We start from the raw sequence: 57,391 nt of genomic DNA, 5'->3' as shown, positions 1-57,391 counted from the left end.
GATCAGCCGCTCCGGGTCGTCCGGCAGGCGCCCCTGCCAGGTCTGGCCCTGGATCGTTTCCAGCAGGGTCAGGAAGCGCGCCAGCGGCAGGTTGGCCGGGGCCACCAGGCTGGCCCCGGATTCCAGCAGCAGCCGCTCGTCGGCATAGCGCAGGCAGGGCTGCATCTCGCGCACCACCAGCTTCAGCCCGTTGCCGCGCTCGCTGCGCAGCTCGAACACGATCCGCGCCAGCGCATCGACATCGGCGTTCTCGCCGATCGACAGCACCACCGTGGCCGCCTGCGCCTGCAGCGCGGCGGCCACCAGCGCCGACCAGTTCTCGAACAGGCGCCAGGCGGGCGAGAACGGCGGTGCGCCTTCCAGCGCGTCGGCCTGGGCCAGGTACAGGAAACGGTCGCCGCCCTCCTGCGCCAGCGCCGCGGCCACCGCGCCATCGCCGTCGGCGACCACGCCGAGGCGGAAGCCACTCCACCGGGCCTCGAAATCACGATGCGCGAACACGCCTTCGGCGTTGCTCCAGTAGTGCACCAGGTACTGCAGCGCACCGCGGTGCGGGTACAGCTGGGCCACCCCGCTGCACAGCGGGTTGAGCGGCAGCAGCCGCGGCGCCAGCGTCGCCGCCTCGCCGTGGCACAGCAGCAGCACGCAGTGGCCACCGGCGCTGGCCCAGTCGTGCAGTTGCCGGCACCAGCGGGCGAGGTGGGCGCCCTCGAGGCTCTCCAGCGCGGTCGCCGGCACCTGCACCACGCACAGGGTGCCGTGCGCGCCCGCGCAGCGCGCCAGGTCGGCGGGCAGCGCGCGCACCGCGGGCGCCAGGTCGGCGACGGCCGCTTCGTGCAGGCGGATGCGCGCGGGCCCCTGCTCGGCCGTCAGCGGCGCGACCATCGACGCCGGCGGGCGCCCGAGCGCGGCCACCACCGCCAGCGGCAGGGTATCGGATCCGGCAAGCACGCCGGCAGCGAACAGGTCGGCGTGGCCGGCATCGGCACAGGCGACCCAGTACACCCCGCCCACGCGCAGACGGGTGAGCTCGAACGGCAGGCCATCGATGGCGAGTGAAATGGTCTTCAAATTCGTTTTCCCGTCGGCAGGCGCACCCTGCGCACCACCGTTTTCCATCCTTCGGCCCCTCACCACAATCCATGACGGACGTCACAGTAAAACCCGATCCGCCCTTCATCTCAATGTCACTTGCTCACCACAAGCCTGCCATGAACGGACGCCACGACGCATGCACAGGTCCGCCGGCCGGGGCCACGCCCCCGCCGCGCAGCGTGGCTCAGGGCACTGCGGGCAGGCCGAACACCTGCCGCAGATAGGCCAGGTACCCCGGGTCGTCGCACATGCTCTTGCCCGGCGAGTCGCTGAGCTTGGCCACCGGCTGGCCATTGCAGCGGACCATCTTGATCACGATGTTCAGCGGCGTCGGCCCCAGGTCGTTGGTCAGGTGGGTGCCTACGCCGAAGGCGACCTGGCAGCGGTCGCGGAAGTAATCGTACAGGCGCATCACCTTCTCGATGTTCAGGCCGTCGCTGAACACCAGTATCTTGCTGGAAGGATCGGCGCGGTTGGCCTTGAAGTGCGCCAGCATGCGGTCGCCCCACGCGAACGGGTCGCCGGAGTCGTGGCGCACCCCGTCGAACAGCTTGCAGAAATACATGTCGAAGTCGCGCAGGAAGGCCTCCAGCCCGACCACGTCGGACAGCGCGATGCCGAGGTCGCCGCGGTACTCGCGGGCCCACGACTCCAGCGCGGCGACCTGCGAGTCGCGCAGGCGCGGGCCCAGCGCCTGGAACGCCTGCAGGTACTCGTGCGCCATCGTGCCGTGCGGGGTCATGCCATAGCGGCGGGCGAAATACACGTTGCTGGTGCCCACGTACTGGGTGCCCAGCGCATCGCGCAGCAGCGGCAGCATGTGCGCGTGCCAGTCGCGCGAATAGCGGCGCCGGGTGCCGTAATCGGCGATGCGGCAGTTGCCGAAGCCCGGGGTATCGCGCAGCAGCGCGGTCTTGGCGCGCAGCCGGCGCTCGCCCTCGGCGAAATCCGGCGTGCTGGTGGTGCGGAACCAGACCTCGTTGATGATCGCCAGCAGCGGCACCTCGAACAGGATGGTGTGCAGCCACGGGCCGGTGATGTCCAGCTCGATCTCGCCGGGCACGGTGGCCGAGGCGCGCAGGTCGATGTACTTGCGGTCCAGGTGGAACAGGCCGAGGAAATCGGCGAAATCCGGCTTCACGAAGCGCAGCTGGCGCATGTAGTCCACCTCGTCGGCGGCGAAGCGCAGGCTGCACAGGTGGTCGATCTCGGCGTTGATCTGGTCCAGGCAGCGGGCCAGGTCGATGCCCGGCGTGCGGCACTTGAAGCGGTACTGGACGATGGCCCCGGGGTGCTGGTGCAGCACCGCCTGCATCATCGTGAACTTGTAGAGGTCGGTATCGAGCAGGGACTGGATGATCATGGGCGCATTATGCGCCGCCCTCCCCGCCCGGCCACGGGCCCGCCGCCGTGGCGCCCGCAGGCGACCGGCGCACCCGGCCGCGGCCGGGCGCGCCGTGCTGCGGTCATTCGTCGCCGGCGTAGGGCGAGCGCAGCGGCTGCGGCTGCCGGCCCAGGCCCGCGCCCAGGCGGTCGAGCAGGAAGCGCAGGTACAGGTTGGTGCCGAACTGGCGGTAGTCGCGGGCGTTGTTGAACTCCATGCGCCCGCCCAGGAACAGCTGGTTGGACAACTGCCACTCCGCCGCCGCGCTCAGGTTGTAGGACACCCCGGTCTTGGTCTGCCCGGCGTAGACCGGTTCGATGTAGCGCGGGGTCAGGCCCAGCAGCGCGGCCAGCGATGCCGCATCGTAGGCCTCCTGCTGCATCGCCGGGTCCAGCGGGAAGTAATCCGCCGGATCTTCCTTGAAGCTCTGCACGCCGACGCTGGCATCGACCTGCCAGGCCAGCCGCTGCGCGGCGCTGCGCCCGTTCCAGTGCAGCGGCACGCTCACGTCCACGTAGCGCTGCGGACTGAAGTAGCCGCCATGGCCGTAGGTGAAGCCGCTGAGGTTGCGGTCGTACTGCATCGCGGTCAGGTTCAGGCCCGCGGTCAGCGACTGGTTGGCCGTTTCCAGGGCGTGCACATAGACGCCCGCGCCCAGCTCCTGGCGGTCGTTGCCGGCCACGTGGGTACCCTGCAGGCGGTGCCACGCCAGGTTGGCGTAGCCGCCGAGCAGGCCGTTGTCGACGGTCGCGGCCATGCGCGCGCCGGTGGCGGTCACCCCGCCCCATTGCAGGCCGTTGCGCGCGTCGCTGACGCCGGCGAAGGACAGCAGGCTGTCGGTCACCGCGCGCCGCGAGGCTTCGCCGGACCAGGTCAGCGCATCGCCGATGCGGCCGCGATAGCCGACCCCGCCGACGATGCCGGTCTCGCCGAAGCCCAGCGGGGTGGTGCCGACGTCGGCGCGGAAACCACCCTGCTCGAAGCCCACCGACACGCCGGCGCCACTGGCGTCCTGCGATCCCAGCCGGCGTGCGCCTGCGGCGTTGGCCACCATCGCGTACAGCGTGTCCTGGAACGCCAGCGGCGTCTGCGAGGCGCTGCTGCCGCCGGCAAGCGCCTTCAACTGCGCCTGCTCGCCGGCGCTGAGCCCGCGCAGCAGCGCGGTGCTTCCCAGCACCTGCCGGGCGATCTCGGCGATCGGGGTGTTGCCGAGGTCGCGGCCCAGCATGTAGTCGGGCAGCGGATCGGCGTACAGCAGTTCCAGCGTGGCCTTGCGGCGCTCGGCCGCGGTGAGCGTGGCGTCGGTCTGGTTGAACAGTTCCTGGTAACGGCCGCTGTCCAGCGCGCGTTCGTAGATCAGGTTGCGGGTCGCGGTGGTGGCGCCATTGGTCAGCAGCGCCTGGTACAGCGACGAGCCGACCAGGTCGTCGACCGGGGCGCGATCGGCGGCCAGTGCCCCGGACAGCGCCAGCTGCGGGCCGGCGCCGAAGCGGCTGGCCGAGGCATAGCCGTCGTCGGCACGCCCGGCATCCAGCACCGTCGGTGTCACCGCGACCTGCAGCTTGCCGTCGCCAATGCCGAAACGGGCCTGCAGCGGCACCTGCAGGTCGGCCAGCTGGCCCAGCCCGGCCTCGCCGTCGCGGCTGCGGTAGGCGGCACCGGCCGCCAGCGCGCTGCTGCTGTCGGCGCGCAGTTCGCGCAGTTCGTCGATCACGCCGCGTGCCGGGGCCGGGGTCGGGGCCGGCAACACCGCGGCCGGCGCTGTCGAAGCGGCGACACGACGCGGCGCCGGGATGGCCGCGGCCGGCGCGGCGGACAGCGCCAGCACCGGGGCCGGCAGGCCATCGGCGTCGATCTGCGGCGACGGCAGCGCGGCGGTGGCCAGCGGCGTGGCGGCGAGCGCGGCGACACTGGCCGGCAGCGGCGCCGGATCGGCGCGCAGCGCGACCGGCCGGGTGTTGCCGCGGGTGATCCCGGCGAAGGGATTGAAGGCGCGGCCGGCGCCGGCCAGCGCGGTGCTGGCGTGCGGATAACCATTGTCAGGCTGCCCTGCGCCGCGCGCGGCGGCGGCGATGGCGGCCTTGAAGTAGCTCTCGGCGCGGCGGTTCTTGCCGGCCGCACGGTAGACCCGCCCGGCCGCGGCCAGCACCTCCGGCGATTGTGGCGCGCGTGCCAGCGCCTGCTCCAGGTAGTGCTCGGCGGTGTCGAGATCGCGCATCGCCGCGGCGCTGCCGGCGGCGGCCAGCATCGCATCGACGTCGCCCGGCGCCAGCTGCAGCAACTGCTGGTACAGCGCCAGCGCCTGGCCCGGGTCGTCGGCGGCGGCGTACAGGCGCGCCAGCGCGGCAATGGTCTGCGGATCCTGCGGCTGCTGCGCCAGCACCGGCGCCAACACGTCGTAGGCCCCCTCCAGGTTGCCGAGTTCACGCAGCGCATCGACCTGGCGCAGCACGTAGCCGCTGCGCAGTTCCTGCAGGCGCCTGCGTTGCGCCGGGTCCAGGCTGGCATCGCCCAGCTGCCGCAGCAGGGCCGCCAGCTCGGCGTCCTGGCGCGCGCGCAACAGCACTTCGCCGTACTGCAGGCGGTTGTCCACGTCCGGGTTGCCCTGCATCAGCCGCTGCGCCAGCGCCAGCGCGCGCTGCTGGCTGCCGATGTCGGCGTAGGCCCCGGCCAGGGCGGCGGCGATGCCGGGCCGGGCAATGCGCTCGCCCAGCGTCGACTCGGTGCGGGCAAGCAGCAGCTGCGCCTCGCCGACGCGGTTGCCCTGCACCAGGGTGCGCGCCTGCGCGGCCTGCAGCTGCACCCAGGCGGTGTCGTGCAACGCGCTCATCTCCGCATCGCGCGATGCCGCGGGGATGCGCTCCAGCAGGGCCCAGGCGCCATTCCAGTCATTGCGTTCGCGGGCGAACAACGCCTGCGCGAACAGCGACTGCGGCGCGTCGACGTCCTGCGCGCGCAGGCCGGCCATGATGCCGTCGGCCTGGTCCGGGCGCCCCTGGCGCTGGTAGAGGCGCGCCAGTTCCAGCCGCAGCCAGGGATCGCGCGGCTGCTGCAGCACCGCGTCCTCCAGTTCGATCTGCGCCATCTCCAGGCTGCCCGAAGCGATCGCCTGCTGCGCGCGTGCGCGCGCCAGGTTGGCACGCAGCACCGCGGCACCGCCTGCACGTTCCTGCTGCTCGGGGGTGAGCCGCTCGAACAACGCGGCGGCCTCGTCGGCGCGCCCCAGCCGGCCGAGCAGCGTACCCAGGCCCTGCAGGGCACCGGCGTTGCCGGCATCCAGTTCCAGCGCCCTGCGGTAGCTCGTCTCGGCCGCGGCGGCGTCACCGGCACCCAGCAGGTCGCCCAGCAGCACGTGGCCGGTGGGTTCGGAGGGCTGCAGCGCGATGGCCTCGCGGACCTTCGCCACCGCCTCCGTCCCCGGCTGCCGCCGCGCTTCCTGCAGGACCTGCCAGTAGCGGGCGGCATTGGCCGCGCCGCGCCATTTGCCATTGGCCGCGGCTGCCGGGCGCAGCAGCTCGGCGGCTTCGCCGAACCGTTCCTGGCGCAGCCGCACCGAGCCCAGCCCGCCCATCGCCTCGGTGTTCTTCGGCTGCGCACGCAGCACCTGCGCGAAGCGCGCCTCGGCAACCTCCAGGGTGCCGCCCTGCAAGGCGCGGAAACCCTCGCCGAGCAGGCGCTGGTTCGGGTCCGGCGCGGGGTCGGCGCGCACCGCCTGGTCGCGCAGCTGCGCCTGCCGCGCGGCGATTTCGCGGTCGTCCGGCTGCAGCTCCAGGAACGCCTGGAACAGCGGCGCGTCGGCACGGGTGGCGTTGAGCCACAGCAACGCCTGGCGCCAGGCCACGCGCGCCGCTGCGGCGGTGTCCTGGCGCTGGCTGAGCGTCCTGAGCTGGGCGATGCCCTCGCGCCGGCTCGGCTCGCGGTAGGTCAGCACCTGCGCCAGGGCCAGTGCGGCGGCACCGTTGTCGCGTTCGGCGGCCACCCGCCGGCGCAGGCCGTCGCGCGCCCGGGTCCAGCCGTCCTGGGTACCGGCCAGCACCTGGTAGTACTCCAGCGCGAGATTGTCCGGTGGGCCGCCGGCGCCGAACGCCTCGTCGTAGGCCTTGACCGCCTCGGCATAGCGGCCGCCAGCGGCCGCGCTGCGCGCCGCCTGCAGCGGACCGCCGGCAGCGCTGCCGCCGCCCGCCAGTGCCGCACGCAACCGCGCGGTCTGCGCCGCCGATGGATGCCGGGCCTGCAGCTGCTGCAGGCGCCGCTGCGCCTCCGCGCGACGCCCCTGGTTGAGGTCGATCAGGCCCAGCCCGAGCAGCGCGTCGGGCTGCGCCGGGTCGGCAGCCAGCAGCTTGCGCCAGGTATCGGCGGCGAGGTCCTCGCGCCCCTGGTCGAGCCAGTAGTTGCCCTGGTTGACCAGTTGCCGGGTGGATGCGGCGTTCTGGCTCCATGCCGGCGCGGTCAGTACGCACAGGCCGAGCAGGCACAGGGGTTTCAGGTTTTTGCGGAACATGTCGTACTCCACGCGGGCAGCAGGCGCCCGTCGGCAGCGAAACGGAAACGGCGGTCCATCCAGCCACGCCCGAACAACACCAGGACGCGGTCGTAGTAGCCAAGGGCATCGGCGGCCGCGCCGGCCGCCGGAATGCGGCCGGCCTGCGCGCTCGCCATGGCCGTCTGCCCCAGCGCCGACAGGTACGGCAGCAGCGCGGCGGAAAAGCCCACCGGCGCGGTGCCGTCGGCGGAACCGCTGCGGGTCTGGATCTTCTCGGCGAAGCCGCCGCGTGCGCGCAGCAGCCGCGCCGGACCCGGCAGGGCGTCGAGCAGGCGCCGCCGCAGCGGTTCGCCGGGGTCGGTCATGCCGGCCCACAGGTAACAGCGGATGGCGTCGTAGCTGCCGACCGCGCCCTTGCCGGGATCGGTCACGAAGGCCTCGCCGTTCCAGGCGATCCAGTCCGGCGCGAAGCCGCCCGGCGCCGCGGCGCGCAGCATCGCCACGCTGCGTTCGGCCAGCCGCGCCCATGGCCCGCGCGGATCGACCATGGCGAACCGGCGCAGCACGAACAGCGGCAGGTAGCTGGGATTGAGCAGCCAGCGGTCGCGCTGCACGAAGCCGCGGTTGCCGGGCAGCAGCATCGGCCCGAAGCCCGGCAGCTCGACCACTTCGGCGGCGCGCATCAGCCCCAGCACCTGGCGGCCGGCCTGGACCAGCCCGGGCCGGTTCCACAGGCGCCCGGCCTCGAGCAGCGCGTAGGCGATCCACAGCTCGCCGTCGGACGCGGTATTGCCATCGAGCACGCGCCACTGCCCGTCGCCGGCGCGTCCCCACAGCCAGGCCGGCAGGTTCAGGTCCGGGCGTCCGCCGCACAGGTGGCGGCGGGTCCACGCCAGGATGCGGTCGAACAGCACCGGGTTGTTGTCCACCAGCGCGAAGAACAGCGCATAGGACTGCGACTCGGAGGTGCTGCGCTGGTCCGGATGGGAGAAATCGATGACCCGCCCGTCGTCCTGCAGGTGCCGCTGCACGAAGCCATGCCAGTCGCGCCACGGCATGCCGCAGGCGGTTGCCGCCCGCACCGGGCAGGCGGCGACCGCCGCGGCCGCGGCGATCAGCCCCAGCGCCTCGCGCCGCGACAGCATGCGCGCAACCTCCGGCGCCATGCTCAGCCCGCGACCTTCAGGCGCGCACGCGCATGGCGCCGCAGCAGCCAGCCGGCCAGCATGGCCAGCAGCAGGCACACCAGGCCCACGCCCAGCGCCAGCCACAGCGGGTGATGGGCGAAGAACCAGCGCAGCGCCAGCAGTGGCGGCAGCTCGCCGACGTAGTAGGTCTGGTTGCCGGCCAGGCTGCGCACCGTGTCGCCCTGCAGCAGCACCACGCTGCCCTGGAACTGGCGCAGACGCGCCGGATCGAACCACGCCTCGAACAGGCGGTTCACGTGGCCCGGCTCGTCGGCCATCAGCGCCACCACGCTGCGGCCCTTGCGCAGCGGCGATTCGAAGCCCAGCAGCAGCACGTCGCCCGGCTGCGGACGCACGCCGACCTCGGCCACGGTCGGCAGGTCGGTACGGCGCGCGTCGGGCGACAGGAACGCCGGCAGCGTGTTGAACAGCCAGTCGGACAGGCCGAAGCGGCGGGCCTGGGCACCGTCGCCGACCGGCATCGCCGCGGCCCAGCGCGCGAACAGCGGCTGGTTGCGGCGCGAACCGAGCACCAGCAGGTCCTGGTCGGCGTGTTCGTCGACCTGGCGTGCCTGGATGACGCGCGTGCGCAGCGCCGGATAGCCGGTCGAGGCACCCATGCGGCCGAGCAGCGCCAGGGCGTTGGCCACGTCGTCGCCGCTGGCGTTGTCGGGCATCACCAGCGCGCTGTCGGACAGGTCGGCCATGCGCGTGAACGGGAAGCCGGCATTGCCGAAGGCGGCCAGGTTGGGCATCGCCATGTAGTGCGCGAAGCCGCTCAGGTCGATGGTGGACGCGTCGTCGATCGACGCCGACACGTCCGGGAAGGTGTTCTTGCACTCCTCCGCGCGCGGGCGGTCGAAGAAGAAGTGGAAGCGCAGCTGGCTGCTGGCCGACAGCGGCCCGGTCGGCAGCAGCAGCGGCTGCTGGATCGGCATCGCGCCGCGCGCGCCCAGCTTCTGCCACAGCTGCCGCGGCACCGAGGTCGCCAGCGGGCGGCCGTTGAGCGGCAGCGTGGTCACGAACGCGTCGTTGATGCTGATGTTCAGCGCCGACTTGTCCGCGCCTTCGGGCAGGGTATAGCGGTAGCGCAGGTCCACCGGTATGCCGTCCTTGCGCCACACGAACAGGTCCGGCGGCAACTGCAGGCCGATGCGGATCAGGTCCGGGTTGTAGCCGACCACGTTGAGCTCGCTGGTGCTGCGGACCAGTTCGGAAAAACGCACCGGGCGGTCGCTGGGCACCCAGTTGGGCGCGTCGTAGGGCTTGCGCGGCGCGGCGTCCTTGACCTCGCGCAGGGTCGCGCTGGCGCCGGACAGCGGCGCGCCCAGCGCCAGCGCGGTGGCCGCCGCGCGCAGTTCGGCATCGTCGCGGCCCAGCACCAGCAGCAGCTTGCCGCCGGCATCGTTGGGGTTGCTGGCCACCGCCAGCGTCGGCCCGGACACCTCGACCGGCGCCACGCCGGCCGGCAGGTTGCGCGGCGTGGCCACGACCACCGCATTGCCGCGCGCCGGCAGCACCCCGGTGGACACCGGGAACATCGCGCCGCGGTAGCCGGCCAGCGCGCCGAACCACGACGACACGATGCCGGCGGCCTGCAGCTGGCCGTTGGCCGGCTGCCCGGCGAACACGAACGGCAGTTCCAGCCGGCGGGTATCGCGCGCATCGAAGAACGGCACCGGCAGCAGCGCCAGGTCGTTGCTCAGCGGCAGCGGCAGCCAGCCCAGTTCCAGGTAGCTGGCGCTGTCGATGTTGGCCCACAGGCTGCTGTGGTCGGGGTCTTCGCACTCGCGCGTGTAGTGGCCGATCAGCTGCAGGTTGACCCGGTTGTAGCCGGTCACCAGGCGTGGATCGATGGCGACGTCGCGCTCGACCGGCCGCCCGGCCTCCTCCGCCGAGACCGGCAGCGTCGCCACGGTCACGTCGTTGACGGTGACGCGCAGGTGCGACAGATCCGGCAGCAGCGCCGGCGAATAGATGTACTTCAGGTGCAGCGCGGCGTGGTCGACGACCTGGTCGCTGCGGATCGAGAACGGGATGCCGGCCGTGCCCTGCACGCCGCGCAGCGTCACTTCATAGTCCAGTCCCAGCTGCTTGAGCGTGGAACGGCTGCGCTGCAGCGGCAGCGCGCCCGGTACGGGCGCGGCGGCGACGACGTCCGGCTGCAGGCCCGGCGGCAGCGGCGCGGTGGCCGGCGCCTGCGCGTGGGCGGTGCCCGCCAGCAGGGCCAGGGCGAACACCAGCGTGGCACTGCGCGCGCGCGCGGCGGGGGTCGGCGGAACGGGCAGGCAATGCTTCATGCGGTTTCTCCGGGAGCGGGCTGGGCGTTGCCGTCATTCCGCCCCCTGGTGATGACGAATCGGCCCAGGCGGTGGAAGCCGCGCAGGCTGGCGCGGAGCACATCGGACAGCGAGCGCAGGAAGGTGTCGCGCTCGTGCCGGCCCCACAGCGAGACCCAGATGTCGGCGCGGGCGAAGGTGGAGGCGATCAGCCAGCGCTCCTGCTCGATGCTCAGCTCGCCGAACTGCAGGCTCAGGCCCTGCGCGTCGCGGTCGTGGCGCACCTGCGCCGGCAGGCGCTGGCTGCGCTGGCGATGGCGCAGCTCGATCTCCACCGGAGTATCGGGCTGCACCGGCTGCGGCTGGTCCAGGCGGATGGCCATGCCACCGGTGGAGAAATCGACCGTGCTGCAGGCCAGCGCGCGTCCGTCGGGCAGGTGCAGCAGCGCCTTCATTTCCAGCGGCACGCGGTGCGCACGGCGGATCTGGCGCTGCTCGCTGCAGGTGGCGATGACCGCGCCGAGCATGATCATGTTGTAGAAGGTCCAGCCCAGGTTGAGCCAGATCGTGTTGACCTCGCCGCTGCTGTCGGCCATCACCAGGCGGACGATGCCGGCGACCACGCCGGCCAGGTTGAGCAGCAGCAGGAACAGGTACGGGCGGGCGATCTGCGCGTCGAAATAGCTGTTGTGGACCAGGCCGCCCTTGGCGGTGACGTTGAACTTGCCCAGCCGCGGGTTGAACACCGCCATCAGCGTGGGCCGCAGGATGTACCAGGCCAGCGCGGTCTCGTACACCTCGTTCCACAGCAGGTGGCGGTGCCCGCCCTGGATGCGCAGGTTGGTCAGGCTGGCCTGCGCCAGGTGCGGCAGCGCGTAGGCGAAGATCATCAGCGCCGAGGCGTGGATCACGTGCGCGCCGAAGAACAGGAACGCCAGCGGCGCGGTCAGGAAGATGATGCGCGGCAGCCCGTAGAAGAAGTGCAGCATCGCGTTGGTGTAGCAGATGCGCTGCACCAGGCTCAGGCCGCGGCCCAGCATCGGGTTGTCGACGCGGAAGATCTGCGCCATGCCGCGCGCCCAGCGCGTGCGCTGGCCCACGTGCGCCGACAGGCTCTCGGTGGCCAGTCCGGCGGCCTGCGGCACCGGGATGTAGGCACTGCGGTAGCCGGCGCGGTGCAGGCGGATGGCGGTATGCGCATCCTCGGTCACCGTCTCCACCGCCACCCCGCCCACCTCTTCCAGCGGCGCGCGCTTGATCACCGCGCACGACCCGCAGAAGAAGGTGGCGTTCCAGGCGTCGTTGCCGTCCTGCAGCAGGCCGTAGAACAGCTCGCCTTCGTTGGGCACCTTGCCGAAGGTGCCGAGGTTGCGCTCGAACGGGTCGGCCGAGAAGAAGTAGTGCGGCGTCTGCACCACCGCCAGCCGCGCGTCGTGCAGGAACCAGCCCATCGACATCTGCAGGAACGAGCGCGTCGGCACGTGGTCGCAGTCGAAGATGGCGACGTACTCGCCATCGGACTTCTTCAGCGCCGCGTTGATGTTGCCGGCCTTGGCGTGGTTGTTGTTGGTGCGGGTGACGTAGTTCACCCCGACTTCCTCGCAGAACGCGCGGAATTCCTCGCGGCGGCCGTCGTCGAGCAGGTGGATCTTCAACTTGCCGGCCGGCCAGTCCATCACCGTCGCCGCCAGCACGGTGGTGCGCACCACCGACAGCGGTTCGTTGTAGGTGGGGATGAACACGTCCACCGTGGGCCACAGCGACTGGTCCTCGGGCAGCGGCAGCGAACGCCGGTGCAGTGGCCAGGCCACCTGGAAGTAGCCCAGCACCAGCACCACGAACGCGTAGACCTCGGCCATCACCAGGCCGAAGCCCAGGGTCAGGTCGACAACGCTGCCCATGCCCATGGTCTCGGTCAGCCGCCACCACATGTAGCGGCTGGACATGACCAGCGACAGCCCCATCAGCAGCAGCGGCACGATGCGGTTGCGGGCGCGCCGCAGGCACAGGCCGATGGCGAACACCGCCAGCGAGAACAGCAGCTGCCGGGTCACGTCCAGCGGCACGGTGACGACGAAGCCGATGAGCAGCATGCCCACCAGCACCAGCGCGGCCAAGCCAAGGCGAGCCAGGGCCTGCGAGCCCTCGGGCCTGATTGAAAGTCTCATGGATTTCCCCTGTGCGCCGCCCCTGCGGGCGGCCTTGCCGGCCGGATCGCGCGTCATCGCGGTCCGGCGCGGCGTTCGTGCCCCGTTCCTATTGCCTGCGCAAGCGGATCAGGGGGCTGTCGTCCGGAATCGTCCCGCCGGCTTCTGCCAGCCTGCGGAACAACTGCGACAGTGGCGTGTCCGCCTGCGCGGCAGGCAGGTCGGGCGCCGGCGCGGGTTGCGCCGCGACCACCGCTTCCACTGCCGCCGGCGCTGCCGGCCGGGTCGCCGCAGCGGGCAACCTTGCCTCGGGGAACTCCCGGTACTCCGGCCGTCCCTTGCCGTCACCCAGCTTCATGAACAGGCCTGCCACATCGTCATCGCATTGCGGCGCTGCCGCCGGTCGGTTGCTGCTCATGCCCAACGCATCTCGTCCATCGTCAAAACACCCGCCCCACGGTAAAAATCGAAACGTCACGATTGCCGGTCGCCAGGTGGCGCACATCGAGCACGGCAAGCATGCCGGCGCCGCGCAGCCAATGGCGGTAGGCCCCCTCGAGAAAGCCGTGATGCCAGGCGCCGCCCCCCAGCGCCGCCGCCAGCGGCGAGGCCGCATGCACGATGCGCAGCTGGTCGGCGCGCTCCTCGAACCTCGCCCATCCCCACTCGCAGTCCGCCCACACCGCGTTGACCGAGGCCTGCAGGGCCTCGACGGTGGCCACCGGCGGCAGGCCATGGGCGTCGGCGAAGCGCTGGCCGATGCGCGCCATCAGCCGTGCCGATTCCTCCTCCGGCAGCGCCTGGTCGAACTCCGCCGCCATCGCCTGCAGGAAGCCCCGCCATTGCCGGGCACAGGAACGGTCGCGATAACCATCGAGCAACTCTGCCGGGTTCACCAGGCCATTCCCCTGCGCATCCGCACCCCACCTACGCAACGCATCCCGCCTCCTGCGACATTCGATACCACTGAATATTGTGAATTATATCACACTTCAAGCCAATACCCAGCGACCTGCCGATGCAGCGGTGCACACAGCCGCATCCAACGCACTCCCGGGGATGCAGACAGCAAAGCACACGACCGTAAGAAGACCATGGCCGGATGACGCTGCCTTTGCAGGCAGCCGCGGCAGAACCCCACGGGAACCCGGGCAACGGCCTGCGCGTGGACGGCGCCGTCAGCGGTGCAGCAGCAGCCGTGGCACCTGCACGAGCGCATGCGCCCAGATCGCGCACCACACCGCGGCGCGTACCGGCAGGCCGCGGCGCGGCGCCTCGAACTTGCGGAAATAGCGCCACAGCCCGCGGTGCTTGTGCCATTCGACGAAAAACGGCCGTGCGCGGCTGGAGACGCCGCGCACGTGCAGCACCGCCAGCCGGTTGGCGATGGCCACCGTCGCCCCGGCCTGGCGTGCGCGCCGGCACAGGTCCAGGTCCTCGGCATGCAGCCGGTAGCCCGCGTCCCAGCCGCCAATGCGGTCGAACAGCGCCCGCGGCATCAGCAGCAGCGCACCGGACAGCGCCGGCACCTCCTGCAGCCGCTGCGCCGGATCGGGCGCCAGCGCCAGCCGCGCACCGGCGGCGGGGTTGCGCAGCATCGCGGCGAAGTCGGGATCGCGGCGCCGCACCGCCGCATCCGGCCGCCCCTGCGCGTCCACCTGCTCCACGCCGAGCAGGCAGTCGCCCAGCGGCAGGCCCAGATCGCGCAGGCGCGCCAGCGTGTCGGGTTCGACCATCAGGTCGGGATTGACGAACGCCAGCCACGGCGCATCGCTGTCGCGCGCGCCCTGGTTGCAGGCGGTGGCGAAGCCGGGGTTGTCGGGATTGGCGATGAAACGCACCCGCGCATCAGCCAGGGCATGGCGCTGGACGATGCCGAGCGAGCCATCGTCGGAGGCGTTGTCCACCACCCGGATCTGCACCACGTCGTGTGCGCCGCGCAGCCGCGCCAGGCATTCGTCCAGCGTCGCCGCGCTCTGGTAGCTGACCACGACGACCGCGATCGCGCCGCTCACGAGGCGACCTCCGCCGCCGCATCGTCGCCGTCGTCGTCGCCGAACAGGTCGGGCTGGCGCGCCGGCAGCGCCGCCAGCTCCCACAGCTGCTGCAGGTGCTGGCGGTGGCCATGCAGCGGATCGTCCATCAGGAACCCGGCCAGGCGCGCGGTCCAGGCCGGCCAGCGGTTGCCCAGCACTTCCATGTCGCCGTCGGCGGGACGGCCCTCGTCATGGCGGCCGACGAAGGCGTTGTCGCACAGCACGTTGCGCCAGCCCAGCCCGCTCATGCGCAGGCTCAGGTCCACCAGCGCCGCGTACCACGAGCCGCAGCTCTGCGTGTCCAGTCCACCGGCGCGGCGCCGCGCGCTGCCGCGCACCAGCACGGCGTGGGTGACCGCCGAAGGCAGTTCCGGGTGCAGCAGCGGCATCGACGCGCAGGCGCGCGCCAGCCGTGCGCCATCGGACGGCAGCGGATTGAGTTCGCCGGCGCGTGGCCAGGCCACGGTCTCGCCAGCATTGCTCCACGGCGTGGCGGTGGCGATGGACGCATCGCGCGCGAGGCAATCGGACAGTTGCTGCAGCCAGCCCGGCAGCGGCAGCGCATCGGGCGCGAGCACCGCCACGTCGGCGTCGCCGCAGGCCTGCAGCATCTGCTCCAGGTGCGCCGATTCGCCAATGGAGCGCGGGCGCCGGGTGTACTCCGCCTGCAGCCGGGTGCGCGCCAGCCACGGTTCGATCACCGCCTGCACCCGCGGCCCGCCCTGGGCATCGTCGGCCAGCCAGATCGGGGTACCGGCGGGGGTGGCGGTTTCCAGCGCCGCCAGGCATGCATCGAGCGCCACGTCGTCCACGCCGACCGGCAACAGGATCACCGGCAAGCGCACGCAGCGTCCCCGGCCCGGCGTGGAATGGAGGGTGCGTAACTGGTCACGGCCGGCGATTCCCTGAGGCTGACGCAGCGAACTCTAGCAGTCGCCCGCGGCAGCGCGTACCCGCAAGCCGCATGACGCCGCGCTGCAGCCGCTGCGTCGCAGCGGGCCCGTGTCGCCACGGGCCCGTTGATGGCACGGCGCGATCAGCCGCACCACACCCGCGCGTTGCGGAACATGCGCAGCCACGGTGCGTCCTCGCCCCAGCCCTTCGGCGCCCAGCTCAGGTTGAGCTTGCGCGGGGTCCGCTCCGGGTGCGGCATCAGGATGGTGACGCGGCCGTCGCGGGTGGTCAGGCCGGTGATGCCGTCGGGCGAGCCGTTCGGGTTCAGCGGGTACTGTTCGGCCACGCGGCCATCGCCATCGACGTAGCGCAGCGCCACGTCGACCGCGGCCTGGTCGACCGCGCTGTCGAACTCGGCGCGGCCCTCGCCGTGCGCCACCGCCACCGGCAGCCGCGAACCGGCCATGCCGCGCAGCAGGATCGACGGCGACTCCACCACCTCCAGCAGCGCGGTGCGGGCCTCGAACTGCTCGCTGCGGTTGCGCAGGAAGACCGGCCAGTGCTCCGCGCCGGGGATGATGGCCTTGAGCTGGCTCATCATCTGGCAACCATTGCACACGCCCAGGGCGAAGGTGTCCGGCCGCGCGAAGAACGCGGCGAAGGCCTCGCGCAGCGCCGGGCGCTCCAGGATCGAGGTGGCCCAGCCGCGGCCCGCGCCCAGCACGTCGCCGTAGCTGAAGCCGCCGCAGGCGGCCAGCCCGCGGAAGTCCGCCAGCTGCACGCGGCCTTCGATCAGGTCGCTCATGTGCACGTCGAAGGCATCGAAGCCGGCGCGCTCGAAGATATTGGCCATTTCGATCTGGCCGTTGACGCCCTGCTCGCGCAGGATCGCCACCTTCGGCCGCGCCCCGGTGGCGACGAACGGCGCGGCGACATCCTCGGCCGGGTCGAACGCCAGTTTCGGCTTCAGCCCCGGGGCATTGAAATTGCGCGCGACCGCGCGCTCCTGGTCGGCCGCCTCCGGGTTGTCGCGCAGTTTCTGCATGGCGTGGGTCACCGACCACCAGGCATCGAACAGCTCTTCCCAGCGCCACTCGGCCAGGCTCTGCCCGCCCAGCTGCACGCGCACCACCGGCGCGGTGGTCGGGCGTGCGATGCGCTGCGCGCATTCGGTCAGCGCATGGCGTTCGACCAGGTCGGCGAACGCGGCACGGTCTTCCCTGGCGATCTGCACCACCGCACCCAGTTCCTCGTTGAACAGGCTGCGGAACGGATCGTCGCCCCAGGCATCGAGCACGATGTCCAGGCCCAGCCGCGAGGCGAACGACATCTCGCACAGGGCGGCGAACGCGCCGCCGTCGCTGCGGTCGTGGTAGGCCAGCAGCAGCCCGGCCTGGCGCGCGTCGCGGATCAGCTCGAAGAAGCCGCGCAGGCGCTGCGGGTCGTCCAGGTCCGGCACTTCGCCGGCGAACGCCGGCAGCGCGCTGTGGTCGGCCTGGGTCTGGGCCAGGATCGAGCCGCCCAGGCGCTGCTTGCCCGCGCCCAGCCCGATCAGCCACAGCTCGCTTTCGCCCTCGCGTTCCAGCAGCGGGGTCAGCTGCTGGCGCGCGTCGGCCACCGGCGCGAACGCCGAGATCACCAGCGACACCGGCGACACCGACTTCTCGGTCCTGCCGTCGGCCTGCCACTGCGCCTGCATCGACAGCGAGTCCTTGCCCACCGGGATGCTGATGTCCAGCTGCGGGCACAGTTCCATGCCTACCGCCCTGACCGCGTCGTACAGCAGCGCGTCCTCGCCGTCGTGGCCGCAGGCGGCCATCCAGTTGGCCGACAGCTTGACCGTGTCCAGCGAGATCAGCGGCGCGGCGCACAGGTTGGTGATGGCCTCGCCCACCGCCATGCGCGCCGAGGCGGCGGCGTTGAGCAGTGCCAGCGGGGTGCGCTCGCCCACCGCCATCGCCTCGCCGGCGTAGGTGTCGAACCCGGCCAGGGTGATGGCGACATCGGCCATCGGCAGCTGCCACGGGCCGATCATCTGCTCGCGCGCGGTCAGGCCGCCGACGCTGCGGTCGCCGATGGTGACCAGGAAGTTCTTGGCCGCCACGGTCGGGTGCGACAGCACCCGCAGGCCGGCGTCATGCAGGTCGATGCCGGCGGTCTTCAGCTGCGGCCAGCGCGGCGCGGCCGGGTGCGTGGTGTCGCGGTGCATCTTCGGCGCCTTGCCGAACAGCACGTCCATCGGCAGGTCGATCGGCGCATCGGCCGGGATGTTGCCCGGGGTCGCGCCGTAGGCCACCACCAGCCGCTCCTCGGCGGTGGCCACGCCGACCGCGGCGAACGGGCAGCGCTCGCGCGCGCAGATCTCGCCGAACTCGGCCAGGCGGTCGGCCGGGATGCCCAGCACGTAACGCTCCTGCGACTCGTTGCACCACAGTTCCAGCGGCGACAGCGAGGGATCGTCGGTCGGCACCTTGCCCAGGTCGATCACGCCGCCGACGTCGGAATCGTGCAGCAGTTCGGGAATGGCGTTGGACAGGCCACCGGCGCCGACGTCGTGGAAGAACTTGATCGGGTTGCCCGCGCCCATGGCCACGCAGCGGTCGATCACTTCCTGGCAGCGGCGCTCCATTTCCGGGTTGTCGCGCTGCACGCTGGCGAAATCCAGGTCCTCGGCGCTCTCGCCCGAGGCCACCGACGAAGCGGCGCCGCCGCCCAGGCCGATCAGCATCGCCGGGCCGCCCAGCACGATGACGATGTCGCCATCGGCCAGGCGCAGCTTGTCCACCTGCACGCGGTCGATCGCACCCAGGCCGCCGGCCAGCATGATCGGCTTGTCGTAGGCGCGGGTGATGCCGTCCTCGGGCAGCTCGAAGCTGCGGAAGTAGCCAAGCAGGTTCGGTCGCCCGAACTCGTTGTTGAACGCGGCGCCGCCGAGCGGGCCGTCGAGCATGATGTCCAGCGCCGGCGCCATCCGCGGGTTCAGCGCGCGCGGCGCCTCCCACGGCTGCGGCAGGGTCGGGATGCGCAGGTGCGAGACCGAGAAGCCGGTCAGGCCGGCCTTGGGCTTGCCGCCGCGGCCGGTCGCGCCTTCGTCGCGGATCTCGCCGCCGGCACCGGTCGAGGCGCCCGGGAACGGCGCGATCGCGGTGGGGTGGTTGTGCGTCTCCACCTTGATCTGGAACGCACTGGGCACCACCGCTTCGCTGCGGTAGCGGCCGCTCGCCGGATCGGGGCGGTAGCGCGCGGCCGGCTCGCCCTCGATCACCGCGGCGTTGTCGCTGTAGGCGCTGAGCGTGTGCTGCGGGGTCTGCTGGTGGGTGTTCTTGATCATCCGGAACAGCGAGCGCTCCTGCGCCTGTCCGTCGATGGTCCAGCTGGCGTTGAAGATCTTGTGCCGGCAATGCTCGGAATTGGCCTGCGCGAACATCATCAGCTCGACGTCGGACGGGTCGCGGCCGAGTTCGCCGTAGCGCTGGCGCAGGTACTCGATCTCGTCCTCGGCCAGGGCCAGGCCCAGGCGCTTGTTGGCGCCTTCCAGGTCGGCCAGCGCGATGCGCTGCAGCGGCTTGCGCGCCGGGCTGTCGAACAACGCCCGCGCCTGCGCGATGTCGGCCAGCAGCGACTGCGTCATCGGATCGTGCAGCAGCCGGGCCACGGCCGCCTGCAGGGCCGGGTCGGACGGCCAGCCGGCCAGGTCGATGCGGGTGCCGCGCTCCACGCGCTGGATCGCCAGGCCGGCGCCGCGCACCAGTTCGGTGGCCTTGCTCGACCACGGCGACAGCGTTCCCAGGCGCGGCACCACGTAACGCGACAGGCTGCCGGCGGCGGCCCCGGCCGGTTGCGGCTGGGCCTGCAGGATGCGGCCCAGCGTGGCCTGGTCGACGGCCGCGGCATCGGTGGCCTGGGTGAAATAGACGTGCCAGGCACCGGTGATGCGCAGATCGGCGGCGATGGACTGCAGGCGGGATTCAAGACGTTCGCGGCGGAACGGCGAAAGGGCGGCTGCGCCCTCGAGGACGATCATGTCCGGGAGACCATGGTGGGAGTCGGGCCCGCCATTGTACCGGAGCCGGCCTCCGGCCGTGCCCGGCGGCGGCGTGTGCCGCCGGTCCCCGGGGCCGGTGACGGCCTATTCTTCGGGCGCCGGCCTGACCTCGCGGGCGACGCGACGCCACCGCGTCCCGTTCCAGACCATGTAGTCGACGATGTCCGGGGAGCGGTACCCCTCGGTATGGGTCACTACCAGCAAGCGGCTGTCGCGCCGGTAGTCGAAGCGGACGTTGTTCAACGCCTGGCCGGGGTGGACCTTGCCGCTGCGGCGGTCGATCAGCGCGTACTGGCGGCAACCGCTGCCGCAGCCGACCAGGAACAGGGTGAAGTGGTCAGCGAAGTTGGGCGGCTCCGGGGCCTCGCCATCGAACTGCAGGTACTGTTCCAGCTTCCAGCCGATGTCCGTGCGCGGCAGCTTCGCCGGCACCGGATGGTCGATGCGGCTCAGCGGGACGCGATGGGCCTCGAACGTGGGCGGTGCCGACGCGCAGCCGGCGTGGAGCAGCGGCGCAAGCAGCGCCGCGCGCCGGGCAACCGCCGCCCACCACGCGGCGGGCGGACGGCGGCGGAGCGCCAGCGGCATCGTGCTGCCCCGGGGCCGACGGATCAGGGACTGCCGGCGGCGCCGGGCAGCCGCTCCAGCGCGGCCTTGAGCTGCGCCGGCGGCAGGTAACCCCCCAGCTGGGTGCCATCGGCGGCGAAGATCGCCGGGGTGCCGCTGATGCCCAGCTGCTGGCCGACGTTGTACTGCATGGTCACCGGATTGGTGCAGTTCTTCGCCTCCACCGGGCGGTCGGACTTGGCCGCGGTCAGTGCCGCCTTGCGGTCGCTGGCGCACCACACCGAGACCATGTCGGTGTGGTCCTTGCTGCCCAGCCCCATGCGCGGGAACGCCAGGTACTCGACGGCGATGCCCTGGCGGTTCAGCTCGGCGATGTCCTGGTGCAGCTTGCGGCAGTAACCGCACTCGATGTCGGTGAACACGCTGATGGTGTACTTGGCATTCGGCGGCGCGAACACGATCCGGTCCGAATGCGGCAGCGACGCCAGCAGCTTGCGGCGGTGGGCCAGCAGGCCCTCGCTGGTCGCCAGCGCGCGCTTGCCGATGTCGTAGGGCTGGGCCTGCATCAGGTAGCGGCCGTCGTCGGTGACGTACAGCACCTGGCCGGACACCACCACCTCGCGGAAGCCGGCGAACGGCGCGGCGCCGATGTAGTCCGGATTGAAATTCGGGTCCAGCTGCCTGAGCGCGTCGCGCACCCGCTTCTCGACCGCGCCGTCCGCGGTGGCCGGTGCGGCAGCGGCAGTGGTTTCAGGCGCTTTCGGCTGCGCGCAGGCGGTCAGGCTGATCGCGCCCAGCAGCGCGGCGGTGGCGAATCGGAGCATGGGGATTCCAGGGAAAAGAGATTGGCGGAAAGCCGGGCGATTCTCGCATACCCGGGGGACGGGACGTTCCGGGTGCCGCTGCGGCGGCGCACTCGCCGCGCCCGGGCGAAAGGGCGCGACGCTGCTGCGGGAAGCGGCCGTGCGGCTCATCCGGGCTTGGTGACCCGCTGTAGAACAGGCCCGGGTGCCATCGCGGCCGGTGCCGCCGGGAGCATCGCAGGAGATGGCGGGATACGGACGCGCGGCAGGTATGTTGGCGCCCGGGTCTCGACGCGGCGCGGCCGGGCGTTCGCGACCCACCGCTGGACGAGCCAGCGCTGCAGGTACCCGGAGATATCGGAAGCGGTCGTGGATGCGGTGGGATCTGGACGCGCGGCGGCGCGGCAGGCGTTGCTGGCGCCCGGGGTTCCACCTGGCGCGGCCGGGCGTTCGCGACCGCGCGCGCCAGTGGCGCGCAAGCGCGGTCGCTCACCCCCTCGGGTGGTGGTTGCGGTGCAGCTTCTGCAGGTGTTCGCGGGCGACCAGGGTGTAGATCTGGGTGGTGGACAGGGAACTGTGGCCCAGCAGCATCTGCAGCGCGCGCAGGTCGGCGCCATGGTTGAGCAGGTGGGTGGCGAAGCTGTGGCGCAGGCCGTGCGGACTGATCCGCGCCGGGTCGATGCCGGCCGCCGCCGCGCTGGCCTTCACCAGCGCCCAGAACTGCTGCCGCGTCAGCGGCTTCTGCCCGCGGGCCAGGAACAGCGGCACCTGGCCGTCGGCCGTGGCCTGCACCGGCCGCCCCGCCGCCAGTGCCGGGCGTGCGTCGGCCAGGTAGCGCTCCAGCCAGTGCCGGGATTCCTCGCCCAGCGGCACCAGCCGCTCCTTGCTGCCCTTGCCGGTCACCCGCAGCACGCCCTGGCGCAGGTTGACCGCGTTGGCCGGCAGGTCGACCAGCTCACTCACGCGCAGGCCGGCGGCATACATCAGTTCCAGCATGGCGCGGTCGCGCAGGCCCTCGGCCGTGGCGATATCCGGCGCGGCCAGCAGCGCCTCGATCTGGCTCTCGGCCAGGGCCTTGGGCAGCGGCCGCGGCAACCTGGGCGGCTCCAGCAGCGCGGACGGATCGTCGTCGCGCTCGCCGCGGCGCAGGCAGTCGGCGAAGAACGCGCGCAGCGCCGACAGCAGGCGCGCGTTGCTGCGCGGCGACCAGCCGTGGCGGGTCCGCCAGGCCAGGTAGTCGAACAGGCCGGCGCGATCGATGCCGGCCAGCGTGCTCCGCGGCGCCGGCGCCTGGCGGGGCGGCTCGCCGGCCTGGGAGGCCGCCCAGCGGGCCAGTCCCTCCAGATCCCGGCGATAGCTGTCCAGGGTCGCCCGCGCCAGCCCCTGTTCGGCCCAGATCGCGTCGAGGAAGCGCTGGATGCGGCGGCCGTCGGCCTCGCGCAGTGGCGGCAGTTGCATCACCCGTTGGCGGCGTTCGGCGGCGGTGGAAGGCGAACTCATCGCGCGCAGGATAGGCATTGCCGGCGCCGCTGCCCATCCACATCGCGCACGCCAGCCCGTATGCTCGCGCGATGAACGCCGATTCCGCCGCCCCGTCCCGCCCCTCGCCACTGCTGTTGCGCCGCCTGGCGGCACTGTTCTACGACCTGTGGCCGGTGCTGGCGCTGTGGATGCTCACCGCGGTGCCGTTCACCCTGCTGGACGTGGTTGCCAGCGGCGGCAACACCCACCACAACATTGCCCCGTACAGCCCGCTGCAGTGGCTGCTGTGGCTGTGCTGCTGGGCCGTGGCCGGGGTGTACGCCACGCTCAGCTGGAAGCGCGGCGGGCAGACCCTGGGCATGCGCCCGTGGCGACTGTATGTGCAGGGCACCAATGGCGCGCCGTCGATGGCCCTGCTGTGGAAGCGCTATACGCTGGGCACGTTGTCGCTGCTGTGCGGCGGCCTGGGATTCTGGTGGGCGCTGCTGGATCGGGAGGGGCTGACGTGGCACGACCGCCTCAGCAACACCCGGCTGGTGCACGTCCCCGACCGGTAACCGCCCCGGAACAGCACACCCGTCGTTGCTCCCGGCGCGCAGCGGCGCGGCAGGGAAACCGGGGCCCGCGGTCTCCTGCGGCGCGCGCGGAGCGGACTCAGCTCGAACGTCGTTTGAACAGCCAGCCGGATACGGCCAGCATGATGACCGGCGGCAGCGCGTAGGCGATGCGGTAATCGAACTTGAGCGCGCCGGCCATGCGCCCGAAGAACATCTGCAGCAGCAGGAAGCCCAGCGCGAACAGCATGCCCAGGAACAGGCGCTTGCCCATGCCGCCACTGCGCAGCGAACCGAACGCGAACGGCACCGCGGCCAGGCACAGCGCCAGCACGTTCACCGGATAGAACCAGCGGCTCCAGTAGGTGTCCTCGTAGTCGCGCGCGTCCAGCCCGTTGCGCTTGCGGTACTCGATGCTGGTGCGCAGCTCGGCGGCGGTCAGGCTGCGTGGCTTGGCCAGGCCCGAGGCCAGCGCCGCTGCGTCCAGGTCCGAGTCCCAGGGCTCGCTGGCCACCGTCTGGCGGGTGGCAGAGCGCTCGCCGAAGGTGTCGCGCCGCACCTGCTCCAGGGTCCAGCCCCGGGCGTCGTGGCGGGCGGTGACCGCATGGGTCAGGCTGGCCAGGCGGCCATCGGCGTCCAGCCGGTAGAGGCGGACGTCATGCAGCAGCAGGCGCGTCCCGCCGCCCTCGGTGAGCTGCTCCTCGCCGCTCTGGGCATTGAGGAAGGTGTCGCCCTCGCGCGCCCACAGCCCGGAATAGCGGGCCATGGCCATGTCGGTGTTGAACTTGGCGCTGGCCTTCAGCGCATCGGCCTTTTCCTGCGCCCAGGGCGCCAGGGTTTCGCCGTTGACCACCATCATCGCGGTCAGCATCGACATCGCGATGGCCACCGACAGCGCGATGCGGCGGCGCGACAGGCCAAGCGCACGCAGCGCGGTCAGCTCCGAAGTCGCCGCCAGCTGCCCCAGCCCCATCAGCGCGCCGATCACCGCGGCCATCGGGAACAGCGTGTAGGCGCGGCGCGGCAGGGTGTAGGCGCTCCAGGCCACCGCGTGGCCGAAGGTATAGCTGCCGGTGCCGATGTTCTTGGCCTCGCCGGACAGCGACAGCATCGCGTCCAGCCCGGTCAGCACCGCCCACGCCAGCAGCACCGTGACCAGCACCGTGCGGCCGACGTAGAAATCGTGGATGCGCGGGCGCAGCATCATGCGCGTGCCCTCTTGCGGCGCGACAGCCGGCCATCGCGGAAGTACAGCCACAGCGCCAGCACCAGCAGCGGCACGGTCAGCCACCACATGCCCAGCTCCACCGGCAGCTTGCCGCTGGCCAGCCATTGCCGGCCGCTGATCATCAGGCTGATGCCCACCACGTAGCCGAGGAAGGCCAGCATGACGCTTCCATAGCGCTGCTGCCGCGGCGTGCTGCGCGAAAGCGGCAGCGCCAGCAGGGCGAAGGCCAGCGCCAGCAGCGGCGGGGTGATGCGCCAGTGCAGCTGCGCCTGCGCCTCGCGACGGTCGTCGCCGAGCAGGCGCAGGGTCGGCAGCACCTCGGGGTCGTCCTGGCCGCGCGGTTCATCGCGGTCGGGCAACGCCACCTCGTTGCTGGCGTAGCGCATCAGGCGGTAATCCAGCCCGCCGTTCTCGGGGCCTTCGACGCGGTGGCCGTCCTCCAGCCGCAGGAAGCGCTGGCGATCGCCCTCGAAGAACATGGCGCCGCTGTTGGCAGAGACCACGTCGATGCGCCCGTCCTCCTGCCGCTGGATGAACACCTTGCCCATCCGGGTGCCGTCCTCGTTGAGCGAGGACAGGTAGACGATGCCGCCGCCGGAGAGCTGGGTGAACTTGCCCGGCTCCAGCCCGGCCACCACCACGCTGCGGCTGGCGGCCTCGACCATCGCGTCGGCGGTGCGGTTGGCCCAGGGCCCCAGCCACAGCGAGCAGGCCCCGACCAGCGCCACCACCGGCGCCACCAGCATCATGACCGGCCGCAGCAGGCGTCGCGGGCCGACCCCCACCGCGGTCAGCACCGCCATCTCCGAATCCCGGTAGAGCCGGGCGATGGCCAGCGACAGGCCGAGCAGCAGCGCCAGCGGCAGGATGATGGGCAGGTAGACGATGAACTGCAGGCCCAGCTGCGACAGCAGCAGCCCGGCCGGCATGCGGCCGTCGGCAATCCGGCCCAGGATGTCCACCAGGACCCCGCCCACGCTCACCACCAGCAGCACGGTCAGGGTCGCCAGGAAGCTCTGGATGAAGTCGCTCAGCAGGTAGCGGTCAAGCTTCGCCATGGGGTGGGTGGTTTAAACTCCCGGTTTCGTTCGCGGCGCGCCCGGCCGGTCTGGAGGGGTGGAAACAGTCCGCGATTGTACGGATTTGGCAATGGAATCTGATCAATGTCTCTGCAATTCACCCTGAACCACGCCGCCCCGGCCTCGGCCGCGGTCGACTGCATCATCGTTGGCGCCTTCTCTGACAAGTCGCTGTCGCCGGCGGCACAGGCGCTCGACGCCGCCTCGGGCGGCCGCATCGCGGCGCTGGTGGAGCGCGGCGACGTCGGTGGCAAGACCGGCAACACCACCGTGCTGCACGACCTGGCCGGCGTGGCCGCGCCGCGCGTGCTGGTGGTCGGCCTGGGCGACGCCGCCAAGTTCGGCGTGCCGCAGTACATCAAGGCGGTGGGCGACGCCGCCCGCGCGCTGCGCAGCGGCATCACCCGCAGCGCGCTGTTCACCCTGTCCGAGCTCGAAGTGAAGGGCCGCGATGCCGCCTGGAACATCCGCCAGGCGGTGATCGCCGCCAACCATGCCAGCTACCGCTACACCGCCACCCTGGGCAAGAAGAAGCCCGACGCCCCCGGCCTGGAAACCCTGGCCATCAGCGGCAGCGACGAGACCGCGCTGGCCCAGGGCCAGGCCATCGCCGCCGGCGTCGAGTACGCCCGCGAGCTGGGCAACCTGCCGCCGAACCTGTGCACGCCGGCCTACCTGGCCGAAAGCTCGGCCCGGTTCGCCGCCGAGCACGAGGGCGCGCAGGCCGAGATCCTCGACGAACAGCAGATGGAAGCCCTGGGCATGGGCTCGCTGCTGGCGGTGGCCCGCGGCTCGGCCAACCGGCCGAAGCTGGTGGTGCTGAAGTGGAACAACGGCGGCGACGCCAAGCCCTACGTGCTGGTCGGCAAGGGCATCACCTTCGATACCGGCGGCGTCAACCTGAAGACCCAGGGCGGCATCGAGGAGATGAAGTACGACATGTGCGGCGGCGCCAACGTCATCGGCACCTTCGTCGCCGCGGTCAAGGCCCGGCTGCCGCTGAACCTGGTGGTGGTGGTGCCGGCGGTGGAGAACGCCATCGACGGCAACGCCTACCGCCCGTCGGACGTGATCACCTCCATGTCCGGCAAGACCATCGAGGTCGGCAACACCGACGCCGAGGGCCGCCTGATCCTGTGCGACGCGCTGACCTATGCGCAGCGCTTCGAGCCGGCCGCGCTGGTCGACGTGGCCACCCTGACCGGCGCCTGCATGGTTGCCCTGGGCCACCAGACCGCCGGCCTGATGAGCAAGCACGACGACCTGGCCAACGAACTGCTGGCCGCCGGCGAGCACGTGTTCGACCGCGCCTGGCGCCTGCCGCTGTGGGACGAGTACCAGCCGATGCTGGATTCCAGCTTCGCCGACGTCTACAACATCGGCGGCCGCTGGGCCGGCGCCATCACCGCCGGCTGCTTCCTGTCGCGCTTCGCCGAGGGCCAGCGCTGGGCGCACCTGGACATCGCCGGCGTGGCCAGCGACGAAGGCAAGCGCGGCATGGCCACCGGCCGCCCGGTCGGGCTGCTGGCGCAGTGGCTGCTGGACCGCGCGGCGTGACGCAAAACCGGGGCCGGCACCGGGTTCCACCTGGAACGACCGACGCCGGCCCCGGTTCTTCCTTCCCCTTCCTGGTTGCCCGATGCCCCGCGCCGACTTCTACCTGATCGCCAAGCCCCGCTTCCTCACCGAGCCGCTCAAGCTGGTGTGCGAACTGGCGCGCAAGGCCAACGACACCAGCCAGTACACCCTGGTGCTGGCGCGCGACGCGGCGCAGGCCGAGGAACTGGACGAACTGCTGTGGTCGTTCGACCCGGACGCCTACATCCCGCACCAGATCGTGGGCGATGACGTGGACGAGGAAGAGGCCATCGTGCTGATCGCCGCGCCGGGCGCCGAGGCGCCGGAACGGCCGCTGGTGATCAACCTGCGCGACGACCCCTACCTGGGCAGCTGCGAACGGGTACTGGAAGTGGTGCCGGCCGACCCGGCCGCGCGCGAACCGCTGCGCGAACGCTGGCGCCAGTACAAGGCCGCCGGCTACGCGCTCAACAAGCACGACATGTAAGGGACCCGCATGCGCCTGCTCATTGCCCTGCTGCTGCCGTGGCTGGCCTTCTTCACCATCGGCCGGCCGCTGTCCGGCATCGTCTGCCTGGTCCTGCAGGTCACCCTGATCGGCTGGGTCCCGGCCGCGATCTGGGCCGCCTACGCGGTCAGCCAGTACCACACCGACCAGAAGATCAGGCGCGCGCTGAAAACCGGCGCGTCCCGCTGATCCCCTCCCCGCCTTCCACCCGGTTTCCCCGCATGACCCAACTCGCCTCCAGCTACGACCCGAAGTCCTTCGAAACCGCGCTCTACGATGCGTGGGAGAAAGCCGGCCATTTCAAGCCGTCCGGCAAGGGCGAGCCGTACACCATCCTGCTGCCGCCGCCGAACGTGACCGGCACCCTGCACATGGGCCACGCGTTCCAGCAGACGCTGATGGACGCGCTGATCCGCTACCACCGCATGCGCGGCTACGACACGCTGTGGCAGGTCGGCACCGACCACGCCGGCATCGCCACCGAAATGGTGGTCAGCCGCAACCTGGCGATGGAAGGCAAGGGCGAAACCCGCGATTCGCTGGGCCGCGACGGCTTCATCGACAAGGTGTGGGAGTGGAAGGCGCACTCGGGCAACGTGATCGAGGGGCAGATGCGCCGCCTCGGCACCTCGGCCGACTGGTCGCGCAGCACCTTCACCATGGACCCGGGCCCGAGCGAGGCGGTGATCGAATCGTTCGTGCGCTGGCACGAGCAGGGCCTGATCTACCGCGGCCAGCGCCTGGTCAACTGGGATCCGGTGCTGAAGACCGCCATCTCCGACCTGGAGGTGGAAAGCGTCGAGGAAGACGGCTTCCTGTGGTCGATCGCCTATGCGCTGGAGGACGGCGCCAGCTACGAGCACGTGGAGCTCGACGCCGACGGCAACGAGACCCTTCGCGAAACCCGCCACTACCTGGTGGTGGCCACCACCCGCCCGGAAACCCTGCTGGGCGACACCGCGGTCATGGTGCACCCGGAAGACAGCCGCTATGCGCACCTGGTCGGCAGGCGCGTCACCCTGCCGCTGACCGGCCGCAGCGTGCCGGTGATCGCCGACGACTACGTCGACAAGGCGTTCGGCACCGGCGTGGTCAAGGTCACCCCGGCGCACGACTTCAACGACTACCAGGTCGGCGTGCGCCACGGCCTGCCGATGATCAACCTGTTCACCCCGACCGCCGCGCTCAACGAGAACGCGCCGGAGCAGTACCGCGGGCTGGACCGCTACGAAGCGCGCAAGGTGATCCTGGCCGAGCTGGAAAGCCTGGGCATCCTGGTCGAGACCAAGGCGCACAAGCTGCAGGTGCCGCGCGGCGACCGCACCGGCCAGGTGATCGAGCCGTACCTGACCGACCAGTGGTTCGTGAAGATGGACGGGCTGGCCAGGCGCGGCCTGGAGCTGGTCGAAGGTACTGATGGAAAGCCGGGCAGCATCAAATTCGTGCCGGGCAACTGGATCAACACCTACCGCCACTGGATGGAGAACATCCAGGACTGGTGCATCAGCCGCCAGCTGTGGTGGGGCCACCGCATCCCGGCCTGGTTCGACGACGCCGGCAACTGCTACGTGGGCCGCAACGAGGCCGACGCCCGCGCCCGTGCCGGGCTCGGCGACGACGTGCTGCTCACCCAGGACAGCGACGTGCTGGAGACCTGGTTCTCCTCGCAGCTGTGGCCGTTCTCCACGCTGGGCTGGCCGGATGAGGCGGCGATGGCGCAGCGCGGGTTCGCGCGCTACCTGCCGTCGAACGTGCTGGTCACCGGCTTCGACATCATCTTCTTCTGGGTGGCGCGCATGATCATGGCCACCGACAGCTTCACCGGGCACATCCCGTTCAAGGACGTCTACATCACCGGCCTGATCCGCGATGCGCAGGGCCAGAAGATGTCCAAGTCCAAGGGCAACGTGCTCGACCCGCTGGACATCATCGACGGCATCAGCATCGACGACCTGGTCGCCAAGCGCACCCACGGCCTGATGCAGCCGAAGATGGCCGAGAAGATCGAGAAGGCCACCCGCAGGGAATTCCCGGACGGCATCATCGCCCACGGTGCCGACGCGCTGCGCTTCACCATCGCCGCGCTGGCCACCCATGGCCGCGACATCAAGTTCGACATGGGCCGCGCCGAGGGCTACAAGAACTTCTGCAACAAGCTGTGGAACGCCAGCCGCTTCACCCTGATGAACACCGAAGGGTCGGGCTTCAGCGGCGCGCCGATGCCGCGCACCGATGCCGAACGCTGGATCCTGGCGCGCCTGGCCACGGTATCGGCCGAGGCGCAGCAGCATTTCGCCGACTACCGCTTCGACCTGCTGGCGCAGGCGCTGTACGAGTTCGTCTGGAACGAGTTCTGCGACTGGTTCCTGGAGCTGACCAAGCCGGCGCTCAACGGCAGCGATGCGGCCAATGCCCAGAGCACCCGCCACACCCTGCTGTACGTGCTCGAAGCGGTGCTGCGCCTGCTGCACCCGCTGATCCCGTTCGTCACCGAACAGCTGTGGCAGCAGGTGGCGCCGCGCCTGGGCATCACAGTCGACACGCTGTCGCTGCGCCCCTATCCGACCGCAGCGGAGTTCAGCGGCGACTACGCCCAGGCCGAGGCCGACGTGGAGTGGTTCAAGACCATGGTCAACGCCCTGCGCCGGGTGCGCAGCGAGCTGAACGTGCCGCCGTCCCGGCTGGTCCGGCTGCTGCTGCAGGGGGGCCAGGCCGTGGACCAGGCGCGCGTGGAGCGTTTCACCTCGCAGCTGCGTTTCCTGCTGAAGCTGGAGAGCATCGAGTGGCTGGCCGCCGACGCGCAGACACCGCCGGCCGCGGCCGCCATCGTCGGCGAGCTGAAGCTGCTGGTGCCGCTGGAAGGCCTGGTCGACCTGGATGCCGAGCGCGCGCGCCTGGACAAGGAGATCGCGCGGGTGTCGGCGGAGAAGGAGAAGAGCGAGACCAAGCTGTCGAAATTCACCGACAAGGTGCCGGCCGCGGTGGTCGAACAGGAGCGCGTGCGCCTGGCCGACTGGAACGGCCAGCTGGCCGGGCTGCAGGCACAGCGCGCCAAGCTGTAAGCCGCCCCCGCGGTGACGCAAGCGCCGCCTGCGGGCGGCGTTTGCGTTTGCGTTTGCGTTTGCGGCTATCCTGCACGCTCCACCGCACCCCGGGCATGCGATGTCGCTGGCGATCTTCTGCGCGGTGCTGTTCGCGGCCCTGCTGCACGCCGGCTGGAACGCCATCGTCAAGCGCGGCGGCGACACCCTGCTGACCACGATCCTGGTCACCGGCAGTGCCGCGCTGCTGTCCGCGCTGGCACTGCCGTGGCTGCCGCTGCCGGCACCGGCCAGCTGGCCATGGCTGGCCGCCTCCACGCTGCTGCAGGCCGGCTACTACGTGCTGGTCGCACGCGCGTACCGGGCTGCCGACATGAGCCTGTCCTACCCGCTGATGCGCGGCTGCGCACCGCCGCTGGTGGCGCTGGCCGGCAGCCTGGCATTCGACGAACAGCTGACGGCCGGCGCCTGGCTGGGCATCGCCGTGGTCAGCGCCGGCGTCGTCGGCATGGCCGGCGGGGTTGCCCGCCGCCACCTGCGGCTGCCGCTGTCCATCGCCGTGCTGATCGCCACCTACACCCTGGTCGACGCGCGCGGCGCGCGCCTGTCCGGCAATGCCGCCAGCTATACGCTGTGGCTGTTCCTGCTGTCCGGGCTGCCGCTGCCGCTGTGGGCGCTGGCCACCCGCCGCGCGCAGCTGTGCCGGTACCTGCGCGGCAACTGGGGACGCGGCCTGGTGGGCGGCGCCGGCACCACCGCCTCCTACGGCATCGCGCTGTGGGCGATGACCCAGGGGCCGGTGGCGGTCATCGCCGCGCTGCGCGAAACCTCGATCCTGTTCGCGCTGCTGATCTCGGCCTGGGTGCTGAAGGAGCGCATCGGGCGCGCGCGCCTGTGCGCCGCAGCGCTGATCGTGGCCGGCGTGGTGGTGCTGCGGCTGGGTTGAACAGGCCGCCTACAGCGGCGGCATGGAACTGATGTCCTCGTCCACCAGTTCCATCGCCATCACCAGCGCATCCTCGCGCCCGGTCACCGCCGGGTAGTAGCGCGGGCGGCGGCCGATCTCGTTGAATCCCTCGCTGTGGTACAGCGCGATGGCCGCGGCGTTGGACGGGCGCACTTCCAGGAACACCCGCGCCGCGCGGTGCTGCCGCGCCACCTGCACCAGGTCGCGCAGCAGGCGCCGCCCCAGCCCGCGCGACTGCCGGCGCGGATCGACGCATACGTTGAGCACGTGGGCCTCGTCGGCGGCGATGCTCAGCAGCCCATAGCCGAACAGGCCGTCGCCCCCGGCCAGCACCCGGCTCGGGTAACCGGCGCGCAGGCAGTCCTGGAAGATGCCGCGGGTCCACGGGAACGGGTAGGCGCGCAGCTCGATCTCCATCACCGCGTCCAGATCGCCCTCGTGCATCGGGCGCAGCACCGGCGCTGGCGTCGCCGCCACCGCGTTCATTGCCGCTGCTTCCGCCGCAGTTCGCGCAGTTGCGGCCACAGCGCACGCTTGGCCGCGGGGTTCGCGCGCAGCTCGTCCAGCGGCCAGCTGTCCATCAGCGCGCGGGTCTGCGGATCGTTGGGGTTGCAGCCGGACGCGCGCAGCAGCGCGATCTGCAGGCGGTCGGGCAGCCGCACCCCGCCGCGACGCGACGCCGGCCGTGCCTGCGGCGCGGTGGCCGGCGCCTCCGGCGGCAGCCGCGGTGGCGCCTCGCGGCGTACCGGCGGCGCCGCGCGCGTGGGCGCAGCCGCGGGAGCAGCCTCCAACGCCGCCGGCGCCGCGGCACGCGTCTGCGGCTGTGGCAGCGGCGCGTCCAGCGCGCCACCTTCCAGATACACCGCATAGCCCATCGCCTGCAGCCATGCCTGCTGCTGCGGCGACCACACCGGTGTGGACGCGGCCGCGTTCACTGCACCCTGCTGGCCGGCTGCCGCCACCGCTGCCACAGCCACATCACCGGCCCGGACAGCGCGTACAGCACGCCGACCACGAACAGCGTGCGCGGCAGGTCGATCACCATGATGGCGATCACGATCGGCACCAGCGCCAGCACCATGAACGGCACGCGCTCGGAGCGCGGGCCCTTCTCGCTGCCGCCCTTGAAGCTCCAGAAGCGGATGCGGCTGACCATCAGCAGGGCGGCGACGATGGACACCACCAGCGCCACGTAGCGCAGTTCCTCGCCGCTCCAGCCCAGGCTGCCGTCGGCGAAGGCCCAGACGAAGGACATCATCAGCCCCGCCGCCGCCGGGCTGGCCAGGCCGACGAACCAGCGCTTGTCCACGGTGCCCACCTGGGTATTGAAGCGCGCCAGGCGCAGCGCCGCGCAGGCCGCGTACAGGAACGCCGCCAGCCAGCCGATGCGGCCCAGCACGTCGCCGTCGAACTTCAGCGAGGACAGCGACCAGTGGTACATCACCAGCGCCGGCGCCATGCCGAAACTGACCAGGTCGGCCAGCGAGTCGTACTGCACCCCGAACTCGCTGCTGGTGCCGGTCAGGCGTGCCACCCGCCCGTCCAGCCCGTCCATGACCCCGGCCACGAACACCGCGACGGCGGCGTTGACGAAGTCGCCGTTGGAGGCGGCGATGATGGCGTAGAAGCCGGCGAACAGCCCGGCGGTGGTGAACAGGTTCGGCAGCAGGTAGATGCTGCGCGAGCGTGGCGGCGGTCTGGTTTCGTCCATGCGGCCAGTTTAATCGACTTGCCAGCCGCGTCACCGGGTGCTGCAATCGGGTTCTGTCCCGTCAAGCGACCGGAGTCGCCATGCGCGCCCTGCCCCGTTTCTGCTGCCTGCTGGCCCTGGCCGGCGCCGCCAGCGGTGCCGTTGCCGGTACCGGCAACCTGTACAAGTGGAAAGACGCCAATGGCGTGACCCAGTACTCCGAGCGCCCGCCGACCGGGCAGAAGTACGAAACCCGCCGCATCACCACCTCCGGCGAGCCGGTGGCCGCGGCCGAGCCGGCCAAGGCCGACGAGGCGCCGGAGTGCACCGCGGCGCGGCGCAACCTGGAGCTGCTGCAGGGCAGCAGCCCGCTGATGCAGGACACCAACGGCGACGGCAAGCCGGACACCCAGCTGGACGATGCCCAGCGCAGCGCGCAGAAGCAGCTCGCCGAGGCCGCCGCGGCGGCCTACTGCAAGAAGTAGGCGCCGCCCCGGCCCTTGCGGCGCATGGGCTTCTGGCAGAATAGGCGGTCCGCCGTCCCGTGAAGCCTCCCCATGCGCCTTTCCCGTTTCCACCTGCACACCACCAAGGAAACACCCGCCGACGCCGAGCTGGTCAGCCACAAGCTGATGCTGCGCGCGGGCATGATCCGCAAGCTGGCCTCGGGCCTGTACACCTGGTCGCCGCTGGGCCTGCGCGTGCTGCGCAAGGTGGAGGGCATCGTCCGCGAGGAAATGAACCGCGCCGGCGCGGTGGAACTGCAGCTGCCGACCATCCAGCCCAGGGAGCTGTGGGAGGAAACCGGGCGCTGGGAGAAATTCGGTGGCCAGCTGCTGAAGATCAAGGACCGCAAGGAGCAGGAATACTGCTACAGCCCCACCGCCGAGGAAGCGATCACCGACTTCGCGCGCCAGGAGCTGTCCAGCTACAAGCAGCTGCCGGTCAACTTCTACCAGGTGCAGACCAAGTTCCGCGACGAGATCCGCCCGCGCTTCGGGGTGATGCGCGCGCGCGAATTCCTGATGAAGGACGCGTATTCCTTCCACCTGGATGACGCCAGCCTGGTGGCCGAATACGAGAACATGAAGGCCGCCTACACCCGCATCTTCACCCGCCTGGGGCTGGAGTTCCGCGCGGTGCAGGCCGATTCCGGCGCGATCGGCGGCGACGCCTCGCAGGAATTCCACGTGATCGCCGATTCCGGCGAGGACGCGCTGGCGTTCTCCACCGGCTCGGATTACGCCGCCAACGTCGAGGCCGCCATCGCCGCAGACCCGGCACCGCGCGCGGCCGCGACCGAAACGCTGCGCAAGGTCGAGACCCCGACCCAGAAGACCTGCGAGGACGTCGCCGCGCTGCTGGGCATCGCCCTGGCGCGCACGGTCAAGTCGGTGGCGGTGATGAGCGCCGATGGTGCGTTCGTGCTGGCCCTGGTGCGCGGCGACCACGAGGTCAACGAGATCAAGCTGGGCAAGGTGACGGGCCTGGCCGACCACCGCATGGCCAGCGAGGCGGAGATCGCCGAATACCTGGGTAGCGAACCTGGATTCCTCGGCCCGCTGAACCCGCGCAAGGCCATCCGCATCGTCGCCGACCGCAAAGTGGCGGCGCTGGCCGACTTCGTGGTCGGCGCCAACGAAAAGGGCTTCCACATCGCCGGGGTCAACTGGGGCCGCGACCTGGCCGAACCGGAGGTGGCCGATATCCGCAACGTGGTCGCCGGCGACCGCGCCCGCGACGGCGGCGAACTCAAGCTCGCGCGCGGCATCGAGGTCGGCCATGTATTCCAGCTCGGCCGCAAATATGCCGAGGCGCTCAAGGCCACGGTGCTGGACGAGAACGGCAAGGCCACGGTAATGGCGATGGGCTGTTACGGCATCGGCGTATCGCGCATCGTCGCCGCCGCCATCGAACAGAACCACGACGAGGCCGGCATTATCTGGCCGGTGGCGATGGCGCCGTGGCAGGCGGTGGTGTGCATGATCAACCCGAAGCAGGACGCGGCCGTGACCGCCGCCGCCGAGGCGCTGCTGGCCGAACTGCAGGCCGCCGGCATCGACGCGGCGCTGGACGACCGCGGCCTGCGCCCGGGCGCGATGTTCGCCGACATGGAACTGATCGGCATCCCGCACCGCATCGTGGTCTCCGAGCGCGGCCTGGCCGCGGGTACCTACGAATACCGCGCGCGCGCGGCCAGCGAGGCCGAAAACCTGGACAAGGCCGGGCTGCTGCATAGAATCGCCGGGTGATACCCAAAAACGGCAGGACAGCCGTTTTTCACGGCAATGCCGCCCGCAGGGCGACGTACAGGGATGTGCGTGATGGAAAAGGCCGGGGTCGAAACCCGGCCTTTTCTCATGTAATCAATACATGGCCCACATTATCGTTGCCGTTACCGTGGAACAGCCGCTATGCTTTGCGCGCTGCCACGGACCGGCAATACCCAACCCATTATCCGGAGTAGCAATTCGATGAGTATCGACCTGAGCGGCCTGTCGGCCCGAGAACTGGCGTCCCTGATCCGCGACGCGCAGAAGCGCAAGAGCGTGGTCGCCAAGCGCCAGCCCATCACCAAGGTCCGCGCGCAGCTGGTCAAGACCGCGCAGAAGGCCGGTTACACCATCGAGGAACTGTTCGGCACCGGCGCGCCCAAGGCGACCCGCGCCCCGCGCGCCGCCAAGGCCCCGGCCAAGAGCGCCAGCAAGGGCGTGAAGGTCGCGCCGAAGTACCGCGACCCGGCCAACGCCGCCAATACCTGGACCGGCCGTGGCAAGCAGCCGCGCTGGCTGGCCGAATACACCGCCGGCGGCCGCAAGGTCGAGGATTTCCTGATCCAGAAGTGATCGGGACGGGAATCATCGCGTAATGAAACGCCGGCCCATGCCGGCGTTTTTTATTGTGGGACGCGGGCCGCGATCGTGCGGCAATTCCCGCGCTACAACCGCGCGCCCTGCCCTGTTGCCGGCTGCCCGCGCCTCAGAGATTCTTCCGCGCCGGCACCAGCAGGTTGCCGAACAGCAGCCCCGCCACCAGCGCCATCACCACGTTCAGCACGGTCAGCAGCGCCGATTCGCCTGCATTCACGCTCTGCTGCTGGATCAGGCTCAATACCCCGCGCAGGCTGATGCTGCCCGGCACCAGCATGATGATGCCGGGCAGGCGGATGATCGCGCCCGGCCGCTGCACCACCCGGCCGAACAGATTGCCGGCGGCGGTCAGCATCATCGCCGCCAGGAATATCCCCGCCGGCCCGCCCCACTGCTGCCCGCCATAACGGGAAATGGCATATCCGGCCAGCGACGCGGCCATCACCCAGGGATAATCCCGGCGCGAGGCGCGGAACAGCATCGCGAAGGCGAACGCGGCCAGCATCACCGAGGCCCATTCCACCCATTCCGGTTGCGGGCGCGAGCCGCGCACCAGCGGCTCCAGGCCGATCAGGTCGGTAATGGTCACCGCGATCATCGCGCCCACGGTCAGTTTCATGATCGTGGTCAGCGCACCGGCGAAACGCGCGGTGCCCGAAACCCAGTGCTGGCTGGCCAGCTCGTTGACCGCATTGGTCAAGGCCATGCCCGGCAGCAGCACCACCAGCGAGGCGATGATCACCGAATTCTGGTTCAGCGGGCCGATGAAGCTGGCCACCAGTACCGCGACGAAACCGGCCAGCATCGCCGCCAGCGCGTCGCTGGCCTCGCGGGTGGCCACGCGGCGGTCGGTATAGAACAGCATCAGCCCGATCAGCAGGCCGGTGAAACCGGCGGTGACGATATCCAGCCACGGCAGCCGCCACATGCCGGCCACGCCGGCCGACCCCAGGCAGAAGGACAGCAGCATCTGCGCGTTGTCGCGCCAGGTCGGCGCCTTGTCGAGCCGGCGCAGCGCGGTATGGCCCTGGGCGATGCTCATCTGCCCGCTCGCCACCGCATCGGCGATCTGATCGGCCAGGGTCAGCTTGTGCAGGTCGTTGCTGCCGGGGTCCAGGCGCACCACGCGGGTGATGTCGCTGGAACCGATCGCCTGGGTCGGGTCGCTGAAACTGAGGATCAGGCCGGTGGGGTTGGACCACGGCTCGCAGTCCAGGTCCAGCCGCTGCGCCAGCGCGACCACCGCCGCTTCCAGCCGCTGCGCGGTGGTGCCGTAGGTATGCAGGCGGCCCGCGATCTCCGTGACGAAGGCCACGCGCTGCGCATACGTGGCGCGTCCGGGGACGATGGAAGCGGATGCGATGGATTCGGCGGACATGCGCATTAGTATCACCCGGAAGTGCGCCGGCTTGATCGCTTCATGGGCCCGCGACGGGGCGACAGGGTATGCTCGGCGCCGGACGCCCCCATGAAGAACGCCGAACCGCCCCACTGCACGATGGACCCGGATGCCGACGGCCAGCTCAGGCTGTCGGGCAGCTGGACGTTGTCCACCGCCCTGCAATCGGCGCAGGTGCTGGGCGGCATCCATGCGCAGGTGCGCGAAATGGACGCGCGCGGCATCGACCAGCTCGATTCGGCCGGCGTGCTGCAGCTGCTGCGGTATTCGCGCAGCGCCGGGTTGAGCGACGACGCGCTGCTGTTCCGCGAGGAGCACCGCGCGCTGGTCTGCACCATCGACGAGGTCGCCGACGAGCGCCCGCCGCCGCAGCGCGACTACGGCGTGGCCGCGGCGCTGGAGCGGCTCGGCCGCTCGGTGCACGCCATCGGCGCCAACATCGGGGTGCTGCTGGGCTTCTTCGGCGAGAACCTGGCCAAGCTGGCACGGCTGCTGCGGCAGCCCCGGCGCCTGCGCCTGACCGCCACCGTGCACCAGATGGAAGAGGTGGGGCTGGACGCGGTGCCGCTGATCGCGCTGCTGGCCTACCTGGTCGGCGCGGTGATCGCCTTCCTCGGCTCGACCATCCTGCGCGACTTCGGCGCCGAGATATACGTGGTCGAGCTGGTCAACATCGCCTTCCTGCGCGAGTTCGGCGTGCTGCTGACCGCCATCGTGCTGGCCGGGCGCACCGCCAGCGCGTTCACCGCGCAGATCGGCGCGATGAAGGCGCGCGAGGAGATCGACGCGATCCAGACCCTGGGCCTGGACCCGATCGACCTGCTGGTGCTGCCGCGGGTGCTGGCGCTGGTGGTGATGCTGCCGCTGCTGACCTTCATCGCCATGATCGCCGGCCTCGCCGGCGGCGTCACCGTGGGCGCGTTCGACCTGGGCATCCCGCCGCAGATGTACATCGCCCGCATGCACGAGACCATGCAGCTGCGGCACCTGCTGGTGGGCCTGTCCAAGGCACCGGTGTTCGCGCTGATCATCGCCCTGATCGGCTGCCTGGAAGGGCTCAAGGTGCAGGGCACGGCGCAGTCGGTGGGCGAGCGCACCACTTCCAGCGTGGTGCAGACGATCTCGCTGGTCATCGTCCTCGACGCGCTGGCCGCGTTGTGGTTCATGCACATGGACTGGTAAGGGGACGGCACGATGGCGATTCCCTCGCGGACCACGGGCGACGACGATGAGCTGGCCATCCGCGTGCGCGGGCTGGTCAACCGCTTCGGCAGCCAGACCGTGCACGACGGCCTGGACCTGGACGTGCGCCGCGGCGAGATCCTCGGCGTGGTCGGCGGCTCGGGCACCGGCAAGTCGGTGCTGATGCGCTCCATCCTCGGCCTGCGCACGCCCGACGCCGGGCAGATCGAGGTGCTGGGCGTGGACGCGCGTTCGGACGACGCGGCCGCGCGCCTGCACGTCGAGCGCAACACCGGGGTGCTGTTCCAGGACGGCGCGCTGTTCTCCTCGCTCACCGTGGGCGAGAACGTGCAGGTGCCGCTGAAGGAGCACCACCCGGAGCTGCCGGAGCGCTGGCACTACGAACTGGCGCTGCTGAAGGTCAAACTCGCCGGCCTGCCGGCCGATGCCCTGGACAAGCTGCCCTCGCAGCTGTCCGGCGGCATGCGCAAGCGCGCCGGGCTGGCACGCGCGCTGGCGCTGGACCCGCCGCTGCTGTTCCTGGACGAGCCCACCGCCGGCCTGGACCCGATCGGCGCGGCCGCCTTCGACCGGCTGATCAAGACCCTGCAGGAGGCGCTGGGCCTGACCGTGTTCCTGATCACCCACGACCTGGACACGCTCTACGCCATCTGCGACCGGGTGGCGGTGCTGGCCGACCACAAGGTGGTCGCCGCCGCACCGCTGACCGAAATCGAACGCCTCGACCACCCGTGGATCCGCGAGTACTTCCACGGCCCCCGTGCCCGCGCCGCGCGCGGCCTCCCGCCCGAGCATGCCTGAGCCATGGAAACCAAAGCCCACTACGTCCTGATCGGCGCCTTCACCCTCATCGTCTCGCTGGCCCTGCTCGGGTTCGGGCTGTGGGCGGCCAAATACTCCTCCGACCGCACCTGGCAGGAATACCGCGTCGTGTTCGACGAAGCGGTGACCGGCCTGTCGGTCGGCAGCCCGGTGCAGTACAACGGCATCTCGGTCGGCTCGATCACCGACCTGTCGCTGGCGCCGGACGACCCGCGCAAGGTGATCGCCAGGCTGCGGCTGAACTCGACCACCCCGGTCAAGACCGATACCCGCGCCAAGCTGGCCATCACCAGCATCACCGGCCCGGCCATCATCCAGCTCAGCGGCGGCAGCCCGCAGGCGCCGGCGCTGACCACGGTCGACCGCGAGGCGGTGCCCACCATCCAGACCTCGCCGTCGGCGCTGCAGAACATCACCGACGTGGCCAACCGCGTGGTCGAGCGCATGGACCAGCTGCTCAGCGACCAGAACGTGGAGCGCATCTCCAACACCCTGGCGCACCTGGAGACCGTCAGCGGCGGCCTGGCCGACCGCGACCAGGGCACCCGCGCACTGCTGCTGGAGGCGCGCGACGCCGCGCGCAACCTCAATACCACCCTGGCCACCGCCAACGGCACCATCCAGCATCTCGACGAGAACGTGGTGCGGCAGTTGCCGGCCACGCTGGACAAGCTCGACGCCAGCCTCTCCAAGCTCGATTCGGCGGCCGGCAACGCCAATGCCATCCTTGGCGAGAACCGCGCCGCCATCAACAGTTTCGCCAACGACGGCCTGGCCCAGCTGGGCCCGACCCTGACCGAGCTGCGGGGGCTGATCCGCGACCTGCGCCGGGTCAGCGACCGCCTCGAGAACAACCCGGCGCGCTACCTGCTCGGCCGCGATGCACCGAAGGAGTTCGAACCCAAATGAAGCGCTTCCCGTCGATGCGACTGCTCGCCCCCCTCTGCGTCCTGGCCCTCGCCGGCTGCTCGGTGCTGGCCAGCGGCGACCGCCACCCGATCACCATCTACGCACCGCAGGCGCGGGTGGCCGTGGACCCGTCGTGGCCGCGGGTGGACTGGCAGCTGGCCGTGGCCAAGCCCGCCGCCGCGCGCCTGGTGGACAGCCCGCGCATCAACGTGCGGCCCACGCCCGGCGAGCTTGAGGTGTACCGCGGCGCGACCTGGTCGCAGCCGGCCACCGACATGCTCGAAGACGCGCTGCTGCGCGGCTTCGAGGATTCCGGCCGGATCGGCGCGGTGGCGCGCATCGCCACCGGCATCCGCTCGGACTACAAGCTCGCCATCGACCTGCGCCGGTTCGAATCGGACTACGCCGGCAACGCGCGCCCGGCCGCGACCATCGAGCTCAATGCCAAGCTGATCCACAGCCTGGACCAGCGCGTGGTCGCCTCGCGCACCTTCCTCGTCGCCGAGCCCGCCGCCGACACCACCGTGGCCAGCGTGACCACCGCCTTCGAGACCGCGCTGGGGCGCACCACCGGCGAGCTGATCGGCTGGACCCTGGCCGCCGGCCAGGCGGACTGGCAGGCCCATCCCGACCAGCACTGAGGCGGCGGCGCCGGCGCAGGCGGCCGCGCCCGGTTTTCAGTTATCCGCCGGCTCCGCCCCGGCGGCAGTCGCCTGCGCATGCCACGCGGCATAGGGCGTGTTCCTGGCCAGGTGGCGGTTGTAGTCCGGCGCGCCATCGGCCCACCACACCGGGCCGCGCTCGCCGAGCGCGCGCTTGGCCGCATCGACCGCTTCGCCGGCCCGCGCCAGCGCCTGGCGGTCTCCCGCGCGGCGTGCCCGCCCCACCTCGCGGCGCGCGGCCATCAGCTGCCGCACCGCCGCCTGCCGCTGTTCCTCCGGCAGCGCCGGGTTGGTCGCGCGCCACAGCCGGCCACGCACCACCAGGTAACGGCCATCAGGGGTACGCAGCGGCGGCTCGCTCATGCCGGACAGGGAGTGCAGGGGAACACCGCCACCCTCGCCGCCGGCGCGTGCACGCCGTGTCGATGCCGCGTGCCGTGCCCAGTGCTCAGTGCTCAGTGCTCAGTGCTCAGTGCTCAGTGCTCAGTGCTCAGTGCAGCGTCACCACGATCGGTTCGCCACGGGTGACGATCAGCGTGTGCTCGTACTGCGCCGAGCGGTTGCCGCGCGCACCACTCAGGGTCCAGCCATCGTCGCCCTCCTCGACCACGCGGCTGCGCGTGGACAGGAACGGCTCGATGGTGATGACCATGCCTTCGTGCAGCCGCCGCGTGTCGTGCGGGTCGTGGTAACCGGGAATGTGGTCCGGTTCCTCGTGCAGCGCGCGGCCGACGCCGTGGCTGCCCAGGTTCTCGATCACGCGGAAGCCGGCCTGGCGCGCGGTGCGCTCGATCGCCGCACCAATCCGGTTGAGCGGCTGCCCGGCACGCGCGACCTTCAGCGCGTTGGCCAGTGCGCTGCGTGCGGCGTGGCACAGGCGCAGGTCGCGCGCCGCGGCCGTGGGCAGCACGCGGGTACCGCCGGTGTCGGCGAAGTAGCCTTCCAGTTCGGCCGAGACATCCACGTTGACCACGTCGCCGGCAGCCAGCACCCGCGCGCCCGGCACGCCGTGGGCGGCCTCTTCGTTGACGCTGATGCAGGTCGCGCCGGGGAAGCCGTAGACCAGGCGCGGCGCCGGCTGCGCGCCGTGCGCGGCGAGCAGGCGTTCACCCATCAGGTCGAGCTCACCGGTGGTCATGCCGGGGCAGGCGGCGGCGAGCATCGCCTCGCGCACGCGCGCGACCAGCCGGCCGATGCATTGCAGGCCGTCGATGTCCGACTGCGATCCGATGGTCATGGCGTTTTCCTCCCGGCAATCGGCACAGGCTAGCAGTGCCGCGGGGATTTTCTGCATGGCATTGATTTTCAAGGATTAATCTCGCACCCCGAAGGCTTGGCGCGGATCCCGGCCACGCCGCCCCCGGCACACTGGTGCGGCCGCGCCTGGCCCGGCGGCCTGGGCTTCACCATGGTTTCACCGCGCCCCCATCGACGCTCCGCGCAGCGGGCCGATACTGCAGCCCCCCATCACCCGTGGAGTACGACGTGAACCACCTCGCGATCCGGCCGGCCATCGGCACCGGCCTGCTGCTTCTGGTACCGCTGGCCCTGTCCGTGCGCGACCGCCACCTGCCTGCCGGCCAGGGCTGGCACTGGGGCCCGCTCGACTTCGTGGTGATGGCGGCGCTGCTGTTCGGGGCCGGGCTGGCTCATGCGTACGCCGCGCGGCGGCTGGGCAGCCGGCGGCAGCGCTGGCTGCTGGGCGCCGCCACGCTGGGCGTGGTGCTCGCGATCTGGGTGGAGCTGGCCGTCGGCGGCATCAGCCAACTGCTCGGCTACCTGCGTGGCGCCCGGTCCGCCTGACCGCGCGCAACGACGCCGGGCCTCACGGCTTGACCAGGCGTTCCTCGACCGCGGAAAACGCCGAGTGCCCGCCCTTGCGCGCGTCCGGCAGGCCGGTGGCGAAGAACGCCACGCCGGTGCCGCTGGCCGGGTCGACCCACAGCCCCGACAGCAGGCCGTACGCCGAGCCGGAATGGCCGATGCGCGCCACGCCGTCGCCGAACGGATCGTCGCGGCAGCCCTTCACCGGCGTGGCCAGGGTTTGCATCGCCAGCCCATAGCGGCAGAAGAAGCCGTCGCCGCCCTGGCCGCTGTCGTCCTCTTCGGTGGTCATGCCGTCACCCGGCGCATAGGTCCACTGCGGACGCGCCAGTTCGCGCACGGATTCGGCGCGCAGCAGGCGCACGCCATCGACCTCACCCTCGCCCAGCAGCAGCCGCCCGATCCTGGCCAGGCCGTTGCCGGAAATGCGCAGCCCGCCCTGCGGTGCGAACAGCGCACCGTTGTCGCCGGCGCGCCAGCGGCCCAGGTCACAGCTGCCGTCGGCCGCGGCCACTACCGGGCAATCCGGGCGACGCCCGCGGTTGTCGTCGCGCACCGGCTGCTGGGCGGCGTCATACAGCACCACCGCGCGCGCCACGCTGGCATCGTCGCAGCTGGCCCAGTTGTAGCAGGCGGCGATGCCGAGCGGCTGCAGCACCAGGCGCTGCATCAGCCGGTCGAAGCGCTCGCCGCTGGCCTTTTCCATCACCGAGGCGACGAGCGGGAAATCGATGTTGGCGTAACGGAAGTACGTGCCCGGCGCATGCATCGGATCCCAGGCGCGCGGATCGTCCAGTACCTCGCGCAGCTGCCCGCCCAGCGGCACCGCGTAGTAGCCGGCGGCATCGGTGAGGCCGGCGCGGTGCGACAGCAGCAGGCGCAGGGTGATGGGCGTATCCGGGAACTGCGGGTGGCGCAGCGGCCAGCCGAGCCAGCGCGACACGTCGGCGTCCAGGTCCAGTTGCCCGGCCTCGACCATGCGCATCACCCCCAGCGCGGTGACCAGCTTGGAGATCGACGCGATCCGCACCGGATCATCGGCACTGACCGCGCGCCCGGCGGCGATATCGGCCATGCCGTGCACCTGGGTGGCGGTGACGCCATTGCGGTCGAAGTCCACCCGCACCGTCGCCACCGGCTCGGCCGCCTGCAGGCTTGCCGCGACCAGCCACATCCCCAGCAGATACCCGACGCGCATTCCCGTTCCCCCGTTTGCCGAAGCGCCGACCATAGGCAAGAACGACGATGGCGTCGAGTGCACGATGGCATGCATCAGCGGCGCTCCGCACCCGGCGCCGGGGCCGTTTCGCAGGGCGGCGGGCACGGGCGCGCGATGGCCGCGCCGGGTGCATCGGACGCAGAGGCCACATCGGGTTGGCCATCGATCAGTGCCAGGCTGCATGGGCGCTGCACGCAGGTGCGCAGCGGCGCGCATCGACAACCGGCCGCGGCTCAGCCCTCGAGTCCGAGAAACGCCGTCATCCGCGCCAGCTCCGCCTCCAGTGCCGCATCGAAGGCGGCATCCTGCGGCGGCCGGCCCGCCACGTAGTGCAGCTGCGCCTGCAGCGTACCGGCCAGCACCGACAGGTTGCCCCACCCGATCACGTGCTCGCGCCACAGCAACGGCATCGCGTAGTAGCCGAGCTTGCGCTTCGGCGCCGGGGTGTAGGCCTCGAAGCGGTAGCTCCAGCCCCACAGCAGTTCGAAGCGGCGGCGGTCCCACACCACCGGGTCGAACGGGGTCAACAGGCGCACCTGCGCGTCGGCCTGCCAGCGCCGGCTCTGCACGCGTTCGGCATCGGGCCACAGCCAGTCCACGCCATCCACCCGCGCGCACTGCAGGCGCTGGCGGGCGCGCAGCAGCGCCGGCCGGCACGCATCGCGCCACTGCGGAACGCCGTTGCCGAGGTAGCCGACCAGCTGCCGGAGGCTGGCGGCCGGCAGCGGCGCGTAAGTACCCACGATCAGGTCGAGCAGCGCATCCAGCCGCGCGTCGATCTCCTGCGCCGCCACCGGTGGCGCATCCTCGCGCACGGCATACACGCGGGTGCCGCCGTCGCGCCGCGCCACCCGCAGCAGGCCGCGGTAGTGCATGCCGTCGAGCAGCTGCGTGCTGGCATTGGACGAACCGCCGAACCAGTTGGTGGTCTTGCCGTGGGCGAAATGGGCGTCGACCTCGCGCGGATGCACCGCACCGCGTGCGGCGACGAACTCGCGCACCGCATGCGCCTGCTTCCAGCGTGCCGGCGTCCATGCCACGCGCGCCTTGCGCGGATGCATCAGCGCCTGGTGCGCGCGCGGCAGGAAACCGTAGTTGACGAAGAAGTCCTCTTCCAGCGGCAGGCGCGGGTAGCGCCGCTCCAGGTCGCCGGCACGGTACGCCCTGACCCGGTGGCGCAGGGTCAGGTCCTGGGCCCGCGCGGGCGCACGGATGGGATCGGCCTGGACGAAGCCGAGCCGGTCGATCGCACGCATCAACGTGGTCGGCGTGAACAGCGTTCGGGCGATGGCGTAACGACGGAGCTGGTCGAGGCTGGGCGGCATGGAGGCATGATGCCAGTTGCCGCTGCCGCCGGCGGCGCATGGCGGTGGCCCCGCCGGCGCGCCGGCGGACGCACCGCGGGGCATGCGGGCGGCTCCTGTACTATCGGTGCGGGAAAGGACGCCATACGCAGACAGGGAGTTCGGCCATGTGCGCGAACCACTCCAAGAGCGCATTGCTCTACCGCCAGGTCCGGCGCGCGCTGCAGTCGGGGCGCTACCTGCCCGGGCAGCGGATCGATCCGGGCACGCTGGCCGAGGAATTCAACACCAGCCCCACGCCCGTGCGGTTCGCACTGCACCGCCTGGTCGGCGAAAGGCTCATCGATGATCATGCCCGCAACGGGCTGCATGTGCCGCTGCTCACCGAAGTCGCCCTGCGCGAGCTCTACGACTGGATGGAGCACCTGCTGCTGAGGGCCTGCGAGCTGGGGGCCAACGCGACCGAAGGCCCGCCGCGCGAACCGGTGGGCGCAGCGCTGTACAGCCACGAGGACCTGGTCAAGGGAACCTGGCAGCTGTTCGACGCGATCGCCGGCGCATCCGGATTCCGCCCCCTGCACGACGCGGTCAGACAGGGCAACGACCGGCTGGCACCGGTGCGTCGCGCCAAGCGCGGACTGATCGACCATGTCGGCGACGAACTGGCCAGGCTCAGCGGCCACTGGCAGAACCGCGACATGCCGGCGCTGAAAGCCGCCGTGCGCGGCTACCACGCACGCCGCAAACAGCTAGTGCCGCGGATCGTGGCCTTTCTCGTCGACCACCGCGACCGTCACCTGTAGCCGCGGCATTCCGGCCACGGCGTCCGCATGCGCGCGGGCCCGTGCGATGCGGCGCTGCCATGCGCATGCGCGCCATGGCGTGCTGCTGCACCCACCCGATCCATGACCGCCGGCACGTCTTCGGATAATCATCGCCTGGCAACGCAATAATCATTTGAAAATCAAATCCACTGCCTCACAGGCTGGCGCTCGCCATGGAATGGCCATGGCGCAACCACAGGAGAGGCAACGATGAACCGCAACGACAACACCGGCGTGCACGCCGACGAAGTGATCGTGCTCGGCGTCGCCAGCGTCGAGACCCAGGGCATCCTGCAGGGCAACGAGCCGATGGGCGGCGAACCCGTGCCGGGTATTTCCGAAGAGTGAAACACGGGGCGCACCACCAGGTGCGCCCCTCTTCTTTCCGAGGACGCACCCATGCCCGCCTGCATCGACCCCGACCTGTCCTACTGCCTGATCGACGGCCACCCGCTCTTCCTCGATCTGGCCGGCGACCGCTATTTCAGGCTGCCCGCGACGACGGAACAGGCGTTCCTCGCGCATCTCGACGGGGCGCCGCTTGCGTCGGCCGCTGCGCGGATGCTGGTTGCGCGCGGTATCGCACCGGCTGCGGAGCAGGCGTCGCCGGAAGCCGCGGCGGGCGCCGCGACCCTCGATCCCCCTTCCGAAAGCGCGATGGAGCGTGCGCCGCACGGCCCGCCAGGCGGCCGCGTGCTGCCGCTGGATGTCCTGCGTGATGTCTGCACGGTACGCCTGCAACTGAAACACCGCACGCTCAAGGACACGCTGGCGGCGATGGCGGCCTATCGCCGCGATCGTGCCGGCCAGCCCCATGCCGGCCTGTCCCCTGCCCTGCTGCAGCACCTGTGCACTGCGGCCGGCGCATTCCGCAACGCCCGCCTGTATGTTCCCGCTGCCACGCGCTGCCTGCCCGATTCGATCGCCCTGGTCCGGTACCTGTCCAGGCATGGCCTGTTCGCGCGCCTGGTGTTCGGCGTCATGGCCAATCCGCTGTCGGCGCATTGCTGGGTCCAGGCGCGGCACCTGGTGGTGAACGACACCGTCGGCAACGCCTGTGCCCACACCCCGATACGGGTGGTGTGATGGCCTACCGGTACCTCACGCTGCTGCACCCGGCCGCTGGCGCCCAGGCGCCTTCCATCGATGAAGCCACGCATCGGCTGCACCCGCTGCGCATGCAATGCCACCGGCCAACCACCGGCTGCACGCTGTATGCCAGCGCGGACACGCCGGTGATCGTGCTGCCGGGGCAAGGCCTGGTGCTGGGCCATGTCTTTTCGCGAAGCGGCACGCCGCTGACGCATGCGCGGCAGTTTCCGCCCTGCCCCAACCCTGGCGATCTGCGCCGGCACATCCTGGACAACTGCTGGGGCGCCTACCTCATCGTCCAGGCGGATCCCACGCGCGCCGACCGCCTCACCTTCCAGCGCGACCCCGAGGGCGGGATGCCCTGCCTCCATCGCATCGCCGATGGCAGCGGCTTCGTCGCCTCGGACGTGGAACTGCCCGTGCGCCTGGGCTGCTACCGCAGGCGCATCGACTGGGATGCCATCGGGCAGCGGCTGCTGTACCCGGACATCAAGACCGCGCGCACCGGGCTGGCCGGCATCCGCGAACTGCTCCCCGGCACGCGCATGGACGTGCAGGGAGGGCGCACCACCCTGCACGCGCAATGGTCGCCCTGGGACGTCATCAACCGGCAGGATCCGTACGCCAGTGCGCGTGAGGCGGCCGACGCCGTGCGCGCCGCGGTCGGCATGGTCACCCGCGCCTGGGCCGGCGTCGACCGGTCGATCCTGCTCGAACTTTCCGGCGGGCTGGATTCATCGGTCGTCGGCATCAGCCTGAAAGACAGCGCTGCCGCAGTGGCATGCTGCACGCTGGTGACGCCGGTGCCGGGCGCGGACGAGCGGCGTTACGCCAGCCAGGTGGCGGCCCTCATCGGCGCACCGCTGGATGCGCAGGTCATGGGCCTGGAATCGGTGGCGCACGATTTCGACGTTGCGCCATGGACCGCGACGCCGCGGGTGGGAATGCTGCAGCACGCCACCGACGCCATCATGGAACAGGCCCGGCACCGCCATGGCGCCACCAGCTTCTTCTCCGGCGGTGGTGGCGACACCGTCTTCTGCTACCTGACTTCGGCCGCCCCGGCGGTGGATGCCTTCCGGCAACGGGGCGCGGCGCAGGCGATGCGCGCGATCCGCGACCTGGCCGGATTGCACCAGTGCACCGTCTGGAAGGCAGGCAGGCTCGCATTGCGCAGGCAGCTACGCACTCCCGGGCCGCCCTGCAGGCCCACGGACGAATTCATTGCGCCCGCGCATGCCCCCTGCGCGCCCGATCTTCACCCCTGGCTGGACCTGCCCGGGCATGCGCTTCCCGGCGAGCGCGAACGGATCTTCGCCCTGGCCGCCACCCAGATATACAGGGAGTCCGCGCCCCGGGCGATGCGCGCGCACCTGCGACTGCCACTGCTGTCGCAACCGGTGATGGAAGCAACCCTGCGCGCGCCCAGCTGGATGTGGATCGCCGGCGCACAGAACCGCTCGCTGGTGCGCCAGGCATACGCGGACGTCCTTCCGCAGGCGATCCTCGCGCGCCGCAGCAAGGGCTCCTTCACCGGCTACATCGGCGCGCTGCACGCCCGGCACCGGCCGCGCCTGCGCGAGTTCCTGCTCGACGGCATGCTGCACGCGCAGGGCATCGTGGACGGCGCCTCGCTGGAGCGCTGCTTCGAACGCGAGCCCAGCCCGCGCGACCGCTCCATCGGCCGCATCCTGGAGCTGTGCGCGGTGGAGAACTGGGCACGGCATCAGTCCTAGCGACGCGCGTTCCCCCGGTCCCCTGCATCCTGCCTGGCGGCCATCACCCGCCAGCGCGCGTATTGCCCGGCCTTGGACGGGTGCGGGTCCTCGATGCCCTGCAGCCAGAACCGGAACCAGTCCAGGTTGCGCTCGTACACGGCCAGCTTGTGCCGGGGCTGGAACTTCTGGTGCGCTTCGTTCGGGTACACGTACAGGTCCGCACGCGCATCCCGGATCAGCGGAACCGCATAGTCGAGCGTGTGCAGGTACTCCTGCTCCGGCAGCTGCATCAGTACCGGCACGTCGATCCGCTGCAGGTTGAACACCGGCGACAGGCGCTTCCATTGCGCGGCCGTCGTTTCCGGGTCGCCCAGCTGCCAGTAAGTGCGCAGGCGCGAGAAGAACGTATCGCCGGACAGGCTCATCAGCGTGTACGCGAGCGGGGAAAAGGCGATGCTGCTGACCGACGCGGCCGCCAGCCTGTCCGAGTTCATCGCCATCCACACCGTCACCTCGGTGCCGTAGCTGAGCCCGCCCATGCCAACGCTGTCGCGATCGATTTCCCCACGCGACGACAACAGGTCGATGACGCTCTCGATGGCCAGGCGGCCGGTCTCGAACCGGGTGACCGCGTCCTGCACGCTCGGCGGGGCATTGATGCACAGCGCCGAGATGCCACGATCGGCCAGGGTCGCCAGCGGCCACTCGTCGCCGACCCCGCCGCGGACGAAGCCCGTGCACCGGTAGTACGTCAGGAACAGCGGCGGCCGGCCATGGCCTGCGCGGCGGGCCGGGAAGTACAGCCCGTTGAACCGGCGCCCCGTCGCGTCCTGCCAGTGCAGGCGCTGTACCGGCACGTGCGCCATTTCCGCCGCCAATGCCGCATTCGGATCGAACAGCACCTGCCTGGCGCCTGATTCCAGATCGATCCGCTCCAACCGCGGCGGATGGCGCGCGTCCGCGGCGACGCACACCAGCGCCGCGGCCGACGCACCGCAACCGCCGGGTGCCGCGCGCCCGCCGTTCACCAGCCCGGGGGTGCGGACCACCAGGACCACCCGGCCGGTGGCGATGTCCCAGCGGAAGATGGACTGGGCCTGGCTGTCGTCCGGGTCGGTCAGCGTGAACACCACCTCGTCGTGCCCGGGCCGCCACTGCACGCTGGTGATCGGCTGCCCGGTGCACAGCGCATCGCGGCAGCGCAGCGGCCGCCTGCCCTTGCCCGTGGCCACCACAAGCTCGACGTCCGGCCGCGGCCCCACGCCCTGCCACCCGCCCACGTGCACCAGCATCGCGGCGCGGCGGGCATGCGCATCCCATGCCAGCTTCCAGGGCGTGAACGCCGCCACCCAGCCCGGCGGCGACGCCGACGCGGTGTCCTCGCCGGCCACGTCCCGTACCTGCCCCGTCGCCAGCGCGATCTCGCGCCAGCGGTCGGCAGCGCCAGCCAGCAACGGCGAGCGGATCACGTCGCTGCCGAGCAGGCGCTGCGTGGAGCCGCGCCGGTCGAGATACCCCGAGCGGAACAACGGCTGGCCCAGCGGTACGGTCTGGTCGATGTGGATGCCACGGTCGTACTCGGCCTGCTCGGCGTCGCGCACCTGCTGGCGGGTGGCGCCGACGCTGTAGCGCAGCGACCGGCCATCGGCAGCGAGCCGGAAGCGGCGCACGTCGGCCGGGTCGCGCGTCAGCGCACGCGCGTCCGAACCATCGGCACGGGCCCGCCACACCGCGACGCGACCATCGAGCAGCGCGCGGTAGTAGATGAAGCGGCCATCCGGCGACCACGCCACGCCGGCCGGGGCGAGCGATGCCCCATCCGACTCGCGCAGCAGCTGGCCGCCCTCGCCCACCCGGCGTGCCGGGGCGCTCGCATCCATGCGCTGCACGTACCAGGCGGTGTCGTGGGTGTTGCGCTCGACCGACGCACGCTGCAGCCGGAACGCCACGTGACTGCCGTCGGGCGAGACCGCCAGTTCGCCCAGGTCGCTGACTTCCACCAGCTGGCGCGGCGAAACCCCCTGTGCGTGCAGCCCGCCGCCGAGCAGCATGCCGGCCAGCACCGGCGCGAGGAGCCGCCGGGCCCACCGCATCACTGGGTTCATCGTTGGGTCCTCCCCATGGGTCCGGGCCACGTCCGGCCTACCAGCGCCGGGATACGGTGAGGCTGGCGTAGCGCCCTATCGCCGACGCGTTGGTCGAGTCGTAGGGCACGTCGGTCGCCGCCGCGGGCCGGTACAGCGGCGGCGCGCGATCGAGCAGGTTCTGCACCGACAGCGCCACCTCGAAACCGGCGCGGGTGTTGTTGCGCCGGGCGGTGGAGTACTGCAGGGCCAGGTCGAAGGTGGTGAACGAGGCCAGGTCCTGGCGCAACGCCGGATAGGTCGCGCCCCCGGTGTAGTTGGCGAACGAGGACGCGGTGAACCCGCCGTCGTTCCACACCAGCCTCAGCCGGCCGCGCAATCTGGCCGGATAGAAAATGGTACCGGCCAGGTCGAACGGCGCCTGCCCCGGCGTGTTCTGCTGGGTGCTGTCCAGCCAGCTCGCCGAACCGCGCAGGTCCAGGTGGCCACTGCCCAGCGCACGCCCGTATGCGCCGGAAAGATCGAGCCCCTTGATCCGCTGCGTGCGCGCGTTGACGTACTCGCCCCGCCCGATGACCACCACGTTGGCGGGGTCGTAGGGCTTGCCGGTCCAGTTGTAGAAACCGCCGGAGTAGGTGGCAAGCAGGGCGGCCTGCTGCTCCAGCGTGGGCGAGAACTCGAGGAACTCGGCCACCGCCGGATCGCTCAGCACCTGGCCGAAGGCGGCGAACGGCTGCACCACGCGCTCGCGGTAATCGATGTCGAACCAGGTCAGGTCCGCCTGCAGGCCGGGCACGCGGTCCGGGTGGAAGGCCAGCGACACGGTGCGCGTAGTCGCCCGTTCCGGGCCGAGCCGCGGGTTGCTGCCCCACGACAACAGCACCGCGTCGCCGGCACCGTACCCCGTGCCGCCGATCATCGCCGGCGGCACCAGGTAGGCCACCAGGCTGCCGTAGCGCTCGTTCAACGTCGGCGCCTTGAACGACCGGCCCCACGATGCCTTGAGCGTGACGTCGCGGCCCGGTGCATAGAGCAGCCCCAGCTTGGGGGTGGTCACCCGGCCGAAGCTGTCGTAATCCTCCATCCTTGCGGCGGCGGTCAGTTCCAGCCGCCGCGCCGGTGCCACCGTTCCCGCACCGAGCAGCGGCACGTTCGCTTCCGCATACGCGAAGCGGCTGCTGTCCTGGCTGCGCGCCTGCGCATTGGACAGCAGATTGCGGTTCAGCAGTTCGTTGCTGCGGTAGCCGGCGCCCACCGCCAGTCGCACCTCGCCCGCGCCCAGTGCCAGCAACGGCCCTTCGGCGCCGATTTCGTACGAGCGGCTTTCGTTGCAGCGGCACACGCCCGATACCTGGCGTGGGTCGCCACCGGCATCGACGACCAACCACGCCCGGCCGATGTTCTCGTCGCGGGCCCGCACCGCACCGGCCTGCAGGGTCCAGCCGTGCGCGAGCCCGACCTCCAGCGACGGCGCCAGGAACCATGCTGTGCTGTCCGAGCGCTGGTCGTAATGGAGCCCGCGACCGGTCTGGTAGTAGACCTGGTCGCGCTCGGTGCGCAGCGCATCCAGGCGCAGTTCGGTCCTTTCGCCCAGCCATTGGTAGGCGCTCACCAGCCCGCTGCGCGTGCTGCCGCCGGGGTAAAGCACGAAGGGCCGGGCCATGTGCTGCGTGTACGAGCGCTCGCTGGCGTCGATCGGGTCGACGCGGGTATCGCGGAAGGTCGCGATCAGGCCACCGTCCTTCCATGTCGTACCGGCGGTGGCGTCGTACTCGCGCGTGTCCAGGCCACCGCCGCCCGCGCGTCCATAGCGGGCGCTGAGCACCGCCCCTTCCATGTCGCGCTTCAGGATCACGTTGCCCACGCCAGCCACTGCGTCCGAGCCGTAGATCGCCGATGCGCCGTCGGCAACGATGTCCACGCGCTCCACCGCGGCCACCGGGATGGCGCTGATGTCCACCGCCTGCATCAACCCGCCGTAGGCCAGGCGCCGGCCGTTGAGCAGGGTCAAGGTCGCGTCCGGGCCGATCCCGCGCAGGTTGAGGCTGGAGCCGCCGCCTGCGTTCTGGTTGTACATGTTGCCCGAGCCGGTCGCGCTGACGACCCCCGGGTTCTGCCCGCCGTTGAAGTTCTGCGGCAGGCTGCGCACCACCTCGCCCAGCGTGCTGAAACCTTCCTGGCGGATCCGCTCGCTGCCGATGGCGATCACCGGCGAGGGCGTGATGCCACCCCGCAGCCGGGTACCGGTGACGGTCACCGTCTCCAGTTCGGTCGCGGCCGCGTCCTGCACCGGCGGCGTGCCCGCGGCGGCGGCGCCCTGCCCCGCGGCGTCCTCGCGCTGCGCGCTGTCCTGCTGCGCATCCGCATCGGGGCTGCCCGGTAACGGTTCCGGGTTCGGGAGCGTGGCTGCATGGCCATGCAGCGTGGCGAACAGGGCGATGGAAATGGCGTTGCGTAAAGCACGGGTCTTCATGCGGCGTCCTTTGGTTTCCAGGGTGGATATTCGGGGGTGCGGTCCGTGCAGGGACGCAGGCGCAGGGCACACCGGGCCGGCCACGGGCGGGCGCGCTCCATCACGACGTGCTCCGTCACAACGTGTTCGGTCACAGACGGAGCCCGTCGGCCGTGCTGGCAATTCCTTCGTGGTGTTCCCGATGCCGTGTCCGGGCGTGGCCTGTGCGTTACCCCGGCGCCGTCGCCCTGCCGTACCGCGTCGCGCTCCACCCGAGGGTGAAAGCACATGCACGCGAATAGTTCATTGATTAACCCAATGCGCACACTACGTTTAACGTAGTATCGGTGTCAAGCGCCCTTCCGGAAGCTCTCGATCACCGAAGCCCGGGACGTACACGGCCTTGTCCGAGAAAAGAGAGCTCCCCGTCTACAGCGTGCGTCTGCGCGAAGCGCGGGAGACCTATGGCATCTCGCAGCGCAATCTCGGCATCAAGGCCGGACTGGACGATTTCGTCGCCAGCACCCGCGTAAACCGCTATGAAACCGGCGTACACCAGCCCGACCTGCAGACCCTGCAGCGCATCGCCGAGGTGCTCGACCTGCCGGTGGCGTACTTCTTCGCCGAGGACGACGCGCTGGCGGAACTGATCAAGGAATACAGGCGCGGCAAGTCGCGCAAAAGCTGATCGCCGACACTACCGCACGTAGTTTTCCTATAGCCCTGTGCGGCAACCTCCTACACCGGACAACACAGGCTCCAGAGTCCAGGCCCGATTGCACCGCACGGTCGTGTTCCTTTCCCCCAAGGCGTCCGCCAGCGCGCCGCGCGCTACCCTGTCGCCCCGCACTCCCCCGCATTACCGGCTGTCCCGTCCATGACCGCTTCCTCCCACCGCGTCCAGGGCCTCAACAACGACGAGGTGCCGGCCGACTGGCCCGCCATCAGCCCGCGCGAGATCGCATGGCTGGCGGGGCGCTTCCCGCAGCTGCACGGCGCGGCTGCCGCGCTGTGGCACAGCCCGCGGCCGCTGTCGGCCGCGGCGCTGGTCGAGGGCGCGGCCGGGCGCGTGTTCGTCAAGCGCCACCACCACAGCGTGCGCGACGCGGCGACACTGGGCGAGGAACACCGCTTCATCGCCCACCTGGCCTCCGCTGGCGTGCCGGTGGTGCAGGTGCTGCGCGACCGCGACGGCGCCACCGCGGTCGAACACGACGGCTGGACCTACGAACTGCACACACCGGGCAACGGCGAGGACCTGTATCGCGACGCGGTGTCGTGGACACCGTTGACCAACGTCACCCAGGCTCGCGACGCCGGGCGCATGCTGGCGCGCCTGCACCAGGCCGCCGCCAGCTACCACGCCCCGCAGCGCGGCACCCACCTGCTGGTGGCGCGCGACGACCTGATCCGCAGCCACGACCCCATCGCCGCGCTCATCGCCGACCTGGGCAACCGCCCCGGCCTTGCCCGCTACCTGGCGCGCATTCCGTGGGAGGAACAACTACGCGGGATCGTGCTGCCCTGGCATGCGGGCCTGGCCGAGCGCCTGCGCGACGAACCGCGGCTGTGGGCGCACAACGACTGGCACGCCTCCAACCTGCTCTGGCAGGGCGACACGGTGAGTACCGTGCTCGACTTCGGCCTGGCCTCGCCCACCAGCGCGCTGTTCGACCTGGCCACCGCCATCGAGCGCAATGCGGTCGCCTGGCTGGAACTGGAACGCGGCGCGGACGCCGTGCGCATCGATACCGCGCTGACACTGCTCGACGGCTACCGCCAGGTGCTGCCGCTGTCCGCCACGCGCATGCACCTGCTGGCCGACCTGCTGCCGGTGGTGCACCTGGACTTCGCGCTGTCCGAAGTGGAGTACTTCGAAGGCGTCACCGGCTCCACCGCCAACGCCGACGTGGCCTGGCAACCCTTCCTGCTCGGACATGCGCAATGGTTCGGCAGCGCGCACGGCCAGGCGCTGCTGGCCGCACTGCACGCGGCCGCCTGAACGCGCATGCGGGGCAAGCCCGCATCTACGAAGTGTAAGGCCGCGGGAATCCACACTCGTAGGTTCCGGGCTTGCCCCGGCACGCGGGCTACGGAACGCCGGTTGGTTGGGACATTCTCAGTCACGCTAGTCGAATACCGACGCCAGCTACGTCGAACAACAGCACCAACGAATTGAATACGGCTCTCTTTCCCCTATGCCGGCGGCAATCGACCCGGCGCAGACATCCGCCGTCGGAGAGGGTGAAGGCCACTTGGATCAGGATGTAGGACAGGCCCGTTTTTGGCTTGCGTATCATCTTGCGCAGCCGGATGGCTAGCTGCACTCAATAACGGCCACAGTGTTGACGAAATATCTTTCCATTATAGCTTGTGTCAGCAAGCAACTTTTATGGAGTTAGTTTTTGGTCATTGGCAAACCGGGCACGCCGTCATTCCTGACATATCACACAGCCGAAAGCTCCGACCTCTGTGCAGGCTGAAAAGAAGGACGACAATAACCAATAGAGCTGGACAAAGTAGGGGCTGGCAGTGTGACCCGCTGCGATGTCTTGGAACGCTTGCTCAACTGCGGCCTTGCTCAGCGAGGAGGTCACAATGGCCACCCGCTTGAAGGTGTGAGGGGCATTTCTGCAGAAATCCACGGCAGTTCGTGAGTCAGCGGGCGTACCTCGGCATGTGCGATGGATACGTGTCTTCACCCTGTTGTTAGTATAAAACCGATTCCATCGAGCGAATTTCTTGGCCATGGCTGGTGCGGGCAAATTGAGATTACCCAGGTTTTTGATAGCTTGGCTGACAGAAACGTGGAACGCGCCGGCACCGAGAGTCAGCTCCCCGTGCTTAGCATGGTAGAAGGTGATTCTTGGGGAGGCTGGATCGGTTCGGAAGCCGATAAAATCAGCCCATTCATCACCGAGATCATCGCAGACCATGATGTCGTCTTCGGGCGCGACAGTTGATAGTACCGCACCAAACGTAGAGTCATAATCGAAATTATGATGGGCAACGGTAAAGGCACCTTTCTCATCCGTGACAGTAGCCAGTTCTGCATTGGCGAAGAGGTAGCCCAGGAACTGACTGCCACCGTTCACCAAGGAGTTGTCCTGGTAAAGGCTGCCGTCCAAGTAAGCAAACTGGAGCTGATCGAACAGGATTATGAATGTGTTTTCTTTGTCGATGAACTGCTTAAGCAGAACGCGACCTTCGTCTGCCCCTGAAGCAAATTGGGTGTCCTCGACGTAGACATCGGCGAGCAGAGGTAACGCCAGGCGTTTCAGGGCGATTCGTGATTTGTTGATCACCAGTTCACCCACTTCGACGTCTGTTGCAAGCTGGGACATAAGCAGTTTACCGGCAGCGCTTTTGGTAACCCCCAAGACGTCTGTCAGCTCTGCAAGTATCGGATCGATCTCTACCTTTGGCAGTTCTCTATACCCCCTCCGTCCCGCTTGACCAAGCGTATAACTTTGTCGTCAAAGATGGCCTGTCCAAGGATGGCGGTATCAACCGCAAATTGGGTAGGACTAGCCGTCAGGTCCGATAGCTCCAGCGGTCGCGCGAAAGCTGCCAGAAAAGGGGAGGAGGACGGCCTTCCAGGACGAGGGTACAGGCGATCAATGATACTGCTGGCATAGTTAACTAGTTCCAGATGCCCAGCGCGATCCGCCCGAAGCGAAATCCGCCCGGTCCGCGGTGTCGTTGAGAAGTGCTCGTCCGCCTCAGTGAAGCTGTAACCCAGCGGGGCAAATCGCGCCGAGGAGGCCATGCCTACATTGTTCTGGAGGTTCTCACCCTCAAGCGTCTTACTGCGCAAAGCAAAGCGGGATAACGTCATATGACGCAGCCGAACCCTGGCAAACACTGAATCCTTACTAGTGAGCCCATGATCAACGTCTTGGGCACCTATGCGTTGCAGATACCGCTTAGTGAAATCAGCGGGGTGGACCGGCCAGCCTTTC

Annotated in this window: 47 protein-coding genes (1 of these 47 cut by a window edge); 20 read left to right on the top strand and 27 right to left on the bottom strand. The window is 70.6% G+C overall.

Features of this window, described 5'->3' with window-relative positions; genetic code table 11:
- From bcsE to xerD, 14 genes are all read right to left on the bottom strand, one after another.
- Positions 1-1,071, bottom strand: the 5' portion of a protein-coding gene (gene bcsE / locus ABB33_RS03415) for a cellulose biosynthesis protein BcsE (protein WP_152984946.1). It extends 456 nt beyond the left edge of the window; 1,071 of the gene's 1,527 nt are visible here — the first part of the coding sequence; it begins with the start codon at positions 1,069-1,071; its stop codon lies beyond the left edge, outside the window.
- Positions 1,072-1,279: 208 nt separating this feature from the next.
- Entirely contained in the window at positions 1,280-2,458 is a 1,179-nt protein-coding gene (gene pncB / locus ABB33_RS03410) for a nicotinate phosphoribosyltransferase (protein ID WP_054667635.1), read from the bottom strand.
- 103 nt (positions 2,459-2,561) lie between these two features.
- A complete protein-coding gene (locus ABB33_RS03405; protein WP_056931162.1) occupies positions 2,562-6,980 on the bottom strand; it encodes a cellulose biosynthesis protein BcsC in 4,419 nt (1,472 codons plus the stop codon).
- Complete coding sequence (bcsZ, locus tag ABB33_RS03400; RefSeq protein WP_056931148.1) at positions 6,962-8,128, bottom strand: cellulose synthase complex periplasmic endoglucanase BcsZ; 1,167 nt, start codon at positions 8,126-8,128, stop codon at positions 6,962-6,964. The genes ABB33_RS03405 and bcsZ overlap by 19 nt, the downstream gene beginning before the upstream one ends.
- 2 nt (positions 8,129-8,130) lie before the next feature.
- Positions 8,131-10,449 carry a cellulose biosynthesis cyclic di-GMP-binding regulatory protein BcsB gene (gene bcsB / locus ABB33_RS03395; RefSeq protein ID WP_082594968.1) on the bottom strand — a complete coding sequence of 773 codons (2,319 nt, stop codon included), beginning with the start codon at positions 10,447-10,449 and terminating at the stop codon, positions 8,131-8,133.
- Positions 10,446-12,596, bottom strand: coding sequence for a UDP-forming cellulose synthase catalytic subunit (gene bcsA / locus ABB33_RS03390; protein WP_056931160.1), 2,151 nt, complete (start codon positions 12,594-12,596; stop codon positions 10,446-10,448). The genes bcsB and bcsA overlap by 4 nt, the downstream gene beginning before the upstream one ends.
- Positions 12,597-12,684: 88 nt before the next feature.
- Positions 12,685-12,933 (bottom strand): hypothetical protein, encoded by a 249-nt coding sequence (locus ABB33_RS03385; protein WP_054667639.1) that lies wholly within the window; start codon positions 12,931-12,933, stop codon positions 12,685-12,687.
- An 82-nt stretch (positions 12,934-13,015) separates the two neighbouring features.
- Entirely contained in the window at positions 13,016-13,471 is a 456-nt protein-coding gene (gene bcsD / locus ABB33_RS03380) for a cellulose biosynthesis protein BcsD (protein WP_054667640.1), read from the bottom strand.
- A gap of 282 nt (positions 13,472-13,753) precedes the next feature.
- On the bottom strand, positions 13,754-14,590 hold the full coding sequence (locus tag ABB33_RS03375; protein WP_056931146.1) for a glycosyltransferase family 2 protein: 837 nt from the start codon (positions 14,588-14,590) through the stop codon (positions 13,754-13,756).
- Positions 14,587-15,456, bottom strand: coding sequence for a glycosyltransferase family 2 protein (locus ABB33_RS03370; protein WP_056931145.1), 870 nt, complete (start codon positions 15,454-15,456; stop codon positions 14,587-14,589). The genes ABB33_RS03375 and ABB33_RS03370 overlap by 4 nt, the downstream gene beginning before the upstream one ends.
- A 191-nt stretch (positions 15,457-15,647) precedes the next feature.
- A complete protein-coding gene (gene purL / locus ABB33_RS03365; protein WP_056931144.1) occupies positions 15,648-19,529 on the bottom strand; it encodes a phosphoribosylformylglycinamidine synthase in 3,882 nt (1,293 codons plus the stop codon).
- Between the two features lie 105 nt (positions 19,530-19,634).
- Complete coding sequence (locus tag ABB33_RS03360) at positions 19,635-20,138, bottom strand: hypothetical protein (protein ID WP_056931143.1); 504 nt, start codon at positions 20,136-20,138, stop codon at positions 19,635-19,637.
- 23 nt (positions 20,139-20,161) lie between these two features.
- Positions 20,162-20,941, bottom strand: a complete 780-nt coding sequence (locus ABB33_RS03355) for a DsbC family protein (RefSeq protein ID WP_056931142.1) — start codon at positions 20,939-20,941, stop codon at positions 20,162-20,164.
- 468 nt (positions 20,942-21,409) lie between these two features.
- Positions 21,410-22,420: a site-specific tyrosine recombinase XerD gene (gene xerD, locus ABB33_RS03350; protein WP_056931141.1), complete on the bottom strand. Its 1,011-nt coding sequence runs from the start codon at positions 22,418-22,420 to the stop codon at positions 21,410-21,412.
- 71 nt (positions 22,421-22,491) lie between these two features.
- Here xerD and ABB33_RS03345 point away from each other — a divergent pair, with 71 nt between their 5' ends.
- Positions 22,492-22,959, top strand: coding sequence for an RDD family protein (locus ABB33_RS03345; protein ID WP_056931159.1), 468 nt, complete (start codon positions 22,492-22,494; stop codon positions 22,957-22,959).
- A 97-nt stretch (positions 22,960-23,056) separates the two neighbouring features.
- Here ABB33_RS03345 and lptG read toward each other — a convergent pair whose 3' ends face one another.
- Both lptG and lptF read right to left on the bottom strand, forming a co-directional pair.
- Complete coding sequence (gene lptG / locus ABB33_RS03340) at positions 23,057-24,163, bottom strand: LPS export ABC transporter permease LptG (protein ID WP_056931140.1); 1,107 nt, start codon at positions 24,161-24,163, stop codon at positions 23,057-23,059.
- Positions 24,160-25,242, bottom strand: a complete 1,083-nt coding sequence (gene lptF / locus ABB33_RS03335) for an LPS export ABC transporter permease LptF (RefSeq protein WP_054667653.1) — start codon at positions 25,240-25,242, stop codon at positions 24,160-24,162. Before lptF ends, lptG begins: the two co-directional genes overlap by 4 nt.
- A gap of 105 nt (positions 25,243-25,347) precedes the next feature.
- Here lptF and ABB33_RS03330 point away from each other — a divergent pair, with 105 nt between their 5' ends.
- The 5 genes from ABB33_RS03330 to ABB33_RS03310 all read left to right on the top strand — a co-directional run bounded on the left by ABB33_RS03330 (position 25,348) and on the right by ABB33_RS03310 (position 31,336).
- Positions 25,348-26,820 (top strand): leucyl aminopeptidase, encoded by a 1,473-nt coding sequence (locus ABB33_RS03330; RefSeq protein ID WP_056931139.1) that lies wholly within the window; start codon positions 25,348-25,350, stop codon positions 26,818-26,820.
- Between the two features lie 82 nt (positions 26,821-26,902).
- Positions 26,903-27,328 (top strand): DNA polymerase III subunit chi, encoded by a 426-nt coding sequence (locus ABB33_RS03325; protein WP_054667657.1) that lies wholly within the window; start codon positions 26,903-26,905, stop codon positions 27,326-27,328.
- 9 nt (positions 27,329-27,337) lie between these two features.
- A complete protein-coding gene (locus ABB33_RS03320) occupies positions 27,338-27,538 on the top strand; it encodes a YqaE/Pmp3 family membrane protein (RefSeq protein WP_056931138.1) in 201 nt (66 codons plus the stop codon).
- Between the two features lie 32 nt (positions 27,539-27,570).
- Positions 27,571-30,411 carry a valine--tRNA ligase gene (locus tag ABB33_RS03315; RefSeq protein ID WP_056931137.1) on the top strand — a complete coding sequence of 947 codons (2,841 nt, stop codon included), beginning with the start codon at positions 27,571-27,573 and terminating at the stop codon, positions 30,409-30,411.
- 100 nt (positions 30,412-30,511) lie between these two features.
- Complete coding sequence (locus ABB33_RS03310) at positions 30,512-31,336, top strand: EamA family transporter (RefSeq protein WP_056931136.1); 825 nt, start codon at positions 30,512-30,514, stop codon at positions 31,334-31,336.
- 9 nt (positions 31,337-31,345) lie between these two features.
- Here ABB33_RS03310 and rimI read toward each other — a convergent pair whose 3' ends face one another.
- The 3 genes from rimI to pssA are packed head-to-tail and all read right to left on the bottom strand — an operon-like array spanning position 31,346 to position 33,068.
- Positions 31,346-31,843, bottom strand: a complete 498-nt coding sequence (gene rimI / locus ABB33_RS03305) for a ribosomal protein S18-alanine N-acetyltransferase (RefSeq protein WP_056931135.1) — start codon at positions 31,841-31,843, stop codon at positions 31,346-31,348.
- Entirely contained in the window at positions 31,840-32,232 is a 393-nt protein-coding gene (locus ABB33_RS03300; protein ID WP_056931158.1) for a hypothetical protein, read from the bottom strand. Before ABB33_RS03300 ends, rimI begins: the two co-directional genes overlap by 4 nt.
- 56 nt (positions 32,233-32,288) lie before the next feature.
- Positions 32,289-33,068, bottom strand: coding sequence for a CDP-diacylglycerol--serine O-phosphatidyltransferase (pssA, locus tag ABB33_RS03295; RefSeq protein ID WP_054667666.1), 780 nt, complete (start codon positions 33,066-33,068; stop codon positions 32,289-32,291).
- A gap of 80 nt (positions 33,069-33,148) precedes the next feature.
- Here pssA and ABB33_RS03290 point away from each other — a divergent pair, with 80 nt between their 5' ends.
- The 3 genes from ABB33_RS03290 (at position 33,149) to ABB33_RS03280 (ending at position 35,893) form a co-directional block, all read left to right on the top strand.
- A complete protein-coding gene (locus tag ABB33_RS03290) occupies positions 33,149-33,532 on the top strand; it encodes a DUF4124 domain-containing protein (RefSeq protein WP_056931134.1) in 384 nt (127 codons plus the stop codon).
- A gap of 72 nt (positions 33,533-33,604) precedes the next feature.
- Positions 33,605-35,299 (top strand): proline--tRNA ligase, encoded by a 1,695-nt coding sequence (locus tag ABB33_RS03285; RefSeq protein WP_056931133.1) that lies wholly within the window; start codon positions 33,605-33,607, stop codon positions 35,297-35,299.
- Between the two features lie 222 nt (positions 35,300-35,521).
- Positions 35,522-35,893 carry an H-NS histone family protein gene (locus ABB33_RS03280; protein ID WP_056931132.1) on the top strand — a complete coding sequence of 124 codons (372 nt, stop codon included), beginning with the start codon at positions 35,522-35,524 and terminating at the stop codon, positions 35,891-35,893.
- A gap of 133 nt (positions 35,894-36,026) precedes the next feature.
- Here the strand turns inward: ABB33_RS03280 and ABB33_RS03275 are convergent, their stop codons facing one another.
- A complete protein-coding gene (locus ABB33_RS03275; RefSeq protein ID WP_056931157.1) occupies positions 36,027-37,295 on the bottom strand; it encodes a threonine/serine exporter family protein in 1,269 nt (422 codons plus the stop codon).
- Between the two features lie 90 nt (positions 37,296-37,385).
- Between ABB33_RS03275 and ABB33_RS03270 the strand changes: the two genes are divergently transcribed.
- From ABB33_RS03270 to ABB33_RS03255, 4 genes are read left to right on the top strand one after another with little or no spacing between them, the layout of a single operon-like run.
- Positions 37,386-38,498: an MlaE family ABC transporter permease gene (locus tag ABB33_RS03270; RefSeq protein ID WP_056931131.1), complete on the top strand. Its 1,113-nt coding sequence runs from the start codon at positions 37,386-37,388 to the stop codon at positions 38,496-38,498.
- Positions 38,499-38,510: 12 nt separating this feature from the next.
- Positions 38,511-39,320: an ABC transporter ATP-binding protein gene (locus tag ABB33_RS03265; RefSeq protein ID WP_054667673.1), complete on the top strand. Its 810-nt coding sequence runs from the start codon at positions 38,511-38,513 to the stop codon at positions 39,318-39,320.
- Positions 39,321-39,323: 3 nt separating this feature from the next.
- A complete protein-coding gene (locus ABB33_RS03260; RefSeq protein ID WP_056931130.1) occupies positions 39,324-40,250 on the top strand; it encodes an MlaD family protein in 927 nt (308 codons plus the stop codon).
- Entirely contained in the window at positions 40,247-40,891 is a 645-nt protein-coding gene (locus tag ABB33_RS03255; RefSeq protein ID WP_056931129.1) for an ABC-type transport auxiliary lipoprotein family protein, read from the top strand. Before ABB33_RS03260 ends, ABB33_RS03255 begins: the two co-directional genes overlap by 4 nt.
- A 36-nt stretch (positions 40,892-40,927) precedes the next feature.
- Here ABB33_RS03255 and ABB33_RS03250 read toward each other — a convergent pair whose 3' ends face one another.
- Both ABB33_RS03250 and map read right to left on the bottom strand, forming a co-directional pair.
- On the bottom strand, positions 40,928-41,275 hold the full coding sequence (locus ABB33_RS03250; protein ID WP_056931128.1) for a hypothetical protein: 348 nt from the start codon (positions 41,273-41,275) through the stop codon (positions 40,928-40,930).
- A gap of 127 nt (positions 41,276-41,402) precedes the next feature.
- Positions 41,403-42,149 (bottom strand): type I methionyl aminopeptidase, encoded by a 747-nt coding sequence (gene map / locus ABB33_RS03245; RefSeq protein ID WP_056931127.1) that lies wholly within the window; start codon positions 42,147-42,149, stop codon positions 41,403-41,405.
- Between the two features lie 248 nt (positions 42,150-42,397).
- Here map and ABB33_RS03240 point away from each other — a divergent pair, with 248 nt between their 5' ends.
- Positions 42,398-42,715 carry a hypothetical protein gene (locus ABB33_RS03240; RefSeq protein ID WP_152984945.1) on the top strand — a complete coding sequence of 106 codons (318 nt, stop codon included), beginning with the start codon at positions 42,398-42,400 and terminating at the stop codon, positions 42,713-42,715.
- A gap of 22 nt (positions 42,716-42,737) precedes the next feature.
- Here ABB33_RS03240 and ABB33_RS03235 read toward each other — a convergent pair whose 3' ends face one another.
- Positions 42,738-43,934, bottom strand: coding sequence for a serine hydrolase domain-containing protein (locus ABB33_RS03235; protein ID WP_225546642.1), 1,197 nt, complete (start codon positions 43,932-43,934; stop codon positions 42,738-42,740).
- 254 nt (positions 43,935-44,188) lie between these two features.
- Complete coding sequence (locus tag ABB33_RS03230; protein ID WP_056931155.1) at positions 44,189-45,280, bottom strand: DNA glycosylase AlkZ-like family protein; 1,092 nt, start codon at positions 45,278-45,280, stop codon at positions 44,189-44,191.
- Between the two features lie 146 nt (positions 45,281-45,426).
- Between ABB33_RS03230 and ABB33_RS03225 the strand changes: the two genes are divergently transcribed.
- The 4 genes from ABB33_RS03225 (at position 45,427) to ABB33_RS03215 (ending at position 48,911) form a co-directional block, all read left to right on the top strand.
- Positions 45,427-46,062, top strand: coding sequence for a GntR family transcriptional regulator (locus ABB33_RS03225; RefSeq protein ID WP_056931125.1), 636 nt, complete (start codon positions 45,427-45,429; stop codon positions 46,060-46,062).
- A gap of 231 nt (positions 46,063-46,293) precedes the next feature.
- Positions 46,294-46,431, top strand: coding sequence for a lasso peptide StcA (gene stcA, locus ABB33_RS18425; protein ID WP_152984944.1), 138 nt, complete (start codon positions 46,294-46,296; stop codon positions 46,429-46,431).
- Positions 46,432-46,482: 51 nt separating this feature from the next.
- Positions 46,483-47,169, top strand: a complete 687-nt coding sequence (locus ABB33_RS03220) for a lasso peptide biosynthesis B2 protein (protein WP_056931124.1) — start codon at positions 46,483-46,485, stop codon at positions 47,167-47,169.
- Entirely contained in the window at positions 47,169-48,911 is a 1,743-nt protein-coding gene (locus ABB33_RS03215) for a lasso peptide isopeptide bond-forming cyclase (protein ID WP_056931123.1), read from the top strand. The genes ABB33_RS03220 and ABB33_RS03215 overlap by 1 nt, the downstream gene beginning before the upstream one ends.
- On the opposite strand, the gene ABB33_RS03210 is transcribed toward ABB33_RS03215, so the two are convergent.
- Together ABB33_RS03210 and ABB33_RS03205 are read right to left on the bottom strand one after the other, a co-directional pair.
- Positions 48,908-50,998 carry an Atxe2 family lasso peptide isopeptidase gene (locus ABB33_RS03210; RefSeq protein ID WP_082594967.1) on the bottom strand — a complete coding sequence of 697 codons (2,091 nt, stop codon included), beginning with the start codon at positions 50,996-50,998 and terminating at the stop codon, positions 48,908-48,910. The genes ABB33_RS03215 and ABB33_RS03210 overlap by 4 nt on opposite strands.
- A gap of 37 nt (positions 50,999-51,035) precedes the next feature.
- Positions 51,036-53,450: a TonB-dependent receptor plug domain-containing protein gene (locus tag ABB33_RS03205; protein ID WP_056931122.1), complete on the bottom strand. Its 2,415-nt coding sequence runs from the start codon at positions 53,448-53,450 to the stop codon at positions 51,036-51,038.
- Between the two features lie 382 nt (positions 53,451-53,832).
- On the opposite strand from ABB33_RS03205, the gene ABB33_RS03200 reads away from it, so the two are divergent.
- Together ABB33_RS03200 and ABB33_RS03195 are read left to right on the top strand one after the other, a co-directional pair.
- The gene (locus tag ABB33_RS03200) at positions 53,833-54,117 is read left to right on the top strand and encodes a helix-turn-helix domain-containing protein (protein WP_054667693.1); all 285 of its coding nucleotides are present in this window, start codon (positions 53,833-53,835) and stop codon (positions 54,115-54,117) included.
- A gap of 189 nt (positions 54,118-54,306) precedes the next feature.
- Complete coding sequence (locus ABB33_RS03195) at positions 54,307-55,431, top strand: phosphotransferase enzyme family protein (RefSeq protein ID WP_056931121.1); 1,125 nt, start codon at positions 54,307-54,309, stop codon at positions 55,429-55,431.
- Positions 55,432-55,861: 430 nt separating this feature from the next.
- On the opposite strand, the gene ABB33_RS18070 is transcribed toward ABB33_RS03195, so the two are convergent.
- Positions 55,862-56,773, bottom strand: a complete 912-nt coding sequence (locus tag ABB33_RS18070; protein ID WP_082594966.1) for a hypothetical protein — start codon at positions 56,771-56,773, stop codon at positions 55,862-55,864.
- Positions 56,774-57,391 lie beyond the last annotated feature (618 nt).

The sequence above is a fragment of the Stenotrophomonas acidaminiphila genome (genome assembly GCF_001431595.1).
Lineage (GTDB): Bacteria > Pseudomonadota > Gammaproteobacteria > Xanthomonadales > Xanthomonadaceae > Stenotrophomonas > Stenotrophomonas acidaminiphila.
This window is presented reverse-complemented; position numbering and strand designations above follow the sequence as displayed.

Bases quoted from the DNA above. Each gene is read 5' to 3' on its own strand.
- ABB33_RS03360 (WP_056931143.1), bottom strand. From the start codon at position 20,138: ATGCCGCTGGCGCTCCGCCGCCGTCCGCCCGCCGCGTGGTGGGCGGCG.
- ABB33_RS03290 (WP_056931134.1), top strand. From the start codon at position 33,149: ATGCGCGCCCTGCCCCGTTTCTGCTGCCTGCTGGCCCTGGCCGGCGCC.
- ABB33_RS03280 (WP_056931132.1), top strand. From the start codon at position 35,522: ATGAGTATCGACCTGAGCGGCCTGTCGGCCCGAGAACTGGCGTCCCTG.
- ABB33_RS03310 (WP_056931136.1), top strand. From the start codon at position 30,512: ATGTCGCTGGCGATCTTCTGCGCGGTGCTGTTCGCGGCCCTGCTGCAC.
- xerD (WP_056931141.1), bottom strand. From the start codon at position 22,420: ATGAGTTCGCCTTCCACCGCCGCCGAACGCCGCCAACGGGTGATGCAA.
- lptF (WP_054667653.1), bottom strand. From the start codon at position 25,242: ATGGCGAAGCTTGACCGCTACCTGCTGAGCGACTTCATCCAGAGCTTC.
- ABB33_RS03215 (WP_056931123.1), top strand. From the start codon at position 47,169: ATGGCCTACCGGTACCTCACGCTGCTGCACCCGGCCGCTGGCGCCCAG.
- ABB33_RS03255 (WP_056931129.1), top strand. From the start codon at position 40,247: ATGAAGCGCTTCCCGTCGATGCGACTGCTCGCCCCCCTCTGCGTCCTG.
- bcsB (WP_082594968.1), bottom strand. From the start codon at position 10,449: ATGAAGCATTGCCTGCCCGTTCCGCCGACCCCCGCCGCGCGCGCGCGC.
- ABB33_RS03325 (WP_054667657.1), top strand. From the start codon at position 26,903: ATGCCCCGCGCCGACTTCTACCTGATCGCCAAGCCCCGCTTCCTCACC.
- ABB33_RS03355 (WP_056931142.1), bottom strand. From the start codon at position 20,941: ATGCTCCGATTCGCCACCGCCGCGCTGCTGGGCGCGATCAGCCTGACC.
- ABB33_RS03230 (WP_056931155.1), bottom strand. From the start codon at position 45,280: ATGCCGCCCAGCCTCGACCAGCTCCGTCGTTACGCCATCGCCCGAACG.
- ABB33_RS03260 (WP_056931130.1), top strand. From the start codon at position 39,324: ATGGAAACCAAAGCCCACTACGTCCTGATCGGCGCCTTCACCCTCATC.
- ABB33_RS03205 (WP_056931122.1), bottom strand. From the start codon at position 53,450: ATGAAGACCCGTGCTTTACGCAACGCCATTTCCATCGCCCTGTTCGCC.
- pssA (WP_054667666.1), bottom strand. From the start codon at position 33,068: ATGGACGAAACCAGACCGCCGCCACGCTCGCGCAGCATCTACCTGCTG.
- ABB33_RS03225 (WP_056931125.1), top strand. From the start codon at position 45,427: ATGTGCGCGAACCACTCCAAGAGCGCATTGCTCTACCGCCAGGTCCGG.
- map (WP_056931127.1), bottom strand. From the start codon at position 42,149: ATGACCATCGGATCGCAGTCGGACATCGACGGCCTGCAATGCATCGGC.
- ABB33_RS03265 (WP_054667673.1), top strand. From the start codon at position 38,511: ATGGCGATTCCCTCGCGGACCACGGGCGACGACGATGAGCTGGCCATC.
- ABB33_RS03320 (WP_056931138.1), top strand. From the start codon at position 27,338: ATGCGCCTGCTCATTGCCCTGCTGCTGCCGTGGCTGGCCTTCTTCACC.
- lptG (WP_056931140.1), bottom strand. From the start codon at position 24,163: ATGATGCTGCGCCCGCGCATCCACGATTTCTACGTCGGCCGCACGGTG.
- ABB33_RS03250 (WP_056931128.1), bottom strand. From the start codon at position 41,275: ATGAGCGAGCCGCCGCTGCGTACCCCTGATGGCCGTTACCTGGTGGTG.
- ABB33_RS03345 (WP_056931159.1), top strand. From the start codon at position 22,492: ATGAACGCCGATTCCGCCGCCCCGTCCCGCCCCTCGCCACTGCTGTTG.
- ABB33_RS18070 (WP_082594966.1), bottom strand. From the start codon at position 56,773: ATGTCCCAGCTTGCAACAGACGTCGAAGTGGGTGAACTGGTGATCAAC.
- ABB33_RS03270 (WP_056931131.1), top strand. From the start codon at position 37,386: ATGAAGAACGCCGAACCGCCCCACTGCACGATGGACCCGGATGCCGAC.
- ABB33_RS03210 (WP_082594967.1), bottom strand. From the start codon at position 50,998: ATGAACCCAGTGATGCGGTGGGCCCGGCGGCTCCTCGCGCCGGTGCTG.
- ABB33_RS03220 (WP_056931124.1), top strand. From the start codon at position 46,483: ATGCCCGCCTGCATCGACCCCGACCTGTCCTACTGCCTGATCGACGGC.
- bcsZ (WP_056931148.1), bottom strand. From the start codon at position 8,128: ATGGCGCCGGAGGTTGCGCGCATGCTGTCGCGGCGCGAGGCGCTGGGG.
- ABB33_RS03275 (WP_056931157.1), bottom strand. From the start codon at position 37,295: ATGTCCGCCGAATCCATCGCATCCGCTTCCATCGTCCCCGGACGCGCC.
- ABB33_RS03285 (WP_056931133.1), top strand. From the start codon at position 33,605: ATGCGCCTTTCCCGTTTCCACCTGCACACCACCAAGGAAACACCCGCC.
- ABB33_RS03405 (WP_056931162.1), bottom strand. From the start codon at position 6,980: ATGTTCCGCAAAAACCTGAAACCCCTGTGCCTGCTCGGCCTGTGCGTA.
- ABB33_RS03195 (WP_056931121.1), top strand. From the start codon at position 54,307: ATGACCGCTTCCTCCCACCGCGTCCAGGGCCTCAACAACGACGAGGTG.
- ABB33_RS03330 (WP_056931139.1), top strand. From the start codon at position 25,348: ATGTCTCTGCAATTCACCCTGAACCACGCCGCCCCGGCCTCGGCCGCG.
- ABB33_RS03315 (WP_056931137.1), top strand. From the start codon at position 27,571: ATGACCCAACTCGCCTCCAGCTACGACCCGAAGTCCTTCGAAACCGCG.
- rimI (WP_056931135.1), bottom strand. From the start codon at position 31,843: ATGAACGCGGTGGCGGCGACGCCAGCGCCGGTGCTGCGCCCGATGCAC.
- ABB33_RS03300 (WP_056931158.1), bottom strand. From the start codon at position 32,232: ATGGGCTATGCGGTGTATCTGGAAGGTGGCGCGCTGGACGCGCCGCTG.
- ABB33_RS03235 (WP_225546642.1), bottom strand. From the start codon at position 43,934: ATGCGCGTCGGGTATCTGCTGGGGATGTGGCTGGTCGCGGCAAGCCTG.
- ABB33_RS03385 (WP_054667639.1), bottom strand. From the start codon at position 12,933: ATGAAGCTGGGTGACGGCAAGGGACGGCCGGAGTACCGGGAGTTCCCC.
- stcA (WP_152984944.1), top strand. From the start codon at position 46,294: ATGAACCGCAACGACAACACCGGCGTGCACGCCGACGAAGTGATCGTG.
- pncB (WP_054667635.1), bottom strand. From the start codon at position 2,458: ATGATCATCCAGTCCCTGCTCGATACCGACCTCTACAAGTTCACGATG.
- purL (WP_056931144.1), bottom strand. From the start codon at position 19,529: ATGATCGTCCTCGAGGGCGCAGCCGCCCTTTCGCCGTTCCGCCGCGAA.
- bcsA (WP_056931160.1), bottom strand. From the start codon at position 12,596: ATGAGACTTTCAATCAGGCCCGAGGGCTCGCAGGCCCTGGCTCGCCTT.